The following is a 57,671-nucleotide window of genomic DNA, read 5'->3' on the forward strand; positions in this document are numbered from 1 at the left end:
CTATGCAATCATTTGAGGTTTTGGCAATTCTGAATTTCTTTGAAATGAAATCTGCTTGAATATCTGCGGAATGTGGGATTTATTGCAAAGTCCGGGCCCCTACACCGTGTTAGCACCAACTGACGACGCCTTTGCCAAAATTCCTAGGAACACTATTGCCTCTTGGCTGGAAGACATACCAAAGCTCAAGAAAATTCTCACCTATCACATTTTGTTTGGCGAGGTACTAACTGAGAACTTGCTTGAGTTAAGTTCTGCTGAAACAGTGGAAGGTTCTGTGGTGGGAATTGAGACTTCTGAGGGCATTAAAGTTAATGATGCTAAAGTTCTCACTCCCGATATTCTTGCCGACAATGGCGTCATCCATATCATTGATGCGGTGCTCGTACCCGCAATGGTTGCAGCATAACTAAACTTGTGTTATCACGTATAAATATAGGGTCTTCAATGCGCACCTGACGGTTGTAAATATCGGGTGCGCACCTTACCTCAAGTTTAAACTAATTATCCGAACCTAAAATCAATCCCGATCGCGCCGGCAGCATCAATTCTAAATGCCGAGTTTCCCCTTCACCTTTCCAAGCAAACTCGCCTTTCCCAAACAGCAATTTCTCGTGAGGAGATTTCAAATTAGCTGCCTCAAAGCTAATATTAGCTTCTTCTGTCGCGACATTGACAGCAACAACTATTTCCTCATCCCCCAAAATTCGGGCAAAAACGTAAACCGTTCCCTCAGCAAACAGAATTTGGTACGATCCTGTACGGAGGGCAGCGTATTTGTGACGCAAAGCTATCAACTGCTTGTGATAATCTAAAACATCAAGTTCCCAGTGACCTTGTAAGGGGAAACCGCGGCGAGAATCGGGATCTAGAGCACCGGGCAAACCAACTTCATCGCCGTAGTAAATGCTGGGAGCTCCAGGAAAAGTTAACAGCAGCAAAGTAGCTAGTTCGACGCTAGCTTTATCGCCCCCAGCAATTGACAGCAACCTAGCTGTATCGTGACTGGCCAACAAGTTAAGTTGAGTTAGCTGTATCTGCCACGGGTACAGTTCCAAAACCTGTTGAATTTTTTCGCCGTACTGTTTAGCAAAAAGCGCCGGATAGGGATGGTAAGAACGGCCTTCAATTTGAGCTAAATCTACTCTGTCGCCCGCTGCAAAAGCAATAGTCGGCGCAGCAAAAAGATAATTCATTACTCCGTCAAATTGAGTACCGTCGAGCCATTCTCTCGCATCTTCCCAGACTTCGCCGACAATGTAAGCTTCGGGATTAATTGCTTTAACTCGATCGCGAAATTCCTGCCAAAATCCCGGGCTTTTAATTTCAAAAGGAACGTCCAGCCGCCAGCCGTCGATGCCGAATTTAATCCAATATTCGGCGATTTCCATGATGTATTCTCGCACTTCTGGATTGTCGTGATTGAATTCAGGAAGTGCTCGATTCCCGTCCCAACCGGCATAGTTAGCAGGAAAATTGCCGTCGTAGGCTGATAGCGGCCAGCCTTCAATTTTAAACCAATCCAGCCAAGGAGAATGGGGGCCGTTTTCGAGGATGTCGTGAAAGAAGAAAAATCCCCGGCTGGCGTGGTTGAATACGCCGTCGAGGACAATTTTGATGTTGCGATCGTGGGCGGCGTCTAAAAGATCTTTAAAAGCTGGATTGCCGCCCAACATCGGATCGACTTGATAGTAGTCGTGGGTATGGTAGCGGTGATTGCTGGCCGACTGAAATATGGGCGTGAAGTAAATTGCGTTAATGCCTAAGTCTTGCAAGTAGTCTAGCTGTTCCATCACGCCCCACAAGTCCCCGCCTTTGTAGCCTTGGAGGGTGGGACTCTCGTGCCATTCTTCCCACATGAAGTTTTGCAGCAGGCGTTTGCGGGGCTGTTTGCTTTTGGCGAAGCGATCGGGGAATATTTGGTAGAATACCGCGTGTTTAACCCAGTCCGGCGTTTGAATTTGCATACACTTTTTTTAGCTTTTAGGGCTTAGGCTACAGCAGCAGAGGTTTCTAGGGGATCTAGCTTTTGGTAGAGAATAGACATTTTATCCAATTTTGTCGATCGACAAATTGTAAAATCTTACACAAATTTGCAGTCAATCTCAGATTGGAAACTGACTCAACCTAGAAAATCATCGTCCCGACGGGCGGCGCTTCCTGACGGCTGTAGAGTTGGACAAATTCACAGCAGTCAGGAACGCTAGTAAAAAGAACGAGCTCGAACCCAAGCAGAACAAGGACGCCAGCGGGCCCAAACAGAGCATCAGCGGGCGCGGTGCGATCGACCCGCCTTGAAAAAGAACAACAGCGCGATGAGCCTGGGTGGAGAAATTGCCAGAAGGGGGAATTAACCCAAGAAACTTGTAATTAAAAGCCCAAACCCCGAACCTTATTCTTTTGTTAAACTGCCGTTATTTATTGAAGGGTATTTTAACTCACAACTCAAAACTTTTTTAAATATCCATTATCGATTGATGGGTATTTTAACTCACAGATCGAAACTCCTAACTCCAGTCCCCCACGCACTCTCACTCTCATAAACCGGGTTTTTTAACTCTTATTGAGGGTTTGAAGAAGTATTTGGATTAAACAATCCGCTTTCTGTGTAAGCGACTCAACTCAAAACTCAAAACTCAAAACTTCCTTGCTCCCCCCCCTTGTCAAGAAGCCCTCACCATCCGACACTGTACTTGGAGAGTTAATCGACCCTAGGGAGAAAGTTCCTTGAAAAAAGTTTTAGCCATCATCCTCGGTGGCGGTGTAGGCACCCGCCTTTACCCCCTAACCAAACTGCGAGCCAAACCCGCAGTTCCCCTCGCAGGCAAATATCGCCTCATCGATATTCCTGTCAGCAACTGCATCAACTCGGAAATAGTCAAAATCTACGTCCTCACTCAATTCAACTCCGCATCCCTCAACCGTCACATCGCTCGAACCTACAACTTTTCCGGCTTCACCGACGGATTTGCCGAGGTACTCGCCGCCCAGCAAACTCAGGAAAACCCCAACTGGTTTCAAGGGACAGCCGACGCAGTTCGCCAATATCTGTGGCTGCTAGAAGAGTGGGACGTTGACGAATACTTGATTCTTTCGGGCGACCACCTCTACCGCATGGACTACCAGAAGTTTGTGCAGAGACACCGCGAAACCAACGCCGATATCACCCTCTCAGTTTTGCCAATGGACGAGAAGCGGGCCTCGGATTTTGGTTTGATGAAAATCGACGACAGCGGCCGCATTGTTTCTTTCAGCGAAAAGCCCAAAGGCGATGCGCTCAAACAAATGCAGGTGGATACTACTAAACTGGGATTGACAGCGCAGCAGGCTAAGGACAGTCCTTACATTGCTTCGATGGGCATTTACGTCTTCAAAAAAGAAGTTCTGATTAAACTGCTGAAAGAATCTCCAACCCAAACTGATTTTGGTAAAGAGATTATTCCGAATTCTGCAAAAGACCACAACGTTCAAGCTTATTTGTTTGACGATTACTGGGAAGATATCGGAACTATTGAGGCTTTTTACGATGCTAACTTGGCGCTGACAAAACAGCCTCAGCCTCCTTTCAGTTTCTACGATGAAAAGGCTCCGATTTACACTCGCCCGCGTTTCTTGCCCCCGACTAAGCTTTTAGATACTCACGTGACGGAATCGATTATTGCTGAAGGCTGCATTCTCAAAAAGTGTCGGATCGACCATTCTGTGTTGGGAGTTCGATCGCGCATTGAAGCTGGATGTACGATTCAAGATACCCTAGTCATGGGTGCTGACTTTTACGAACCCGACGCCGAACGGCATTCGAGTTTGGACAACGGCGGCGTCGCCCTCGGTATCGGTGCAAATACTACAATTCGCCGCGCGATTGTGGATAAAAATGCCCGCATCGGCCACAACGTTCAAATAATTAATAAAGACCGAGTGGAAGAAGCCAACCGCGAAAGCCAAGGTTTTTATATCCGCAGCGGCATTGTCGTAGTCCTGAAAAACGCCACGATTCCTGATGGAACTATCATTTAGTTATTAGTCATTAGTCATTAGTCGTCAGTCATTAGTTTTTTAAGTTAAAATCTGTTACCTTTAAGCAAGTGACTGATGATAAATAAGTAAATTAGTGACAGATTACCAATGACCGATGACTGATGACTGATGACGAAATTATTTTTTTTTTTGATTGTTAATTCCAACCGCTGATGCGAGGTTGTCCAAATACTTGCCTTGATTCAAAGCGTCGCGCATTATTAATAAGGGACAGTCTCTGTTAGTGTCTGCCGCGATACAGATAGGTGCGATCGCCGGTGTCGGGCGAATAGCTTCTGATTCTTGTATTTGCGCTGGTAGCACGACTGACAAATGCGCTGCCCGTTTCTGAGTACAACAGAACTCTCGGAACTATCTTTCCACTCGTCGCAGCAGCCGCAAGGCCAACTTAGCAAATAATTCATAATGTTAGCACCCTCGTGGCGTTAAAACCTGATCGCTTTTTACTATCCTATCTCATATTTTTAGATAAGTGTGTGATGTAGTTAACAGACAGCGGAAAGATTATGTTATATTACTTTGACTTAAATCTATTCAGAAGTGGTAAAAATAAGACTGTATAGGCTCAGTCTGGGGTGAGGAAAAAAGATATCGAAAAGTTGGCAAATGACTGCGGACTTTAGGGTATAATACTGTCACAATTAAGGCACCAGATTCGACCGGACTTGCTGATGAGAACGTGCTAATATTGGCATCGGGTGAAAAGCTCCTATCGAGAAATTCGATCGCACATTCAGAAAAAAAAGCTCGATCGTCCGCACCAGTCAACCAGACGGGTATTCGCGCCAGCAACCGCAGCAGCTTTCCCCTCCTCGCTTCAACACGGCTGCCGCCCAAAGCTCTCGCCGCCTCCGGAAAGCCCGAAGGCGCACAACTCCTCAAAACATATCGCGGCTGTGAGTTTCACCGTCTAAAAGCTCAAAGGTAGAGCAACCGCCTACAGGCTTAGGACGTTCTTAATCGATCGAACCATTGTTTTTCTGGTTGAATGCCTTTTGCTGCGGCTGCTGCGCCTGCCTTCAGGATCGGAGAGCTTTCGGCATAAGTGCCCAATGCTATAAAATCTCAAACAACAGCAGCGGGGTGAGGAAATTGCGATCGTCGCGCAAGCAACAACCGAACTCGATCGAGTCCAAACCTTTGATAACCTATAATTTGAATGAGATGCCGCAGGCACTTTTACCCCTGGCTTCAAACTAATTCGCCATCGGGCTGCTAATTTGGGATTAATTCTTTCTAACAACTAACAACTAACAACTAACAACTAATAAAGAGGGGATTGCTTAATGGCTGCAACAGATTTTAAAGACTATTACGCTATTTTGGGACTCAACAAAACTGCCAGTTCTGACGAAATTAAAAAGACTTTTCGCAAACTAGCCCGGAAATATCACCCCGACATGAACCCCGGGAACAAAGAAGCCGAAGCTCGTTTTAAAGAAGTAAACGAAGCTTACGAAGTGCTATCAGACCCAGAAAAACGCAAGAAATACGACCAATACGGTCAATACTGGAAGCAAGCGGCTGCAACTCCCGGCGGATGGCCGGGCGGGGGCGGTACTGCGGTAGATTTTGGCGGGGTTGACTTCAGCCAGTACAGCAGTTTTGACGAATTTATCAATGCCTTGCTCGGCCGCGCAGGTAGCCCTGGTGCTAGTGTTGGCCGCAACGGCAAGTGGAATTACAGCAACTACCGCGCCGGCGGGCCCACCGGTTTTGGCGGATTTGAAGATTTCGTCGGGTACGACAACCGCACCGCAGGAAGCTCTCTCGACACCGAGGTGGTGATTTCCCTGACTTTGGGGGAAGCATTTCGCGGCACTTCCAAGCGAGTCGCTACGGGCGAAGTTTCGATTCCTGCGGGAGTGAAAACCGGCAGTAAAATTCGGGTAAAAGGCAAAGGTCAAGTTGACCCTTACACCAAGCAGCAGGGAGATTTGTACCTAAAACTAGAAGTTTTGCCTCACGCTTTCTTCCAATTTGAGGGAGAGAATTTGGTCTGCGAAGTGCCTATAACTCCAGACGAAGCGGTGTTGGGAGCTTCAATTGAAGTGCCGGCACCAGAAGGTATGATAACTGTAAAATTTCCAGCCGGGATGCGATCGGGTCAATCTTTGCGGTTGCGGGGCAAAGGATGGCCGAAACCGAAGAAAGACGAGCGGACTGATTTGTTAGTAAAAATTGCGATCGTGCCACCGAAAGAAATTAGCACTGTAGAACGCGAATGCTACGAGAAAATTAAAGCAAATCGCACTTTTAATCCCCGGAGCAATTTAAACCAAGCGCTAATTTAAACAAACTTGCAGTACCCGTACCAAACAAAATCACCAAGGAAAGTGAATCATCCCTCGGGTTGAGGCGGGTTTACAAATATCTTAGAGCTGAAGTCATCGATATTGGTGAACCCGCGCCCGAGCGGATTTAGCTCGATCGACCTATTCATAATTGAGCGTTCCACTTTCTCAAGACTCTTCGCTAGCTTTTAGCTGACTGGGTTGGCGACCTTGTTTGATGTTGATGCTAATGTTTTTAGCTCCTTTCTTTTCCAAGTCTGTGATGTAGCCGCTCGTGTTATTAGAAGCTTCATCCTTGCTGTCGTAGGGGCCAAAGTAATAGGTGTGCTTGGGCGAATCTGTGTCAACTTCCACCCACCACTCGCGACCTCTACCGCTGGCCATCGGTTGAGTCAGTATCGAAACCGCCGCCAGGAACATACCTAACATATAAAGTTCAAACATAATTCACCTCTGCAACAAGTTAAGTAGTGTTTACTCTTCTCAACTTATCCGGGCAAATAACTCGATCGGCTCGTCCTCAGTGCTGATTTGACGCAGTAATTTTTGAGATTTGCTGCTGGCTGCCATCAGCATTTCGGTGGAGAAGAGTTTTAGGCTGGGCGGCTCTAAGTCCCTGTTACACATACAAAGTCCGCAAGGCAAGGACTAGGAGAAGAGCAAAACCTAAGTGCCAAATAGTTTGCTAAACTTATCCACAGTTAACTACCGAGAGAGAGTTTATGTGGAAAGTAGCAGAGTTTGCGAAATTAGTGGGAGTCTCAGGTTCTACCCTACGTCGCTGGGAAAGCGAGAACAAACTAATCCCTGATAGGACACTAGGCAACCAGCGCATTTATTCAGAGAGTCACTTCAATATTGCCCGCAACTTAAAAACCGGGAAAAAGGCAGCCAATCGGGTCGTCATATACTGTCGAGTCTCATCCGCTGGACAAAAACAAGACTTACTTCGCCAAGTGCAGGCTATGGAACAGTTTTGCTTGGCGCAAGGTGTTGCGATTACAGATTCCATTCAGGAAATTGGGGGCGGACTTAACTTCAAGCGTCCCAAGTTCCTGCAAATCGTACAGTGGGCGATGCTTGGCGAAGTTAAATTGCTGTATGTTGCCCACAAAGATCGGCTGTGCCGATTCGGTTTTGAATTGGTCGAGCAAATCTTGCAGTGGAATGGCGGGACGGTGATCGTCGCCAACGCGGAAAGCCTGTCACCGTATGAAGAATTGACTCAAGACTTGCTTTGGATAATTCACTGTTTTTCTTCTCGACTTTACGGACTGCGGAAATACAAAGCAAAACTTAAGAATATTGTAGAGGGTGTCGATCCTTGCACAGATTCCGCTATACTTAATCAAACAAAGGACTCCAAGTAAGTTTAACTATGTTTGCTGTAAAGCGAGCGCTCAAACTAAATAATATTGAAGCGACCTTGATGGCAAAGCACGCAGGATTCCGACGTGTAGTATTTAACTTTGGGTTAAGTTTGCGGACTCAAATGTATGGGGAAGGGCTGTTTACAGACTCAAAGGTGATTAACGAAATTAAAAAAGTTCTCACTAATTACGTCAAAAAGCAGCCTGAATTCGCTTGGATGAACCAATTGTCTAGCCGAGTTTACCAAAACGCTTTGATTGACTTGAAGGATGCGTTTAGCCGATATCGTTCTGGTTCTTCAGGTCATCCAAAATTCGCCAGTCGTCGAGACGGTCAATCTTTTACGGTTGATTCATCTAACGGCAAAGTTCTGTTAAACGCTGGCAACACTGTTAAGATTCCTACTCTGGGAACTTTTCGGCTTTACGAAGCCCTAGATTGTAGTTTTATTTCTCAAACTTTCACGATTTCAAAAGAAGGGAATCGCTGGTTTGTTTCTTTCTGCGTTGATGCAGAACGCCTCCCGGTTCAGCAGTCTGAAAGTTCTGTGGGAATCGATGTCGGCATCAAGTCATTTGCTACTCTGTCAACCCAGCAATATTTTGATGCAGCGAAGCCGTTAAAGCAAGCGAAAACCAAGCTTGCTACTTTACAGCGCCAAGCATCAAAGCAGGTAAAAGGCTCTCGAAATCAGCGTAAAACTTACAATAAAATTAGCCGAGTCCATGTAAAAATAGCTCGTATTCGCCTAGACTTCCTTCACAAATTGACAACTTATTTAGCTCAAACTTTTAAGTTAATTAAGATTGAAAATTTGAAGGTCAAAGGAATGATGGCAAATCACAAGTTAGCTGGAGCAATATCTGACCTTGGGTTTTATGAATTCAAACGTCAACTCGACTATAAATGTCAAATGTATGGAGCTAACTTGGTATTGGTAGACCAGTGGTTTCCTAGTACCAAAACTTGCTCAAACTGTGGCACTAAAAAAGATATGCCACTAAGCATACGGACTTTTGACTGTCCTGTTTGTGGCATATCTTTGGATCGCGATTGGAACGCCAGCATTAACATTTTAAAGTGGGAACCCTTGGCTTGAGGGGGATAGCCTACTTATCTTGGGATAGCCGACTACCCAACAGCGTAGGAAGTAAACTCGTAATTGTATCTAAAGGTGGCTTTAGATAGGTTTAGGTAAGTTTTACAAAGCAGCGTGTTTATATTTTTGTTGAGGTTTGAGTTAACTCAAAACTCAAAGTCATTAAATCGTCAAACTTTCTGAGACTTCATCTTCACAAATTGTGAGATCCGAAGGCTGACACCGTTTGATGCGGATGCTAATCCTTTTGGCTCCCTCGCTTTCCAAGTCTTCGATGTAGCCTGGAGTATTGCTGGATGCTTCTTTGTCGGTGTCGAAGGGGCCAAAATAGTAGGTACAGTGGGGCAAATCGGTGACAATTTCTACCCACCATTTCTCAGACCGGCGGTGGCCCGGCCCCGCAAACACGGACAAGACTGCGACGTAGATACAAAATAAATAAAATCCGAGCATCTTTATTCTTGAGGGTGATTTAATTTATTATTTAAATGTATCAAAATAATTTGTCTGAGCGAATCAACCTCAGTGCTGATTTTGCGTCGATCGACTTTAGATGTGAGATTTGAGATCTTAGATTTTTCCTCCTATCTAATATCTAGTCCGATCGATTGACCGTAATATCCCGGCCGGGCGGGTTTTTGAGATTTGAGATTGTTGGCAGATATTTTTGGTGAACCCGCCCCTACCTGATTTCGGGCGAAGCGAAGCGGAGGGAATCGACCGGACTAGATATAACATCTAAAGCAAAACCCGCCGGTGCGGGTTGTTTGCTAACTGAAAAATTCTGTTTTTCCGAACTAGAGGGCTGGGCCAACCTCAGCAGGCTGAGGTTTAGCGCTTACCTTTGGGGAACTGTTCGATACCAGCCCAACCGTAGAAAACCAGCTCGTCGTTCTGAACTCGGCAGCGGTCTACTCGCAGTTGAGTGCCATCTAAGGCAAATTTGTCTAAGTCTAGCAAGTTATTTACGTGGCCAATGATAGCTTGACCCAAGTCTACTGCTTGCCCGTCACCGCCGTAAGTAACGCTGACAAATTGGATTTTGCGTCGGTCTTCTACTTGCAACTGAGCTGTAATATCTATGTTGACGGGTTCGCTGGCATCGCCTACGGTAATTTCGGACTGAAGCCGAATTGATTTGTCGGCTCCGAAGCTGACTTCTGTGTTTTGAAAGTGCAGAGATTGCTCTTGGTACTTCAGTTTCTGGAGTTTTTCAACTACAAAAGGTGTATTGAATGAGGTGGTTAAATCCGATCGACTTAAAACTACTCGCATATTTGCCTGGGTAGGCTGCCGCAATTTGACTTGACCTGCAAAAATCGCCCCAAAATCAATTGAGACTGCTTGCAGGTATAGTTCCATCACTTCTATGCGCAGGCCGTTGTACATCAACATACCTTTGCCAACGAAGTCGAAACCGTCGATGCTTCCCTGCAAGAGTTTGGCTACTGGTTCGACTCGAATGTTGGCTTCGGCCTTTTCAGAACGCTTGAATAATGCCGCGATCGCAGCTCCTGCTACTTTGCTGACAAGGCGATCGCCACTTTGACCTTGAAAGGATGTACCGCTAAACAAAGCTGCTACCATTTATTCGTTTGCTCATCTACAGTCGCCATTATAACCTCCTATTAAGAAATGTTAAAATAGCTTGTGCTTATTCACATCATAAGCACGGATTGTTTTCGGCGTGTGCATGGAAAACAACATTTTTGATTTTTTATTTGCTCAGGGGAGTGCCTTGGAGACAAGCGCGATCGAGCAACGCTCCATCCCAAACGGTGTGTTCGATCGAGGCGCAAAGCAAATTAGCCCCCGTCAGGTTAGCGCCGCGCAGTACGGCTCCATTCAGGATCGCTTCTTCCAAGTCAGCTCCCGACAAATCAGCGCCGGACAAATTGACATTGCTCAAATCGGCAGAGTGCAAAATTGCCCGAGCCAAAGCAGCGCCGCGCAAATCGGCACCCCGAAAATCGACACCGCTCAAATCCAAATTGCCAATGGAGGTCCCTGTCAAGAAAGCACCCCCAAAACTTGCCTGGCGGACTAAAGCGTTAGCGAAGGAAGCTCCCCGCAAATCGGCATTGCGAAAATCAGCGCCGCTCAAGTCAGCGCCGCTCAAGTCAGCGCCGCGGAGGTTGGCTCGCAATACGGCCCGCTGCAAGTTAGCGCCGGCGAGATTAGCTCCACTCAAGTTGGCTTGAGACAAGTCAGCATCGGCGAGATCGGCTCCCGCTAAGTCTGTACCCGCTAAATCGGTGCCGGCCAACATCAAAATTTTGCCTTTGCGTATGGCTTCGAGGTCATTAGTCATGAGTTTTTAGTCATCAGTCATGAGTTTTTAGTCATTAGTAGAGCGGTAGGGTGCGCACCGCGCACAGAGAGGCTGCGACTTCCACCAAGAGCGGTAGGGTGCGCACCGCGCACAGAGAGCTGATTTTTCTAGTGTTGGAAAGGATTTGTGCCCGAGTCCTAAATGCCCGATACTTCGGCTACCCTCTGTACAAGTTCCCAATTACCAATTACCGATCGCCCATTACCCATCCAGTTATTTTATAATGCCGGAGCGGCTGCGGTCGTGCGATCGCCCAAATCCTCCAACCATACATTCGGCAGTTGGCTCGGGCGGTTCGGTAACTCCATCAAACCCATTTCTGCCAGCCTGACGACGTTGCTGAGAGTTTCCACCAAAGCCGGATCGAAGCGAATGCCGCACTGTTGCCGGCACTCTTCCAAAGCTTCGCTCAAACTCAAAGCCGGACGATCGCCGCGCGGTTGAGTCAATTCTTGAAAATAAGCGACCAGCCCCAAAATCCGCGAAGCAACGGGTATCGATTCGCCTCGCAAACCCTCTGGCCTGCCGCTGCCGTCCCAATATTCGAGTTTGTGCTTGACAATTTCCGCAACTGGTGCTAACTCTGGCATTGCTTGCAGCAGTTGGGAACCGATGAAACTGCGATCGCGCCAAAATGATAGCGTTGCTTGGTCGAAAGCATCGGGAGTGCGATCGAACACCTCATTCGGGGCCGAAACTAAGCCGACTCGAAACAGCAATCCGGCCAGCCGCAGCCTGCGCAACTGCAAAGCTGGCAAATCCAGCAGTTGACCCAAAGTTTCCGACAAAGCCGCCACCTGCAAAGACGCTGTAGGATTTGAGGTATCCCGTTCGTCCACGCGCTGGGCCATCCGCAGAAAAGCTTGAAGTTTGTTAGCGTTCAAATTGCGGCTGATACGCAAAGCTTGACCTTCCAATTCCCACAATTCGCGGGTTTGGCGGTTAATTGCCACCATTTGCTGCTGAGAACTTTGCAGGTAAGTGACTATCCGCGATACCACGCCGCTAATGTCTGCCAAGGGCGGGCCAATGGTAGCCTGAATTTCGCGGTACATTTCCAGCAAATTGTCGGCCAGGGGAGAGTTGTAATGTCGCGTCTGTTCTATAAAAATTTCTGCTGCCGCCGACACTAAAGACTGGTCAAACGACCACAAACCGTAAAACTTTCGTTCTGTATCTACTTCTGGCTTGCCCTGAGGCAAGTATTCCTGGTCTGAAAGTTCGCGACAAAGCACCATTGCTTTGTATGTCGGGGCGAGGATGATTAAATTCCATTCTTGGATTAAAGGGTCGTTTTCATCGAGATTTATTAAAGATACGTTTTCTAATTGCCCGGTTTTGTGGGTAGCGAAACCGCTGTCGGCGACTGCACCTATGACAACGCACCGAGAGGCATTAGCAATATCTAGGTAGCGATCTGCTTCCTGTAAATACCATTTTCCCTGCTGAAACGTCACCAAAACTAGGGGTTTGAGTTCGATATCGTCCCCGCCGCTAGTTTGCAAAATGTGGTCTTCTAGGGCGTGACACAGGGCTACTAGGGTGTTTTTGAAGTATACCCCGTAGCTAGAAGGCAGTTTTCCGTCGGGAAGTGTAGCTTGTAGTCTAGCGAGAGTTGATTCTGAATTCATTGCAAAAAGCGGTGCCGGCTCTTACTTATTGTAGCGGGCGATCGAACTTCTCGAAAAGACTTTGGGCAAAAATCCGAGTTTTTGAGTTTTCACCGCTTCGCAACCGACTCAACTTAGGGTGCGCACCTTACTAATTTTAGCCATTTTCTGGAAACCCTCTGTCTTTGGCTGAGTTTTTTTAAGACGAGAAACCTGCCGACAGGAAGACGCTAACTTTATTAAGTATTAACTACTATTTCTTAAACAATATTATTAGGAATTCTGAGCGTGCTTCAACAAAATAGAAGTTTAGGGGAACAGGCGATCGACAAAGTGGCCGAGATTGCTATTGCTAGAAAATTAGACAAATCGGAAACTTTGTCTGTGACAGTTAACACCGATCCTGGCCAGCTAGCCCGGGGAGAAGTAGAGGCCGTTGCCGTTGAGGGCAAAGGATTGGTAATGCAGCAAGACTTGCGGGTGGAAGAATTGCAAATTCACGTCAGCGATATTGCTGTCAATCCCCTGACCGCTATGTTTGGCAAAATTGAACTGAACGGGCCTGCCTTCGGTGGGGCGCGCGCAGTTTTAACAGAAAGCGATGTCAACCGCGCTTTTAATTCCGAATACATCAGCAGGAAACTGAAAAACTTAAAAGTTACTGTTGACGGACAACTGCGGACAATAGATGTTAAAACTATTGAGTGCCAATTGCTAACCGGAAAAATCGCTTTAAATGCTGAGGTATTGGTGCGGGAAACTGCCTCCACGGAAAAGATTTATTTTACAGCAAAACCTCTGATCGCAGCGGGCGGTTGGGCAATTTCTCTTCAGGATGTCGAGTATCCCGAAAACAAGGAATTTTCGCCTGAGTTAACTGAAGCTTTGGCAGACAAAGCTGGTGAAGTTTTAAACTTGCGAAATTTTGAAATTGAGGGAATGTCCCTGCGAATTCAGCAGCTAAATGTGGAAGCTGGTTTGCTGACTTTGCAAGCTGAAGCGAAAGTCGAAGAATTCCCAAATTAGCAGTAGCGTTCTCAGCTTAGTAGCTGGTAGGGTAGGTCAATTGATTTGAGATTTGAGATTTGAGATTTGAGATTTACTCTCCAGATGAATCTGGAATCTTGAACCTGAGTCTAAAATTTTTATATTTCCACGGCAGGAGTCGTTCGCAAGTATCCGTTTTTGGCCGCAGTCAAAAACAGAAAAGCTTTTGTCATCAAGCAATTATTGGAACGCACCCGAAGACTGCGCTTTGAAACTACCTCCGCCCTTTTCTTCTGCGTCGGGTACGCGAGTTTCTCAACCGAACTTTATCTAGAAACCCGGTTTTTCTCCCGGGTTTCTAGATACCGGCGTGTTAGTCCTACCAAAAATAATCTCTCGAAGGCGATCGCACTTTTTAAATCCATCTAAAGTTATAAAAAAATAGATAGCCATATCCGGCAAAGTATCACCGCCGTTAGAGGCAGCTATGGGGAGTTTATTTTTACTCTTGACAAGTAGTAGAAAAACTTTGGAAAAATTTTGTGAACACTGTAACTGCTTTTTTTAAAAGACTGCGTATCGGTCAATTTTTGACTGTATTTATGGCAGGTGTGCTGCTGTTTACCAGCACCGCTTGCAATTCGGGCGATGTTCGAGGTGCTCGGCCTGAGAATCCTCCCGTTCAAGCTGGAGGAATGAATAACCCCCACAAGGCTGGCGGTGATGGATACACGAATTATCAAATGTCTACCGATCCTAAAGTCAATCAATCGCCTGCTAAAGCCGAAAAGAATCGGGCTGATTTGTCGATCGCAGGCGATCGTCTCCTGGCCTGAACTAACGCTCAATCTAATTGCTCAAAGCTGCTCGATCCGGGCTCTGCACCGATGGAAACTGAAAAGTTTGACCCCGCACTCGGGGGAGATAGAGCTCTCTTAGAAGCGCCAGACGGACGGCCGACTCAGGCTCAACCCTTATTCGATCGCAGCGAGCCCGATGCCAATATTTTAGAGAGAGGAGGCGCCGCCTTTAAGGATGCTTCTGCTTTCCTGAAAGATAGCGCTGAAGATGCCAAGGAAAGCTCGGTTACGCCACTCAATCCGCTGCAAAAATAAGCAAGCACAACTGGCGCGGAATAGCCAATTTGTAGGGGCTTTTTCTGAATAGTTCCTACACAATATTCACAAGACTTACCCAGAACTTCTATATCAGTCTTAGACCCAGCATCTGTAGGTGCACTGGGCGCACCTGACGCTATATGTACCGTCTCAAACTACTTTTTAGCCTTATTCTTGTATAGCAATCCTCGCATCATTTGCATAATTATTGTAGGGGCAATCCCACGCCCGGTTGCCCGATAGATAGGCGGTAGGCACTCTTAGCACTACCCCAACAAATTTATCTGAATCATTTAGGATTGCTATCTATGTGGGGTGCTTAGGGGCGCACTTGATTGTAGATTTTAGATTGGGATTTGAAATTTCTAGGACTTGTGCAAAAAATGGAAAAGCGAACCATTGAAATTGCCGCTCCGGCTGGCAATGACAAACTCGCAATGACCGAGTTTTCTCATTAATGCACAAGTCCTGCTTTTTTTCCTCTAAAGAAACTTTGTTTTATTTACGTTTCGAGTCAGAAACATCAGCAATCAAATCGTCTTTATCAACTTTCGGAACAAAATCAGGGCGTTCTTTGGATTCCCAACCGGGGGGGCGCTTGGAGTTGTACCAGGCGATCGAGCCGATCGTAACTGCGGCAACAAAGCCAACACCAAGAACTGCTATTGGAGCGGTCAAGCTGACACTTGATTCCGGCACTGGCTGCTGCATCAGCAGATCGATCGTTACTCGCTTGATGGGTGCAACAAGAACTGCCATGGGAGCGGTCAAGCTGATATCTATCATTAGGCTAAATCCTTATCTACTCTACTTTTACATTATCTTAAGTGCTAATGCCGTTTTGTTGATATATCTGAAGACAGAAAAAGTGACAGAATTGCCGTCATAATGGTTAGAGGTTGAGAATAGGAGAGCTGATTTTATGCCGTTGGGAACAATAGCATTGCTGTTGGCTGCTAGTTTCAGCCTGGGTGCTTTACCGCTAACGGGATGGGCGGTGCGAGTGTTTACCCGCCGAGATTTGAGGGCGCTGGGCACGGGGAATGTGGGCGTGTCGGCAGCTTTCGTTCACGGGGGGAAATTAGCGGGAATTGCTGCGGTGTTGGCGGAAATTGCCAGGGGTATTGTGCCGGTGTTGGCGGGGCGATTTTACTTCCCGGATGCACCGGAGATCGCGATCGCCCTGTTAATTCCGCTAGTTGCGGGCCGATATGCGATCGCCCGAGGTGGAGGGGTGACAAACGCTGTTTGGGGTCTTTTGGTATTTTCGCCGCCGGTGGCTGTTTCATCGGGCATTTGGGGGCTGCTGGTGTGGGGTTTGGCACAGCGGTGGTGGGGTGAGGGCGATCGGGCGAGACTCTTTGCTTCCCGTTGCGGGTGTCTGTGCACGCCAATTTGGGTTTGGGTGTGGCGACAATCAATACCCGAATTTTTAGCAGCAGCAGGATTAGCTGTTTTGTTAGCAGCAATTAATTTCAGTCAGGGTGATGATATGGCTTTATCTAAATCAGAGCAATTGTTGTCTCTTGATGACTCGTTAGATGCTGCAATCTGCGGCGATAAAGCGGCTAAATTGTCTCAACTGAAACGCGCCGGGTTTAATGTACCTGCGGGTTTTATATTGCCATCGAAGGAAGAAGGAAGTTCGGCAACGGATTATGTAACGGATGTAACGGATGGAAGCAAGAAGGAAGAAGTCCGACGGAAGAAGAAAGAAGGAAGAGGGGAAAAGAAAAATGCCGAGCATTTGTCAAGTATTGATGTTTTAATCCAAAATCTAAAATCCAAAATCCAAAATCGAATGATTGTGCGTTCTTCTGCTGCGGGAGAAGATGGCGATACGAGTTCCGCCGCCGGACAATATCAAACTATAGGCCCTGTTTTCACAGAAGCAGAATTGCTCGATGCAATTAATCGCTGTCGCCAGTCTTATTGGACTGCCGAAGCTGTGGCTTACCGCCGACAGCGACAATTGCCCGACACCCAAATGGCTGTATTAATTCAGCCTTATATTGATAGCCAGTTTGCGGGAGTCATGTTCAGTCGCAATCCTTTAGATGGCGGTCCCCAGGTAATTATAGAAGCTTTACCCGGAGGAGCCGAAGCTGTTGTCGGCGGACAATGTACTCCGGTTCATTTAGAAATTGATTTTAGTAAACCTGAATTATTAGACAACAAATTAAATGAACTTCAAAGTGATTCAATTATTTCTCAATCTATTATAGTAGAGTTGACGAAACAAGCGCAAGCAATTGAAGCATTTTTTCACGGAATCCCGCAGGATATTGAGTGGAGTTGGGACGGTGAAACACTTTGGATTTTGCAAAGTCGCCCAATTACTAATTTGCAGCCGTTTTGGACGCGCACTATTGCAGCAGAAGTGATTCCCGGTGCAATCCGCCCCCTAACTTGGTCGATTAATCGGCCGCTGACTTGCGGGGTTTGGGGAGAGATTTTTCAGGTGGTTTTGGGCGATCGCGCCAGTGGCTTAAACTTTAATGAAACGGCAACTTTGCTCGGTTCTCACGCCTATTTTAATGCGACTTTGTTGGGCGAAATTTTTCGGATGATGGGATTGCCAGAGCAGGGTTTGGAATTTTTGCTGAGAGGGCAAAAAATGGGCAAGCCGCCTTTGGGGAAGATTTTGCCTTCTTTGCCCGGTTTGTGGCGTTTGGTGCAGCGGGAGAGGGCGCTGAATGCAGAATTTAAGGGCGATCGTACTTCTATTTTCCTCCCGGCACTGCAAAGTTTGGAGAAGCAAGGCACGACACGGATTTTGACACGGATACACGGATTAATTATTGAGGATGAGTCAAAAGGAATATTAATGCCCAGTGCCCAATGCCCAATTCCCAATTCCCAATCCCTAATTCCCAATGCCCAATGCCCAATGCCCGATTATCAATATTTAACGGAATTGTTGGAGAGAGCGGAGCAAATTCAGGAGTGGCTGAAACCGATTACTTACTACAATATATTAGGGCCGATCGGGCTGGCTATTCGCAAAGCAATTTTTCGCGTTGATGATGACTGGCTGGCAAATGACAGCGCTCCTGAAATTGCTTCGGTGCGAGCTTTACAGCAGTTGGCTCAGAAATTGCGCCAAGCTGCTGTTTCGCAGCCTGACGAAACTGTTTCATTCGCACATTTAGCACAGATATTTGCCGAAAGTCCGGCTTTACAAGCAGAATTTAAAAAGTGGCTTGATATTTACGGATATTTGAGCGAGGTGGGAACGGATATCGCTGTTCCTACTTGGCGAGAACAGCCGGAAATTTATCAAAAGCTGCTAATAACTATGGCTCAAAAAGCCGAAACTAATTTAGTCGAAAAGCGGAAATTAGGCTTGACTTTTGGGCAGAAGTGGCGGTTAGATAAATGTCAGGAAAGAGCGATCGTCAAAAACGAAATTAGCGAAATTTACGCGCGGTTGTTGGCTCACCTGCGCTGGACTTTTTTGGAGATTGAAGCTTGCGGATTGGCAATGCAGGTGTTTCAGGAAAGCGGGGATATTTTTTATCTGGAATTTGGGGAAATTCAGCAGTGGATTCGCAGCGGCGCGAGTGTTTCTTTTCAGGATACAATTAGCCAAAGGCGCGATCGCCTGGTAGCCGATCGCGATCGTCCGATTCCCCCTGTAGTCTACGGCAATTTGCTGCCCAATTCTCAGAAAAGGGCGATCGAACTTGCAACATCGGAAACTAATATCATCCAGGGAATTCCGGCAAGTATTGGCCGTGTCGAAGGCTTTGTGAAGATTTGCCGCACCGCGAGTACAGATTTAGGAGAAAATGCGATCGCAGTAGTCCCCTACACCGATGCAGGCTGGGCACCGCTGCTATTAGGAGCAACAGCAATTATCGCCGAAGTTGGGGGCCAACTATCTCACGGAGCAATTATCGCTCGCGAGTACAAAATTCCCGCAGTTATGAATATTTCTGAAGCTACAACTCGCTTGCGAGACGGTCAAAAAGTCCGAGTAGACGGGTATCTCGGCACTGTAGAATTGCTCGAATAAACGGGAAGAAGAGTGTAAAAACTTGTTTGTAGTAACGTGAGTTTGACCGTCAGGCGATCGCCCTGGTACACTTAGAGTGCGATCGGCATTTCTCACTCATATTATGTCCGGTCGATTACCCCTAATACGGTAGGGGATCCCCTCACGAAAAATATCTGCCAATAATTGACAATCTCAAAAACCCGCCCTTTTAATCGCGGTCACTCGACCGGACATGATATCAACTGTAACTAGACTGTAAATAGTTGCATAAAAATAATGTACATCTTCAAAACCCCTGTTTCTTGGAGAAACCGGGGTTCAATAAATTTCCCAATAGTTGTTAATTATGTCTAATTAACTTCCAAGGTAATTCCTTCAGGTTTTGCTGTTCCAGTCAGAATTGCCAAAATTTGGTCAGGAGTTAACTTTGGATTCGCCTGAAGCATTAGAGCAACTACACCTGCAACATAGGGAGCAGCCATAGACGTTCCCTGCTGGAAGCCATAACCTACGTTTCCCGGCTTAATCGGAATTGTAGATAAGACTTCATGACCCGGAGCAACCACAAAATTTATTGGTATCGAACCAGCAGGATTGGAAAAAACAGTTACCTGTTTGCCTGGAAAACTTGTTACTGCTCCGACAGCTATTCCCAAATTATCCAAAGCATAAAATGCTGGAAAACCTGGTTCGCTAGGGTTGAGTTTATCCCTCTCATTTCCCGCTGACATTACCACAACAACTCCGCGTTGTCTGGCATATTCTAGGGCTTTTCGCTCTTCCGGAGTGGCAACCAGTCCGCCCAAACTCATGTTAATAACATCTGCGCCATTATTAACCGCATAGCGAATGCCATCAGCAATATTTTTATCTGTCCCACCTTTCACGCCCAACACCCTAATTGGCATAATCTGAGCATCATAAGCAACCCCATTCATTTCGTAGCTGTTATTGGGATAATTGATGTCAATTCCATTTCTTTTCGCCCCAATGATTCCTGCTACATGAGTTCCGTGAAACCCACGCTGATCGTTTGAATCTGGGGAGACAGTAGCATCGCCATCTACAAAATCCCACCCATTTACATCATCACGAACTCCGTTGAGATCGTCATCAATACCATTCCCCGGAATTTCTTTAGGATTCCGCCAGATATTGCTCTTTAAATCGGGATGACCCAAGTCAAAGCCAGTATCCAGTACCGCAACCACAACACCTTTACCCGTGTATCCTGCTTTCCAGGCTGGGGCAACATTGAGGAGGTTTAAGTCTCCTATGTTATTCAATTTAGCAGCACTGGTGAGCGGGTTAGCAGCATCCAACTGCTGTTTACCAGTGGCAGCCGCAACGGCCCCTGCTGCATCCACCAGTCCATAGCCAAACAAGCTGTTGAACTTATCTGTTGCCGGTGCAGCTAAGATGCTGAGATTGTAGGGTGTGCTGCCTACAAAAGGGTTGACTCCGAGATAATAAGTACCTGCTGATAAACCCATAAAGAAAATTTCCTCTGGATTGTTGCCTTGCTGTTGAGGAACGCCAAGAATTTCACCAAAATCAACCTTGTTGTTATTGTTGACATCCTGAAACAGCACTAAATCCGCATCTGTACCTGGATACATTCCCCGCAAGTTGACTTGAAGGTTACTGGGCTGTGGGAGATCGAATTTGTAGAGTTGTGCAGGTTGGTTTTCATTAACCAAGCCGTCTAACGAACCCTTGACTCCGCTACTGAATGGGGCAAAAGAAGTCGCTTGGTTAAGCAAGAACTGAATTGGCTTGACATTTACATTCAGGTTGTAGTTGGTGTTAGCTCCCGGTATACCCTGTTCAACGTAGATAAAGTATCTGCTCGGTACAAAAAAGCGACTTTCAATTACTTCTGGCAGACTTCCCAAATTTTGGGAGGCAGAGACTTCCTCTCGACTCAGGCTACCATCGCCATTAGCATCCCTCGCAAAGAATAAATCAGCGTCCCCGCTTAAACCGTTGAGTTCCAATGTGATACTACTGGGTGTCTCAATGGTGAAAGTGTAAATATCTTCGGTGTCGTTTTCACCTACGAAGCCATTCCGGCTAATTGGATTTTTCAGGGTACCGAGGTCTGTTGATCCTACTGCTGCTGCTTTTCGTTCGGTTTGGGGTACAAAAGATTCATTGTCGCTACCACCAATTAGCGTGTCTCCACCCAAATTGCTAACCGAACTGTCTTGGCCATCAGAACCTGTAAGTATGTCGCTGCCTTGACTACCGTGCAGCGAGTCTGTTCCTTGACCTCCAACGAGGGTATTGTTCCCAAAGTTGCTAGAGATGAAGTCATCAAAGTTCCCGCCCAATAGGGCATCGTTACCGCTACCTCCTAACAGGAAATTCTGACCGCCACCACCATCGATCAATTCTGGATAGACAGAACCAATCATAGTATCATTACCTTCTAAAGCCCGCAGTCCTATGGTGAAGGGATTTAAAAGTCCTGGGGTTAGCCTGAAGTAATCAGAATTGGGAGTTAGATCTAAAAAATTACCGTCACTGCTGGAACTACTCATAATCAGATGCTCCTGGTCAGCTCAATAGGTATATCTTACTATGGAAAAAGTTTCAACCCTGAAATCGCAAAGTTTTTTAATAATACTCAAAGAAAATTCTTATGACTCAGGCAACAATCCTATGGATAGGTTGAACCCCACATTCCGCACGTTTTAACACTAATTGGGGATTTTTTGGTAAGAAATGGCTGTAATTATTTGTCTACAATTATTGCGCTGATATGTAGAAATATGATTTTTTATTAAGGAGTGTTTATTTGTTCTCAATAGCCATTAATTAGCGAGAATATGTTGGCAATTAAATTCCTAGGATGACGTTTTCTCGTCAACATATTTTTGACTATGTTAAGAAGTGCGGAATGTGGGGTATAAGCAATTAGACGAGACTGTTGGCGCATCAATAAAGGGCTTCACCCCTCACCCCCTACAAATAGTGGTTCTAGACTAAATGTCTAATTGACCATATAGCCCTTAACTACCAATAGTGAACGGAAATACTGCCTCCCAGAGATGAGGGGTAACACCCCCTGCGAATTCGCCAACAGTCTCTTAGACTTGCTACTAAATTCACCATAAAATTAGCAACGTTGCGAGGGTAGTAAGGAGTTGATTTCTGAGAAACTAAAAACCAGAGTGAGGACTTCAGTCCTCACTACAAAACTATCTGGGACTCCTACTTTCCTACACTAAGAAATTCTGGACAACATAGTTCCCCACATTTCTACCCGCACTCAAGCCATTTACGTTAGCACTCATGAAATGAATGCCTCCGTAAAGGCGACTCATGCCCGATTCGTCGGCCGCTTCGCTGAAGTTTTCAAAGGTTCGCAAAGTGTTGACAGTCCTGTCTCCCCTATCTGCAAAGCCAAAATCCGAACCCAATACAGAGGTCATAACTGCATCTGCTGCACCGCTAAAGGTACTGTGGCCCGACGTGTACTCAGGGAACGGCGGAGTAGTTATCAGCGGAGTCCATAGGGGGTCGGCTGTCGTGTTCGGGTTGTTGTCCGTGTCTGCTTGGCGGATAGCTGTCACCGGCCGCCATAAATTGTATTGGTACTTAGCATCCCAGCAGCTAATAGCTGCATCGGCGAGGGCAAAATTTAGCAGGGCGAACAAGCGGGCGGTATCTTCTAAGGATTGACCGGTGAGAGTCGCTGTTTCTTCGGCGATTTGGTTCCAGTGACCCGGAGGCGTAAACGTCCCAGCGCCGTTGGCCCAGAATTTGGCGATTGCTGTTTGGTCTGGGGTGCGCGTGAGGCTGTCACTTTTGCCGATTTCTTTGACGTAGTTAACTTCCTCTGCGTACTTGGCGCTGTCAAGGGCGGGCGGGCCGGCCGGGCGGAACTGAGAACCGCTAGTCATGGCAAAGGGAGTAACTTCTGCCCACTGTGGCGCCAGCGCGGCGGCAAGGGCGGGGGGAGTCGGCACCCAGCTACCGGGGTCGGTTTTGGGGGTGTACTGCACTACTTTCGTGATGCCGTCTGTACTCCGCGAACTGATAATTTGGTCGGCAACTTGCTGTCCGAGGGCAATCCCGTCTTGTTTGGCTTTGCCGTCGGTAATTTTAGCTAAAGACGATGCGTATGCTTCGTTGAATGTGGCTGCTTGCGCTGGGTAGACGGTGACTAAGACGCGGTGGGCGGCTGCGGCGGTGGCAGCTTCTGCTGATGTGCCTGCTGGTGCATCTATGTTGACCCGGTAAGGGCTGTATTTTTTGCTTATGGAGTTAACAGCATCGTGAATGGCTGCATGAACCATTGCCATGTTGCGGGAAGCGAGGGGAGGCGCACTGTTGCCTGTCCGCACTGCATTCAGCATGACTCCGTTCCACTCGATGACAGGGTTTGCCGATAGCTGATTTGTGAATTGGTCGCGGCTGATTGTACTGCTGTTGACTCCCGGCAAGACTGCTAAATACTCGCCCGTGAGTTTGTCTTGAATTACGGTACTGTTGCTGTTGGCGCCGATGCCTGGTTGGATGTTTAAATCTTCAAAGGTGAGACCGTCTAGCAATCGAATTTTGTCATTGCCGTTGCCGAAGTCGGCGATGTAGTCGGCAGCAGCTAGAGTTGGGCCGCCGCTGCCTTTAGCAATGCCAAATATATCATCGCCCGTGCCGCCGCTTATGGTATCGCTACCTATGCCCGCGTAGATGATGTCGTTGCCGGAATCGCCACTAATTAGGTCGCTGCCTTTGCCTCCCCAGAGGATGTCATTATCTGCACCGCCGGTGATAGTATCGTTGCCTCGATCGCCGCAGATTTTGTCTTTGCCTGCATCGCCTTCGAGAAAGTCGTCTCCGCTGTTGGCGTAAATTATGTCGTTGCCATCCAATCCGTTAAATCTGTCTGGTTGGGTGGTTCCTTCAAGATAGTCAAATTTAGGACTAGAGATGAGGGATGCCATGTTTATTTATTGGATATTTTGATTAAAGCGCAAAGGTTCGTACCGTCTGTAGATGCTTAGGTGTGTTTACCCGTTATTTAATAATATTAAACTTTCTGGTTGAGACGTAAACGCCACAACCAAGCTTTATTTAATATTTAACGGGCTTTTGATGAAGTTTTGCGCTTTGAATCTGCGTAAAAATACAGACATTAAAACTGCCTCAGATACTGCAAGGTTGTTAATTTTTCACAAAAAAACACTGTTTTTTTATATTTAGAGCAAGATACTTTTTACCAGCATAAAAGGCGCGGATTGTGTAACGGAGTACGTATATATTTATTAAGCACTCCTCAAAGCTGCGATCGGGTCGAGTTTGGCGGCTTGGCGGGCGGGGACGACGCCGAAAAAGAGGCCGACTGCACCGGATACACTGACAGCAAGGGCGATCGCCACGGGCGAAATACCAGCTTGCAAGGGCGTGAAATTACTTACAAGCAAGATACCGCCGATACCTACGCAAGTACCGACTATCCCTCCGGCGGCTGATAAAATTACAGCTTCGACAATAAATTGAAATAAGATATCTTGTTGAGATGCGCCGATCGCCTTTCTGAGCCCAATTTCCTGAGTGCGTTCGCTGACGGAAACCAGCATAATGTTCATAATCCCAATTCCGCCTACTAATAAGGAAATGCTGGCAACAGCAGTTAACATAAGTGTCAGAGCCCCGGAAATCGCACCCATTGTTGCCATTAAATCTTTCTGATTTCTGACTGTAAAGTCATCTTCGGTGGTAACTTTGTGCCGCAGTCTCAGCAAGTTTTCTACCTGAAATTGAGCAGCGTCCATTTGCAACTCATCTTTAATCGAAATAAATACCGACGTGACAGCCAAACCGTAGGGAGATTTGCGCCCGACAATGCGGTTGGCCATTGTGGCGATCGGCACTGCGGCCGAGTTATCGTAATTCGTACCAAAAGATGTGCCTTTGGATGCCAATACTCCAATTACTTTGAGGCTGACATTTTGGATACGTATCTGTTCGCCCAAGGGATTGGTATTGCCAAAAAGTTTTTCCGCTAATTCTGAACCGAGAACTACAACTTGATTACTTTGCTTAACATCTAGTTCGGTCAAAAACTGCCCTTTTGCCATTTCAAAGCTTCTGACTTCTAGAAATTCTGGAATCGTGCCAAAAATTAGAGCAGAAACATTTTTGTTGCTGTAGCGAACTATTTCGGAACTGTTAAGTTCTGCTGACACGCCTTGGACGGAGGGAACTTGAGTTGCGATCGCCTTAGCATCTTCTACTATCAGTGTTTGAGGCGCACTTGCGATCGAACTTCGCCTAGCGTTGGGAACTCCGGGTCTAACTATCAATACATTTGTACCGAGGGATTGAACTTGTCCTGCTACAAATTTTTGAGCTCCTTCTCCAATTCCAATCATGGCAATTACTGAGGCGTTGCCGACAATCATGCCGATCATTGTTAAACTGCTGCGAGTTTTGTTTGCTAGCAGCGTTTGACCGGCCATTTTTACACTTTCAATAAAATTCATACTTGGGAAATTGGGAATTGAGCATGGGGAATTGGGAATTGGTAATTGAAACCAACAAATAACTAATGACTAAGGACTTCTTAAGCACTTCTCAATGCCACAATCGGGTCTAATTTAGCAGCTTGTTTTGCAGGTACGATGCCGAAAAATAAGCCGATGCTGCCGGAAACACCGACTGCAAGTGCGATCGCCACTGGGGAAACGCTAGCTTGCAGGGGAGTAAAAGCAGCTACTAAAAGCACGCCGCCGATACCGAATCCAGTACCGATCGCCCCGCCTGCCGCTGACAAAATCACAGACTCAATCATAAACTGAATTAGGATATCTTGCTGAGAAGCTCCGATCGCCTTTCTCAATCCAATTTCTTTGGTACGTTCGGTAACAGAAACCAGCATGATATTCATAATCCCGATGCCGCCGACAAACAGCGAGATTGCCGCCACGAAAGCTAACATCATTGTCAAAGCACCAGTAATACTGCCCAAAGTATTCATTAAATCTTTCTGGTTGCGAACAGTAAAATCATCCTCCTTAGTAATTTTATGCCGCAATCTCAGCAAATTTTCTATTTGAAATTGGGCCGCTTGCATCATAGTTTCATCCTTGATGGCAACCGAAATAAACGTTACTTTTGTACCGTAGGGAGACGAGCGACCAACGATGCGATTGGCCATTGTTGTCAGCGGCAAATAAACGTTCATATCTTGATTGTCGCCAAAACTTGAGCCTTTCGCCTGCATGACACCAATCACTTGAAAACTCGAGTTTTTGATGCGAATGTATTGACCAACTGGCTGTGTATTACCAAACAATTGTTCTGCTGCTTCTGAACCTAAAGCTACTACATTTTCTTGTCTTTCTAAATCTAATTTGCTTAAAAAACGACCTTGACCAACATCAAAGCTTCTGACTGTCAGAAATTCTGGGGTAGTTCCCACAATGGAAGACGAAACGTTTTTGTTGCGGTAGGTAACGAGTTGACTGTCATTGAGAGTTGGTGCGACTTCTTGGACAGAAGCAACTTGAGATGCGATCGCCTCTGCATCTTCCACTACTAAAGTCTGGGGCGGAATCACCGGGCGGGTTTGCGCTTCAGGACTTCCAGGAATAATAAATAGCAAGTTTGATCCCAGAGAGTTAACTTGTCCCTCGATAAATGTTTGAGCTCCTTCGCCGATACCGATCATCGAAATTACCGAAGCATTGCCGATGATAATTCCTAACATCGTCAAGGTGCTGCGAAGCTTGTTTGCCATCAAAGTTGTGACAGCCATTTTGACGCTTTCAACAATATCCATAATTCGATTTTAGATTTGGGATTTTAGATTTTAGATTAGGGAATTGGGATTATTGATGTCAACTTAATATTTAAACCCATAATAAATCTCGCTTGTAGTCGAGTCTCTATCCCCCTAAATTCCCCTTAATAAGGGGGACTTTGAATACTCTTGTCCCCCCCTTATTAAGGGGTTTTAGGGGGGATATCGGGGTTGGAAAACACCCTAGAGCGATCGAGATAAATAATCCCCCATGCCCTATGCCCTATGCCCTATTTCTGATTCTTGATAATATCCTCAAGTTTTTTACCTTGAGGAAGTTCGGTAAAAACGCGATCGCCAGCTTTTGCACCCTCTAAAATCTGAATCTTGTTGCCAATAGTCGATCCAACGGTAACAGCTTTAAACTTCGGCTGTTGTTTCTCATCGGGAACTAGCACACCCGTTTGACCTTTATTAGTGACAATTGCCACCGTAGGTACAACTAAAGCATTGCTCAACTTTTGACCGACAAATCTCAAATCTACATTCATCCCCGATTGCAGCGAATCTTTGCCCGTATCAATGGCAACTCGCACTTGAAATAGCGTCACATCCCGTTCCTTAACAGCTTCCGGCGCAATTAATTTAACGCGACCTTTAAACACTTTATCTGGATAAGCATCGGCGACTATTTCAACTTCTTGACCCGGTTTAATTTGACTGATATCAGCCTCCGGGACTTTAGCCAAAACTTCCACATCTCTAGCTAAAGCCACAATCGATGTCGAAGTTGCCGAAGTAGCTTCCGATGCCGAAGTTGCGGGAGTTACAAAAGCTCCTTGAATGGCGTATCTTTGGGTAATAATTCCCGCAAAAGGAGCGCGAACTTTCGTATCTTCTAACTGCACTTCTTGAAAGCGGACTTGAGCTTGAGCTTCCTCTAATTCAGCTTGAGCTTGAGCTATTTCTTCCGGGCGAGAACCGTTTTCTTGTGCGGCCAATTGGCTTTTTGCTTCAGCAACTGCTGCTTCGGCTTTGGCGATTTCTTCTGGACGGTTGCCGTTTTCTAGCTGCGCTAATTTGCTTTTAGCTTCGGCAACTTCTGCTTCAGCTTTGGCAATTTCTTCCGATCGCGTGCCGTTTTGCAATTGGTTCAATGCTTGCTGCTCCACTTGCACAGCAGCTTGGAGTTGCTGAATTTGCGACTCCCGACTTTCTTGCAGTTGTTGCAGGCGTCTTTGAGATTCGATTAATTTAGCTTGGGCAGTGCGATTTTCTTTAATTAATTCATCCAGTTTATCTTTAGCCAGAGCACCTTCTTCCACTAGCGGTCGATTGCGTTCTACCCGTTGAGCTGTTAGTTCGGCTTGGGCTTTACTCGAGTCAATTTGCGTTTGTGCTTGGGCAATTTCTTGTTTGACACTGCCAGTTTGAGCGTCGGCTAAACGAGCTTGAGCTTGGGCTAAACGAGCTCGCGCTTGGCTGACTTCTTCCACGCGGCTGCCGGCTCGCAGTCGCTGCAAGCCTGCTTGAGTTTGCTGCAAGCGAGCTCTGGCTCCTGCAACTTCTTCCACGCGGCTGCCGGCTTGGGCTTGCGCGAGACTGGCCTCGGCTTGCTCTAAGCGCGCTCGGGCGCTGGCGATGTCTTCCGATCGATTCCCGGCTTCGATTTGGGCGAGTTTTGCTCGCACGCTGGCTTCGCGGGCTTTAGCTTGAGCTAGTTGAGCTTCTACATCGCGGCTTTCCATGCGGGCGACAATCTGTCCTGCTTCGACTTTATCGCCCTGTTCTACAAACAATTCTGCGATCCTGCCGGAACCTTTGGGGCTGAGATTCACGCGCTGTACGGGCTGCACCGTGCCGCTAGACGTGATCCGCACCGTGAGGTTTTGCGCTTCCACCGGCACTGTCATAGTGGCGATCGCATCTACTTTCGGTTGTGATCGACTTTTTGCTATATAAATAGTGGTCGGTACAGCTAGCAACCCGGCTGCAACCAACCCAATCGCCCACCGCTGCGGTTTGCGCGCCGGTTTCTTCGGAGACTGCTTTTGGGCGGTTTTGTTATCTGCAATTTTGGTCTCTGCGGCCTTGGTGTCTACAGTCTGAGTATCTTCCACCTTGACCTGAGCAGTTTCCTTTTTAGGGCTAACGATCATACCGACTCACCTAATTTAATCTCAGGATTACCTTTAAAGGTAAAATTTTTGCTGATGCTTGGCATCGTCTTTCAGACTCATCCGATCGGGTGATTTATAAAAAGTTCCCCAACCAGCACCTGTAAACAATTATAGCTAATCTTTGCAATTTATTAAAAAATGTTAAGTTTTTTCAGCCAAAAGAGGTGGATCTAAACAAAATCGCTCCTGGCTGCTGGCAAATTAAAATATATTTTAGCAGATAATATTATTTTGGGGAGCTAGGTGCCGGCTTCTCACCAGCAACAAAGGCGGATCTGGCTGCGGGCGATCGACTATAGTAGGTCATTGCCGACTCGTGATAGCGATCGCAGCGGGATCGGCCAGTGCTAAGCTCGTAACGGCACAGTATGGACACACTTATTCTCATAAACCCGGTTTCACGGGTAGCGGTGCGTAAGTCCTGAATACATATCCGCCCGGTGTCCACAACAGGTTAAAATATTTTTCAAATTCGTTAAAAATGGAAAATCAAAATAATGAATCGTCCTCAAAGCGTTACAGTTCTGGCCATCTTGCAGCTAATTAGCGGCGTATTCAGCCTCCTTGACGGCTTGTTCATCTTACTTTTTGCAGGCATTTTTGGCGGTATCGGTGCGGCTGTCGGCGGGGCGAAAGTTGGTACTGTAATCGGCAGCTTCATTGCAATTTTTGCTGCGATCAGTTTTATTTTAGGCCTCCTCTCCTTACTCTTAGCTTGGGGTTTGTTTCAACTAAAAAAATGGGCTTGGACGGGAACGTTAATTGTCCACATCATCGCCACCCTCGCGCAAATTGCCAAAATGTTGGGCAGCGGCGGTACAGCAGTCAATTTTTTAACTCTGGGTTTTGCAGTGGCTAGCATTTACTACCTGCTGCGGCCGGATGTTAAACAAGCATTTCTTGTCTGATTTCCTTATAATTAACGGTACTGAATTCTCGGATCTAAAAAAGCATAGGAAATATCAACCGCCAGATTAATCAGTACAAAAGTCACAGACACAAAAATTACTCCTCCTTGGACAATTGGGTAATCCCGCGTCAGAATACCGCTATAAATCCAAGAACCAATTCCCGGCCACGAAAAAATTGTTTCAGTCAGAATAGCGCCGCCTAAAAGAGTGCCGAACTGCAAACCGATAGTTGTGACGATCGGCAAAAACGCATTTTTCAAAGCGTGTTTCAAAATCACCCAATATTCCGGCAATCCTTTTGCCCTCGCAGTGCGAATGTAATCTTGAGAAAGCACTTCCAGCATCGCAGAACGAGTGATGCGAGCTATAATAGCTAGGGGAATAGTTCCTAAAGTCAAAGCTGGCAGGATTAAATGGGCGATCGCATCCCGCAAAGCCGCCAAATCCCACCTCAGCAAAGAATCCAAAACATAAAAACCTGTAATCGACTTAAAAACAAACCCCAAATCTACACTAATCCGCCCGCTAGGAGGCAGCCATTTCAGATAAACTGCAAACAAATAAATCAATATCAATCCCAACCAATACACTGGCAAAGATACGCCAATTAACGAACCGCTCATCGCGAGATTGTCCAGCCAGCTATTTTTCCGAACAGCCGCCAAAATCCCCGCCGGAATTCCGATAATAAGTGCCACCAACATCGCCACCACAGATAGTTCAAAAGTAGCAGGCCAGCGACTTGTAATTTCATCAATTATCGGAATTCCGCTAATAATGCTATTTCCCAAGTCAAAGCGAAGTAAACTCCATAAAAAAGCCAAATATTGCAAAGGCAAAGGCTGATTTAAACCTAATCTCGCTCTCAACATTTCCACCTGTTCGGGAGTTCCCCGTTCTCCCAAAAGCACTGTAGCTGGGTCTCCTGGTATCAAATGCAAAAAAGTAAATACTAGCAGAGTGATTCCGAAAAGGACTGGCAATAGTCCCAGCAAACGTTTGGCAATATATTGAAACATCAGTTGATCTCATTCACCTTGCAATTTTGCCAAAACCCGATCGACCGTTTCTTCTACCGTTAAATTGGTTGAATCCAGCCAGTAGCCAAGGCGAGGAGTTTCGGTACGGAGAATGCGATCGAAGGCATAAACCATTGTTTCGTTGGCATAACCGGTTTTCGTTCTTGCTGCATCGCGTGCAGCTACAACCTCTGCCTTCGGACACAGAACGATCGCGGACAACGGCACATCGTGGAAAGTGGCAAGTACCTCAGCCAGTGCCGGACCAATGATGATGTCTTGATAAACCACCGTAAAACCAGCCTGGAGATAGTGTCGCGCTGCCATTGCTGCTAGGTGATACCGCAATTGAAGCTGCTGATATGCCTCTGCTGACAAATTTAACGCCATTTCCGCCTGTCCGTTCACAATCATGCGACGAAAGATATCGCCGCGAAGGTGGACACTTTTGGGCAACCGTTCGGCAAGTGATTGGGCCACACTTGATTTTCCGGCAGCCATGTTCCCGGTAATCAAAATAATTTGTGGCTGATGATTTGCAGGTTGCTGATTGCTCTCCATACTGTTTGTTAAGGTAAATTCATGTAGAGTATGATAACCCTGGAGAGGTGTCTCGATCTAAACTCTCAATTTTTGCTTATTTCCTCAAAAGACTCCGACCCCAAAGGACTCGGAATCCAACCTTGAATATTCTTGCGTTTCCCTAAAAGCGGCTGCGAATGTACGATCGGCAAACGCACAGCTTCCATGCAAAATCTCGCTAACTTCCTCATTAGATTTGAGATTGGAGATTTGAGAACAAGAATATGAATATAAAAGTAAATTTATATAAAGTATGAGGAACTAAAGAGAAGATGTTTCGATCCACAGTGACATACTTACGCACATACTTACGCAGACATAGGCTGTTGTAAAATTGATTTTATTTGGGCTGAATCTTGCAGGCGATCGCACTAGCATTAGATAAAAACGAGCGATCGCACCTTTAACTGCAATCTACGCATTTTGTGACAGAAATTAATTTGTGAGGTGTATTATGCCTTCCTCAACAATATCAGCACGCGCGATCGCAGATGCCGTTGCAGGTACAATCCCTGAAACCACACTGACTATTGGAAAACTAGCGCCTAACTTTGAATGGCTCAAACAATTCGGCACACCCAACTACGATACATTCAGGAGCACAGCACTTGACAGTGCAGGCAATCTCTATCTGACAGGAGACACCTATCTCCCTTTGAGCGGCACCAATCCAAGTACAAATGCCTGGGTAACCAAATATGACAGCAGTGGCAGTCAGTCGTGGCTCAAGCAGTTAGGGGATAACTTGGCGACGGAAGTGACTGTGGATAGTGCTGGCAATGTTTACCTGACAGGAACCACTCCTGCCGCTTCACCGCAGCGGATTTTTAATGATTCCGACGCTTGGGTAGCTAAGTATGACAGCACCGGCAGCCAGTTGTGGCTCAAGCAGTTCGTCTTCGGAAACTCTAATGACTATCCCTCAGGCATAGCAGTGGATAGTGCTGGCAATGTCTACTTGACAGGAACAAGTGGCTATACAACTTCAGGTGGAGGTGGAGGCCCCAAAAATGCCTGGGTAGTCAAGTATGACAACAGTGGCAACCAGTTGTGGTTGAAGGGTGTCAGTGCTGGCGGCGCCACCAGCAACTCCTATGGCATAAAGGTAGACAGCAGTGGCAATGTCTATCTGACGGGCACATACTCTAGCTTTATAGGGACTTATCCACCGATTGGTGGCACCTGGGCCGCCAAGTATGACAGCAATGGCAACCAATTGTGGTTGAAGCAAGTCGGGACTGCTACATCTGCCCACCCCTCAGACTTAGCACTCGATAGTGCTGGCAATCTCTACCTGACGGGAACAACCAACGGCTCTTTGGGAGGCCCCAATGCAGACATTGGAGATATTTGGGCAAGTAAGTACGACAGCAATGGCAATCAGTTGTGGTTCAAGCAATTCGGGAGTCCTGAATATGATTTCCGCCCAAACTTAGCACTTGATAGCGCTGGCAATCTCTACCTGACGGGAGAAACCAACGGCTCTTTGGGAGGCCCCAATGCAGGCGGTCAAGATATTTGGGCAACTAAGTACGACAGCAATGGCAACCAGTTGTGGCTGAAGCAATTAGGGACTGCTGAATCTGACTCCTCCTCAGAATTAGCACTCGATAGCGCTGGTAATGTCTACCTGACAGGAGAAACCAAAGGCGCTTTGGGAGGCACCAATGCAGGCGGTCAAGATATTTGGGCAACTAAGTACGACAGCAATGGCAACCAGTTGTGGCTGAAGCAATTAGGGACTGCTGAATCTGACTCCTCCTCAGAATTAGCACTCGATAGCGCTGGCCATCTCTATCTCACGGGACAAACTAACGGCGCTTTGGGAGGTCCCAATGCAGGCGGTCAAGATATTTGGATTGCTAAACTCGGCACAATCACAGAGGTAGTCACACCAACGCTGACACCAACACCAGTACCAACACCAATACTAATATCGACGCCTACTCCCACAACAACGCCGACGCCTACTTTCACACCAACTCCTACGGCCACACCAACGCCCTCGATCGCGCCAACGCCCACTCCTGCGGCCACACCCACGCCCTCTCCGACATCAACTCCGACGCCATCTCTCACACCGACACCAACACCGTCCAACTCTTCTCCAATTATCGGTACTGATGGCGACGATATCCTTGCAGGCGATCGCAGCAACGATACCCTCAGCGGCAAACAGGGAAATGATACTCTCAGCGGTCTTGATGGCAATGATGGGATGTACGGTCATCAAGGTAATGATTTTCTCGAAGGTGGTAATGGGGATGATAGCCTTTACGGTGGCAAGGGCAATGATACTTTGCTTGGGGGTAACGGTGAGGATGTTTTATTTGGCGATCGCGCTTCTGACAGTCTCATTGGGGGTGAAGGCAATGATACTTTGTATGGCGGCAAGGGAAATGATACCCTATTTGGCAGCTTGGGAAATGATTGTTTAATTGGGGGTTTGGGGAGCGATCGATTCCTCTTAGGACTTGATGCTGGAACGGATAATATTTTAGACTTTGAAGACGACAAAGATTTGCTGATACTTGCTAGCGGTATCACCTTCTCCCAATTGGCAATTACTCAAAGTAACAGTGCAACTTTAATCCGGTTTGTCCCTACCGGGGCAATCTTGGCATCTCTAAGCGCGATATCAGCGAGTCAAATTAATGCTGCCGACTTCACTTTCATCTAAAACATGACTTACGCATAAACTCTATCTGTAGGGTACATCTCGCTCTAACTTCTCAATTTTTGCTCACTTCCTCAAAAGACTCCGACCCCAAAGGACTTGGAATCCAACCTTGAATATTCTTGCGTTTCCCTAAAAGCGGCTGCGAATGTACGATCGGCAAACGCACAGCTTCCTCGTGCAAAATCTCGCTAACTTCCGCATAAATTTTCGCCCTAGCTGCTTTATCCCCACTCGCCCTCCCCCGATCCAAAAGTTGCAGAACTTTCGGATTTTTCCAATTTCCCAAATCCGCCGTCGAACCCGGCCCGAAGTGAGGATAATAAAAATTGTCTGGATCGCCGTAATCTCCAGTCCAACCCATCATAAAAGCTTGAAATCCGGGAGGTTTTAGCCGATCGGCTAAATAAGCAGACCAATCCTTTGTCAGCAATTTTACCCGAATCCCGATCGCGCTCAAGTCCGCCGCAAAAGCCTCAGCAATCGGCTTCGGCGTGGGAAAATAGGGACGGCCCACGGGCATATACCACAAATCCAAATCAAAACCGTTCGGATAACCGGCTTTCGCGAGCATTGCTTTAGCTTGCTGCGGGTTAAATTCATAATCTTTAACTCGATCGGACTTCGCCAAATTCAGCGAAGGCGGGATAAATTCCGAGTCGTGTTTTCCGAGTTCTCCCCAGAAAGCTTTGACTATTGCTGGCTTGTTAATTGTTTGAGCGATCGCCCGCCTCACTTCCGGTTTTGACAAAGGTTCGTAACTCGGATTTAACCCTAAATAACCGACATTAAAAGAAGGTCGCACAACAGCTTCTAAATTAGTATCTGCTTGAACCTCTTTCAATTGATCCGGCGTTAAATCCACAGTAAAATCAAGTTGACCTGCTCGCAACTGAGCCAATCTCGCCGCCGGATCGTCAACAAAACGAATTACCAATTGATTGACTTTTGGCGTGCCAGTTTTCCAATAATTTGGATTTTTTGCTAAGATAATGCGATCGCCCGATCGCCATTCCTGAAACATAAAAGGCCCCGTACCCACCGCCAGCGACCCCGGAGTGCCGTATTTAGCACCCGCTTTTTTCACCGCCGCCGGACTCGCCATCCCGAAATAACCAGACCCAATTGCCGAGGGAAAAGCAGCAAAAGGTTGATTTAAAACAAACTTAATCGTAGACTTATCAACAACTGCCACATCTTTTACCAGGGAATTTTTATCTTCCTTAAAGCCACCAAAAAAATCCTTCCAAATTTGATAAGTTTTGCCAGATTCTCGATAACCGTTAGGATTTTTCGCATCCCACCAGCGGTCTACATTAAACTTAACAGCTTCAGCATCAAAATCCGTGCCGTCGTGAAACTTTACCCCGGAACGCAACTTAAAAGTCCAAGTTTTGCCATCTGTAGAACTTGACCATTCAGTAGCGAGACTCGGCTCAAGTTCCACAGTTCCCGGTTTGAAATCAGTCAAGCGATTGTAAATTTGGTCGATAACAATCACTGAATTGCCATCCGTAATATTTCCCGGTTCCAGATTGACCGGCTGCCCACCCGCACCGTAGACTAAAGCTCCCGGTGGAACCGCAGCAGGAGTTGTCGGAGTTGGAGAGTTATTGCTAACCGTGTTTGAGGTGGTGCCGCAATTTGATAGAATTACAGCCATCCCAAAAACTAAACCTAATAAAACTACACGCCAGGATTTTAACAATCTCATTTCCATAGCTCCGGTTTAATAGAAAATTGTACTCAGATAAATTTTTAACTAATTTGCTATTCCTCTCCCCTCTGCGAACTCTGCGCTCTCTGCGGTTCATTGAGTAAATTATATATTAAATTTAAATTTAATTAACAAACAAAATAGAGCAAGCTGATGATATCACCTTCGAGGGCAAAATCTCAACTCACACCTTTACTTTAGGCGACGCAACCAGCATGGCAGCCAACCTTTGCTGCCATGCTAGAGGCTATCTCAAAACCGATGCAAGGCTTCACAAAAAAGGCATTCACGGTTTATTCACTGCCGAAATCAGACCCCAATTTGTCCGGTAACAGCTAAAATCAAGTCCGCGTCAATAAACACAAATCCTGTACGGCGAGCTCGGATATTTGTCAACCCGCCGCGACTCAATAGGCAACAGTCATGCGCCTGCGAATAAACTGAGGCTGCTCAACTTCATCCAGCAGGGCGATCGCAAAATCCTCAGCCGAAATCCGGCTTTTACCCTGTTTGTCAACAACTAACATATCGCTTCCTAACCGAAATTTACCAGTCCGATCGCCCGCTTCAAATTCCGCCGCCGGACTGATAAAAGTCCAATCCAAATCAGCAGCTTTATAAACAGCAAGTGCCTCCCGATGAGCGAGGGAGGCCGCACGATACTGTTCTGGAAAATCAGGAGTATCGACAAGTTGAACCCCCGGACTTACTTCGAGACTACCTGCACCCCCAACCACAACCAAGCGATTAACGTCGGCACGAGATAAGCCGTCAATCAGCGAATAAGCTGCTGTTACAATGTCTTTAGCTAAAGTCGGGTTATTAGCAGTAGCAGCACCGGGCCCGGCGGCGCTGATAACGGCATCGTGTCCTCTGACAATTTCAGCCACAGTATCAGCATCGAGAACGTTACCCACAACCACGGTTAGGCGATCGCCCGAAATCGAAAAACGCGACGCATCCCGGACGATAGCTGTTACATCGTGTCCCCGCATCAACGCTTCAGAAACAATGCGACTGCCAGCCATGCCATTTGCACCAAATAAGGCCAACTTCATTAAAAATCTCCTATTTTTTTGCTTAAATTACTCACTAATTGGTATCAGCAATCAGCAGTTATATCTAGTCAGGTAAATTGACCGTAATTCCTGTAATGCCAGGCTTGTAGGGCTGGTTCACCAGTATCTATGATTCACATTCAGAGTATCGGTAAACCCGCTCTTACTTAAACATGGCGATTAAACCATTCAGCAACATTACCAACTGCCAAATCGATCGTTTCAGGCTCTTCATAAAATTGAAATTGCACCCGATCGCCCAACCAAACGAGATGCTTATCTGTAGCTGCAATCAGCTCAAATAACTTTTTAGGCAAAACAGAACCGCTCGCGGCTCTGTCAGCGTGTACCATTAACAGCGGCAAATTCAATTTTTTGACAGTTTCATCAACCCGATAAGTCCATAATTCCGCTTCGCTCATCGCAGCCACTCGGTTTTCCCATTTGCCCAAAAAATCCCAAGCAGGGCCGCGCTCAGCCCAGCGGATGTACCACTGATAAATTGGTTTTGGCAGCAGCAAAGCGTTAGGATCGTTCAAGCTGACAATTGGAATATAATCAACTTCACCGGTTTTTTCATATTTAGTTCGTGCTTGACGACCCCGTTCAATACGATCCCGAGTTTTCTCCTCGCCGCCGCTGTATTCTTCAATCGTTTCTTTGGTGAGATAATGACCTGCAACGAGCGCTAATGCCTTAATTCTAGTGTCCTCTACTGCTGCCTGAATAGTCCAATTTACACCTTGGCATACACCCAGCAAATACACTCTATTTTTATCCACTTCTGGGCGGCTGAGCAAATAATTAACTGCGGATTTCAAATCAGAAACTTTGGCTTGCGGACTTTCATAGTGGCGGGGTTCGCCGCCGCTTTCGCCGTGAAAAGAAGGGTCAAAAGCCAAAGTTACAAAACCCGATGAAGCCATGCGGGTAGCATATTGGATAGGCGATTGTTCTTTAACAAACGCTACCGGGCCTAGAATCGGCACAGCAGGCGCTGGTTTGGCAAGATTGGTGGGAATATATAGATTTCCCACCAATTCAACACCGTTGCTGTTAAAGGTAACGCGCTCCATTTTGTAGGAACCGCGAGCCGATTGTATGTCTGTATTTTGCATATTTTCCTGTTGGGCGCTGCTCGCTCTAGGTATCAGGCTCAGCAAGAAGCCGCTGACTCCGGCTGCACCCGCTTTTATTAACTTTCTGCGTGAAGCATTCGATCGGTTTACTTGGACTGCAAACATCGCTTTAACCTGTAGGTTTCTGCATAAAAAGCAGCATAAGTCAATTGCACCAGCCAAATCTTGTAAATTCTCCCGATAAATTGCAAAATCTGGCGATACTGGCTTCGCCTCACAACCGAGCGCGATACTGTCGCGGAGTCAGACTGGTATAGCGGCGAAAAACATTAGTAAAGTGGCTTTGATCGCAGAAACCGACAGATTGACTAATATCAGCCAGGGTGAATTTTGGATTAGAGAGCAATTTTTTTGCTCGCTCAATGCGGCACTGCAATACATATTGATGGGGAGAAAGTCCCGTACTTTGTTTAAAGAGTTTTCCAAAGTGATGAGAACTCATCTGCACAACAAGTGCCAGTTCTGCCAAACCCATATCGCGATCGAGATTATCTTGAATGTAATCCAGAATCTGCTGCAATTTGGATGGAGATAGTTTTCCTAATTTAGGAGAATTGGCAATTTTTACTGTACAGTGATGTCGCAGCAGATGCACTGCTAGCAAAGTTTGCACAGATTCCACATAAAGGCGATCGCAATAATCCCTGCTGCGCTCCACTTCCGCGCTGAGGGTAAGAGCAAGTTGTTCGAGAAGCGGGTCGCGAATGGCGAAGCGATCGATTAATTCGATTGTTTGAGGGGCCCGATTTCTTCCGCAAGATCCGCTAACGCAACTTTCAATCGCAATCCGTTCTAACACCGCAGCCGGCAAATAGATATCTAATATTTCAACAGCACAATCCCAAAACCACTCAGGTTCTCGAAAAGCAGGTACAAAAGTGAATAAACCAGGCAATGTTAGCCGCTCAATCAACTTCCCACCATCTAACCGCCGTTCTAAACGCCGTTCTAAATTACCTGGATTCGCAATGTGGAGGCTGAGGCAGTGGTCTGCTATTCCAGGGTCGGCAATTCGCTCTCCCGGTGGAGTATAAACTGTGCGTTCGACACGCAAACAATCTTTAAATATCGGCATACAACAACCCGATTCGGGATTGGCAAACATCCATCTTTCTCTCTTTTCTCTTTCTCTGCGCCCTCTGCGCCCTCTGCGGTTCGTTGAAAAAATCTACTTTACATCAAGCAATAGGATGGCTATAGGCGATCGCACCCAACCCTATAAATCAAAACTCTCTTCACCAATACTTCCGAGTTCCCCACTACTGAGAAACTCTTCCTCCTCTACTTCTTCAATCCTAGAGTAGAAATTTTCCACCACAAACGGCAAACCAGCCGCCATCAAACCCCGTTGAATCAGTTCCGGCGTTTCATCAAACAAAACAAATAGCGGATGAACAGCCTCAGCTTCATCGCTGTAAATATGTCTGTAGCGGTACGGCATCACCCATTCGTAACCTTTATCCAGCCAAACCTGAGACTGCCGCCAGCGGCCGAGTAACTCAGAAAACTCTTCGCCCGGACGATGAATGAAAATCAAAATTTCCACTCCAATTTTAACTTTCCACTCGGGATCGCACATCAAAATCGCCAAATCGCAGGGCAAACAAACTGCCTGTCCGGGCGATATGCTAGTGCCGCGGCTTCCCGCATAAGAAACTCCGTCCCGCAAGCGCGCAATTGGCAAAGGAATGGTAATTAAACTATCATGGGCGCGGCGAATACTCGGAATCATTTCCATGTAAACCCGATATTTTTTCAGCAGGGCGATCGCGGCCGAAGATTCGCTGTACTCTGCTAGTAAGGCCTCGTAATGTGATTGTTTAACAGACATTTTAAATTAAGTAATAGGTAATTAGTCAACAGTCAACAGTTAACAGTTAACAGTCAACTGACAACCGCCAACTGCCAACTGACTGCTGACTATTTTTTACAGTTTCTGGAACACTGCGAACATCGGCAGATACATCGACAGCAAAATCGAACCTACGATACCACCGACGACCACAATCATCAGAGGTTCTAGCATACTGGTAAGTCCTTTTACTGCTTCTTCAACTTCCGTTTCGTAGAAAGCGCCAACTTTCATCAGCATCTTGTCAAGTTCCCCTGTCTCCTCGCCAATTGCCATCATTTGAATGGCCAAAGACGGAAAAACAGCTTGTTCTTGCAAAGCAATACTGATCATGCCGCCGCTTTGAATTTCCTGTCTCGCATATTCGATCGCATTAGATATCGCCTGATTCCCCGCCACATCTCGCACAATTTCCAAAGAATTGAGAATCGGCACGCCCGATCGCGTCAGCGACCCAAATATCACGCAAAACCGAGCCACAGCCGATTTTTCGATCAAATCTCCAAAAATCGGCAACTTCATGGCAATCCTATCAATTTGCAGGCGACCTACGGGAGTTTTGTAGTACATATCGAAGGCAATTTTAAGGGCTATAATCACCCCAATAACTGTCACCTGTTGGATGGGAGGCCAAGCCGTACAAAATGCACTAATTGCCAACATAAACACCGTAAAAGCCGGCAAATCTGCACCAATATCCTTAAAAATCTTAGCGAAAGTTGGCAGCAAGAATATGGTCATGGCGAAAAAAATCACGATCGCGATAAAGAACACAGTCTTCGGATAAGACATCGCCGAATTAATTTCCGCCTCCGTCTTGTGATTTTTTTCCATCATCACCGCCAGACGGTCTAGGGTTTCATCTAGCACCCCGCCGACTTCTCCCGCCGCCACCATACTGATAAACAGTTGGTCAAAAACATCAGGAAACTTAGCCATCGCCTCTGCCAAGTTTATCCCCTCCTGCACGTCAGCATTCATGCTTCTGAGGGCTCGCTTCAACTTAGCATTAGAACACTGCTCGTGCAGCACGGAAAGGCATCTAACGATCGCCACCCCTGCATTAAACATAGCCGCAAACTGACGAGCAAAAATAGCCATATCCTTAACAGTAAGACTGGTAAGGTTATACTCGATTTGCTCCTGAATCTTACTGAAATCAAAGCCACCTTTCGGTTTTTCGCGGATAACGTTGGTAGCCACAGCTCACCTCTGAAAATTTATTAAAAGTTATGACTCATCAGTCATCAGTCATCAGTTCTTTCTACGGAGTCCAGACTAATGACTGCTGACTGAATTAATGAGCTCCTACCTTGGCGCCAACAGGTGCCGGGCCGATCAAGCGTTCGAGTTCGTCAGCCTTAGAAGCCTTGCCCATTGCCGCTTCCCAAGTGACTTTACCGCTCTTGTAAAGTTCAGCGAGAGCCATTTCCATGGTCCTCATGCCCAATTTCGCCCCCATTTGGATTTGGGAGTAAATCATTGGAGTTTTGCCCTCCCGGATCAAGTTAGCCATAGCTGGAGTATTGACCATGATTTCCATAGCGCAGCAGCGGCCGCCCCCAACTTTTACGACCAAATTTTGGCTGCAAATTCCCACCAAAGAGTTAGACACCTGGGCGCGAACCTGGGGTTGTTGAATTGGCGGGAACACGTCCAAAATCCGATCGATCGTTGCACCCGCAGAATTAGTGTGCAAAGTTCCCATCACCATGTGACCCGTTTCCGCAGCCGAAATTGCCAGACCGATCGTTTCCAAGTCGCGCATTTCCCCCACCAGAATCACATCAGGGTCTTCGCGCAAAGCCGCTCTGAGCGCATTAGCAAAGCTCTTAGTATCTTCGCCCTTTTGGCGCTGGTGAAACAAACTCTTGATATTAGGAAATACATATTCGATCGGATCTTCAACTGTTAGAATGTGTTCCGCCCGCGTCCGGTTGATCAGATCCAACAAAGCCGCCATCGTAGTAGTTTTCCCGGAACCCGTTTGTCCTGTCACCAACAGCATACCCCTGGGTCTTTCCGTCAGATCCCGCAAAACCTGCGGCACGCCTAAAGCATCTGCATTAGGAATCTTAGAAGCCAGAGCCCGCATACAAGCAGCCCAAGCACCCCGCTCCCGGTAGACATTGACGCGGAACCGAGCCAATCCCCGAACGCCGTAAGCGCAGTCGAGTTCCCACTCCATTTCCAACTGCTTGCGCTGCATATTGTTGAGCATTTGGAAAATCAGGATCTGCACTTCCTCAGCAGACAGAATGTCGCCGTATTGTGACTGAGGAGTTAGTTTACCGCTGACGCGGAAGAAGATAGGTGCGCCTGCTTGGATGTGTATATCCGAACCCCCTTGTTCTACCAGGGACTCCAGTACGTCTTCAATCATCAGACCCATAGATATCTCTCCTCGATCGAGTTGATAGTTATTGACCAATCTAGCTCAGTTAACAGTCAACAGTTAATACTCAACATTTAACAGTCAACAGTTAACTGCAGCATCAATCCAAAAAGCGCGGCGTCAAGCAGTACGGACAATCCAGCATCTCCGGCTTCAATTCTGCCCGACAAGTTTTGCAGGTAAGTCCCTGCTTGCGTTTGGCCTTCAGTTCAGCCTCCAGGCCCGAGTCTGTAAATGTCACTCGCTCGACTTCTTCAAAAGTAGTCGCGCCTTCCCGCACCAACTGCAAGCTGTAAGCCAACAAGGTTTTCATCCCTTCTTCTACTGCTGCTTCCTTAATTTGCTCTGTGGGAGCTCCTTGAGTGATCAAAGTTTGAAGCCGCTCAGTATTTTTCAGGAACTCGTAAACCCCTACCCGTCCTTTGTAGCCTAGGCCGCCGCACTTGGTACAAAGTTGCTCGCGTTCTGCTAGTTGCTTCCTTTCCTCCACCGGGACAACGTTAGCCCTGTTTACAGTCAGATCGATTTCTTGAGAAGCCGACAGACCGTACCGGCCGAGTTCTTCAGCGGTAGGCTGGTAAGGAATGCAGCATTTGTCACAAACGCGCCGCATCAGACGCTGAGCCAACACCCCTAACAGAGCCGCCGAAACCATGAAGGGTTCTACGCCCATTTCGTCTAAACGGGCGATCGCCCCGGCCGCATCGTTCGTGTGCAGCGTCGTCAGCACCAAGTGTCCCGTCAAAGCAGCTTCCAGAGCAGTTTTTGCCGTTTCTTTGTCCCGCGTTTCCCCGACCAGCAGCACGTCAGGGTCTTGCCGCAAAAACGCCCGCAGAATGTTGGAAAAAGTCAAGTCTTTTTCCCGAATTACTTGACATTGGGTAATCCCCGGCAAAGCATATTCGATCGGGTCTTCCGCCGTACTGATATTAATCCCCGGATCGTTGCGTTCCGCCAGAATCGAGTACAGAGAAGTTGACTTGCCCGAACCAGTCGGCCCCGTCACCAAAATCAGTCCGAACGGCCGACTAGCAGTCTCTCGCACTAAAGCCAGAGTTTCCTGGTCGGAGATTAACAAACCCAAACCCAACTGAGTGCTGGAACTGTCCAAAATCCGCAGCACGATTTTTTCGCCGTACCGCGAAGGCAAGCTGTTCACCCGGAAATCCACCGTGCGTCCCTCAAATACCCGGCGGATGCGACCGTCTTGAGCTTGTCGGCGTTCGGCAATATCCAGGTTGGCAATAATCTTGAAACGAGCCGTAATTGATGCGACTACCTGCTTGGGAAACCGGAAATACTCTTGCAGCACCCCGTCTTTCCGCATCCGAATCCGCATGAACTCTTCTTGAGGTTCTACGTGGATGTCAGAGACCTTTTCTGACAAAGCTTTAGCCAAAATGATATTGACCGCCTTAATTACCGGAGCGGCCTCAGCATCATCCAAGGTATTAGCTAGGTCTTCTTGGTCGGCACTCTCCTCTTCTAGCGAGAGTTCGCCAAAGTCTCCCTCCCCTAAATCCATCTTTCTCTGCTTTTCGGCTGCTGCCATTTTGGCTGCTACCTTAACTTGGTCTTCTTGATAGGCCGAAGTTATGTCCTGATAGTCGTCTGGCGTAATCACCCGTCGCTGCAAAGCTAAACCGTGAGGCTGTAAAATCCGCCGCAAATCTTCTATGGCGTTGAGGTTGTCGGGATCTACCATTGCCACCATAATCGCCGGAGGCTCAGTTTCAGTCCTCGCTACAGGTAAAAACCGACCTTGGTGACAAATGTCGATCGAAATCTTCAACCCGTCTAGCATCACTCCGAGTTGCTCGTTAGACATTTCGCTAATCTCCGGGTCAAATGCTTCAACGCCGTAGACTATCTTCCGTTCAAACATCTGCTGCTTCTTGTAAAGTCGCAGCAATTCTGGAGGCAACGGCTGCCCGGTAAGTGCTTCTAATACCTCCGTCAAACGCTTGCCCGACTTCTGGCTTTCAATTTGAGCTTGCTTCACTTGCTCGCTGTTGACGTAACCCGACTGAATCATCTTGGTGATAGCCGGAGTAAATTGGCTCAGAGCAACTATGGATGTGGAGCGAGGCGGGGATGTGCTAGTCATAAAAAACACTCAATAGGTGGGAAACTCAGTCACAAAGAGTGCTGAGAGGAAAACCAACGCGGGGTTTTAACCCCGGTATTTTTTGCTTGTGGATCGGCTATCATTTTCTTGCTCAATCCCTATCTGTCAAGTGTAAGCTCGCAGTCCCCTCTAAGCTTCGTCCACAAATTGACGAGACGTTGGAGAGATTTGCCGATGCTTGCAATCACATTTTGTTCGTTGAGTGCTAAGTTGCTTGCTTACCTGATTAACTTGCGGGATACTATCGTTATAGCCTCAGGGCAAATCACTTGGGGATTGCCCGTACCGGGAGAGAAAAGCGGGGCGGGGTGTGTCGCCTTCCCACTCTCATTTTATATTCCCAAATTGTTCGGTCAAATTACAGCGCCTGTAGTGGCGCGCTTAGCTGTACTAAATTAAAGATTAGCTATGTTCTGTGATGATAGCTTTTACGAAAGCCTCGATCGCCCTTTTGAAATATATTTTGATTAATTATCTGCGATCGGTCAGTGCTGGATCGTCGGCTGCATGAGTCCCCAGCCCAAATTTTGAGCAGATCTACTTTTTGGTCAGCAAATATTACTTAGATTGTACCTTGGTGTGCGAACCTTAGTCACGTAAGCTGGACGGTTCAAAAATCTTGGAAACAGGCAAATTAGATCGGGAGCATCTCATATTTGTAACAACACTTCTCCTGGCTCCTTCCTTCTTCCTCTTTCCTCCTGCCTCGCAGCCTCGGGCCGTTCTGCCTCAAAACTGAGAGTTCTAGCTTGGCTGCTTTCATTGAGATGCTCCCAATTATATCTCAATCGTATCTACAGAGCAGCACCTCCCCGAAACCAGGTAATTTCTGTCATTTGACTGGCATAAATTCGAGCTTTCAAGCGACTTCGGTACCTAATTATAAAAACTTCCGCCCCAATTTCCCTCAAAATTCACAGCGTCGTATGTGAGTGAGAAAAGCGCAGATAGCTCACCACTCAGTCACTAAATACAAATTCATATTTCTGGCAAATTTGCCAATGCAACCAATGGTAAAATACAAGCAGATTTTGGCGATTAAAACAGCCGGGAATACGGAAAATTTTAACTAACTATTGTTAGCAGTCAACTTTGAAGCATCAAGCCTTATACTCGGTAATTGTTCTAGCAAACGTAACAGTAAAATACAATTTTTAAACTCGATCTAAATGCGATGGTTTTAATTCCTAAGTAGAAAGCAACAAACGTTCTGTCAGCCAAAACAGCGGTCATACTATCGAAAGAAAAAGAAACAACCATTTCAATAAAATATTGGAAGCTTTGAGAGATGCCTCCATATTGGGCGAGATTTTTTATGAATTAGATGATGCCATACACAATAAATTATAGTTGTCTAGATTTACCGGGTTAAAGGTATCTGCTAGAATTGATAGGGTTCTGTCGCGCAGCTTTTATGATTGACGAGGAAAAACAGCAAGATCGAGATCCTAACTCGACAGGGGAAACCCCAGAGGGTTCGCCAATGGCAAGCGAAAATCCGCCGGCACCAGCAAACGAAGCAGCCGATTGGGAGCTCGAACTTGCTCGAGCTTATCAAAGTGCTCAGGCCGATCGCCCGCCAGCAAACGCATCAGGGGATACTATCACCGGCAGTTCCACCAACAGCCCGACTGCAGACGCGGCGGAGCCTTGGAAGAATGAACTGGCGCAGGTAACCGAGGAAAAAGAGGCTTTAAAAACTCAGTTGCAAGCCGCATCCGCTCAACTAGAAGAACTGAAAAATCAAAATCTCCGCCTAGCAGCAGATTTTGAAAACTTCCGCAGGCGTACCCAAAAGGAAAAAGAAGAGCTAGATTTACAGGCAAGGTGTCTCACGATCAAACCCCTGTTGCCGGTAATTGACAATTTCGAGCGCGCTCGATCGCACATCAAGCCGCAAACCGACGGCGAAATGAACATTCACAAAAGCTACCAAAGCGTTTACAAGCAAATGGTAGATAGCCTCAAGCAAATCGGGGTTTCTCCGATGCGCCCCGAAGGCGAACAGTTTGACCCCAACCTCCACGAAGCTCTGCTGAGCGAGCCAACTGACGAACACGAGGAAGGAACAATTATCCAAGAACTAGAACGCGGCTACATTCTGGGCGATCGCGTCTTGCGGCACGCCAAAGTGAAAGTTGCAGCGGCTGGGCTATCTGTGGTAGCCTCAGATGAAAATCCCGATAGTTCGGAAAGTTAATCGGGATACAAGCTACTGCATTCCTCAAAGTCACTGACCCCCGAATATAATTCGGGGGCCCCAAGGCGGCAGATTAACCAAATTCTTAATTCATGACTAAAAGCAGGTCGGCGCTTGCTCAAAAAATTCTGAAAAATGTTTTTACCCGTCTTTGATATTGCCTTAGGGCATCAAGTTTATTTCCTAAAAATCCGGTCTGGTGATGCTTGTTTTGACAAGCTGAGTCGTTTTTCATCCCCCAACTTGTAGTTGGAGATTTCCAAACATCCCACAAAGTTTTATGAGGCGCTATGGGAAAAATTATTGGAATTGACTTAGGCACGACTAACAGTTGCGTAGCTGTGTTAGAGGGCGGTAAACCCGTCGTGATCGCCAATTCCGAAGGCGGGCGCACAACTCCGAGCATAGTAGGATTTGGCAAGGCGGGCGATCGCTTAGTAGGTCAATTGGCCAAGCGGCAAGCTGTAACTAATGCTGTAAATACTGTCTACAGTATCAAACGATTTATCGGACGGCGGTGGGACGACACGGAAGAAGAACGAGCGCGGACTCCCTATACCTGCATAAAAGGCAAAGACGATACCGTTAACGTCCAAATTCGGAACAAGGTTCACACTCCCCAAGAAATCTCGGCAATGGTACTCCAAAAGCTCAAGCAAGATGCTGAAGCTTATTTGGGACAAACTGTTACCCAAGCCGTGATTACAGTGCCCGCCTACTTCACAGACGCCCAGCGGCAAGCTACCAAAGACGCCGGTACGATCGCGGGGCTCGAAGTCCTGCGGATCGTCAACGAACCGACGGCAGCAGCACTTTCCTACGGGCTCGACAAGCAAAATATAGAACAGAAAATCTTGGTCTTTGACCTGGGCGGCGGTACTTTCGACGTTTCGATCCTGCAACTGGGAGACGGAATTTTTGAAGTCAACGCTACCTCCGGCAACAACCATCTCGGAGGAGATGACTTTGACGACTGCATAGTCCAGTGGCTGGTAGAAGCTTTCCGGACTCAAGAAGGCAGTGACCTCTCACAAGACAAAATGGCCTTGCAGCGCCTCCGAGAAGCTGCCGAAAAAGCGAAAATTGAACTCTCCAACCGGGAATCCACATCAATCAATCTGCCCTTCATCTCCTCTGACGACAAAGGGCCGAAACATTTGGAAATGGAGCTCTCCAAAGCTCAGTTTGAAAAACTGGTGGCTCATTTGGTGCAAGCGACGATCGATCCGGTGACTCAAGCCCTCAAAGACGCAAGTTTGACCCCCAAAGACATAGACAGGATTATTTTAGTGGGAGGCTCAACCCGGATTCCGGCAGTTCAAAAGGCAATTAGCAAGTATTTTGGGGGCGTTTCTCCCGATAAATCAGTCAATCCCGACGAAGCTGTAGCCGTAGGCGCGGCAATTCAAGCCGGAGTGTTGGGCGGTGAAGTCAAAGACTTGCTGCTGCTCGATGTGACGCCGCTCTCCCTGGGACTCGAAACCTTGGGCGGGGTGTTCACCAAAGTAATCGAGCGCAATACAACTATTCCCACCAGTCGATCGCAAATGTACAGCACGGCGGCCGACGGGCAAACCTCGGTAGAAATTCACGTCCTCCAAGGCGAGCGGGCATTGGTTAAAGACAATAAAAGTCTCGGCAAATTCCTGCTCAAAGGCATTCCCCCAGCCCCCCGCGGCGTACCTCAAATCGAAGTTACCTTTGAAATCGATGCCAACGGGATTCTCAAAGTGGCTGCTGAAGACAAAGGCACCGGAAAAGAACAAAGCATCCAAATTTCCAATACAGGGGGATTGAGCGAAACCGAAGTTGAGCGGATGCGACAAGAAGCCGAACTTTACGCCGACGAGGACATCAAGCGCGCTCTACTCGTCGAACTCAAAAATCAAGCTGACTCCCTCGTCTATAATTGTGGTGTAACTTTAAAAACCAACGCGCAACTGCTGAGCGACGACCTTAAGGCCGAAGCGGAAAAAGCCGCAGCAGCCTTGCGGGCAGCGATGACTAACCCCGAGATCACAGTCGAGGAACTCACGCCCGCAATCGAATCTTTCAAGCAACTGCTATACTCGCTGGGGACAGCAGTCTACGACCAAGCCCGCAGCGGGATAGCCCCGTCAGGATCTGTTGTTGAAAGCGAGATGAGGTCAGAAGTAGAATCAGAACCAGAAGAGGTTAAAGCCGACGACGACAGCATTTTGCTGACAGAAGAGCTGCTGGTGGCGCACCAAGCTCCGCCGGAACCAAAGCCGGAACCAAAGCCGGAACCAAAGCCGGAATCAAAGCCGGAATCAAAGTCGGAATCAAAGTCGGAACCAAAGCCGGAACGACAGTCAAAACGACAGCCAAATCCACAGTCAAATCCACAGTCAAAACAAAAACAGAAGGTTCCCGAACCAGAAGTTGATGATATGAATCCTTTCCTTTAAAACTGAAAAGCTAAAAATTAAAAGTTAAAAATTAACAATGAGAATTTTTGATTTTTAATCTGTAATTTCAGGAAAGGTCGCCCGTTTCTTTTTCGTACACTTTTTGTTATTTACCTCCAGGCAAGCAGCTCTATGGCCGGTGATTACTATGAAATATTAGGCGTTTCTCGCAGCGCAGACAAAGAAGAAATTAAGCGTGCTTACCGCCGCCTAGCTCGCAAGTACCATCCAGATGTCAACAAAGAATCCGGTGCCGAGGAGCGGTTTAAAGAAATTAACCGCGCCTACGAGGTACTCTCAGAACCCGAAACTCGCGCCCGTTTCGACCGTTTCGGCGAAGCAGGCGTCAGCGGTGCAGGCGCACCTGGGTTCCAAGACTTTGGTGACAGCTTTGCCGATATTTTTGAAAGCTTCTTTCAGGGCTTTCAGGGAGGTGTCGGCCAACAACAGCAAGGTCGCAGGCGCAGCGGCCCGGTGCGCGGAGACGATTTGCGCCTCGATTTGCGCCTGGACTTTCGGGAAGCCGTGTTTGGTGGGGAAAAAGAACTCCGCATCAAGCATCTAGAAACCTGCGAAACTTGCACCGGGACTGGTGCAAAACCGGGAACCCGACCCCAAACCTGCTCGACTTGTACCGGTAGCGGTCAAGTCCGACGCGCTACCCGCACTCCTTTCGGCAGCTTTACTCAAGTTTCAGTTTGCCCCACTTGCAACGGCACCGGGCAAGTGATTGAGGACAAGTGCGAAACTTGTGGCGGCCGAGGCCAGAAAGAAGTGATGAAAAAGCTGAAAATCACAATTCCGGCTGGGGTTGACAACGGTACTCGCTTGCGCGTTTCCAATGAAGGGGATGCCGGCAAACTGGGCGGGCCGCCCGGGGATCTTTACGTGTTCTTGGCGGTGAATGAAGACCCGCTATTTAAGCGCGACGGCACTAACGTTAGCTCGGAAGTTAAGATTAGTTATTTGCAAGCAATTTTAGGGTGCCGGTTGGAAGTGGAAACCGTAGACGGGCCGACGGAATTGTTGATTCCTAGCGGAACTCAGGCAAATACTGTTCTGACTCTGGAGAAAAAAGGGGTGCCTCGGTTGGGAAATCCAGTCAGTCGCGGCGATCATTTGATTACGGTGTCTATTGACATTCCGACTAAGGTGACGGCTGAGGAACGGGAATTGCTGATGCAGCTTGCTAAGCTGAAGGGCGATCGTACCGGTAAAGGCGGCTTGGAAGGATTTCTGGGTAATTTGTTTCAGAAATAAGCAATTTTTGACACCAATTGGTGTCAAATTTTCCTGTTTGAAGATTCCCCAGCCATTTGTTTTAGTATCTGTCAAAAAATTGTGTGCAATTGCTCACAAAAATCTCAGGTGGGACGCTTCCTGGGCATTGCGTTTTAGCAGCGCTCAAAAAAGTGAGCGCTATTGCGCTCACTTTTTTCAGAAAGAATAATAGTCTGTGTCCAATTGGAAAGAAAATTTTAGATTCTCCAGTTTCCAGGCAACTTGTTTAAAAAAGTAAGGCTTTCAGGATTTGAGATTGCAAAAATTATTATGAATTCAACATCGAAAATTGAAAATCCCAAATCCCCAGATGCCAAAATCGATCTGCGGGGTACTCCGTGTCCTCTGAATTTTGTCCGCACTAAACTGCGTTTGGAGCAAATGGCACCGGGTGCTGTTTTGGAGGTGTGGCTGGACGCTGGGGAGCCGATCGAACAAGTGCCCGACAGTCTCAAAATGGAAGGCTACCAGATTCTCGAAACGCAATTTGTCGCAGATGAGCCGGAGTCGGGCTTTTTTGCTATGAAAGTCCAGCGCCCAGAAGACAAGGAAGCAGGATGAGCCTGAATTCATCCTCGATCGTCGGTACTGTAATTGCTGTTCAGGCTAACTTCTACCAAGTGAGGTTAGATCCGGCTGTTTCCCTTGACGGGAAAAATACCCCCCTGGCTGATTCTCCGACTCTCCTTTGTACTCGCCGCACTCGACTGAAAAAAATTGGCCAACAGGTGATGGTGGGCGATCGCGTGGTGGTAGACGAACCGGACTGGACTGACCGCCGGGGTGCAATTTCTGAAGTCTTTCCGCGCCAAACAGAACTCAACCGCCCGCCTGTAGCTAATGCCGATCGCATTCTCCTCGTTTTTGCCCTCGCCGAACCAGACTTAGACCCCGCATCATTAACTCGGTTTTTAGTCAAGGCCGAATCTACAGGTTTAGAGGTGAGTTTGTGCCTGAACAAATGCGATTTGGTCACTTCCTGGGAGTTGGAACAGTGGCGCGATCGGCTGTCAGGCTGGGGCTACGAACCAATGTTTATTAGCGTCCGCAACGGCGCAGGAGTTCAGGAAACCACCGAAGAAAGTAAAAATGAAGTTTCTGCCCAAGAACCAGCTTACCATGACTTAAAGGAGAAAAGAGAGGGATCGAGCGTGACTTTTGAGAATAATCCCCTAGTTGCAAATTCGGTCGATCGGTTAGCTCCGTTAAATCCCGTACATAGCCCGTTGCCGAACTTCCTTCTGCAGCACTTGCAAGGAAAAATAACGGTAATTTGTGGCCCTTCTGGGGTTGGCAAGTCCAGCTTGATCAACCAACTGATCCCGGCGCTGAACCTACGAGTGAACGCTGTTTCCGGCAAACTCGGCCGCGGACGGCACACGACTCGCCACGTCGAACTATTTGAACTCCCCGGCGGCGGACTCTTGGCTGATACTCCGGGCTTTAATCAGCCGGCTCTCGAATGCGATCCCTCAGAGTTAGCTGAATATTTCCCAGAAGCTCGCCAGAGGCTGGCTTCGGGTAGCTGCCAGTTTAGCGACTGTTCGCACCGAGACGAGCCTAACTGTGTCGTGCGGGGCGGTTGGGAGCGCTATGAATATTACTTGCAGTTTCTCGAAGAGGCGATCGTCCGCCAGCAACAAGAGCAAAACTCTAGTAGCGCCGAATCGAGTTTGAAGCAGCAAACCAAGTCGGATGGTACGCAGCATTACGAACCGAAGCTGCAAACTAAAAAATATCGCCGCTCTTCCCGCCGCCTTCAACACCAGTCACTCCAAGATATGTGTCAAGACTTAGAGGAATTGTGAGGAAGTCGCCACCCATCGCCCGCAGGCACTAGAAAACAGTACCAAGACTTACCCAGAAACCGGGTTTCCTCGACGAAAATACTTGGTTGCACCCCGAGGGCCCCTTCGCAAAATCGGCTTTCTTTACTCGCGGGTGCGTAAGTCCTGAGTACATTAATAGCTAAAATTAAATGGCCTTAGATTTGTTAAAAAAAGTAGAACAGAAGCAAAAGTTAGCGGGTACTGCAGGAGCAAAAATATTGTGAATATTCAAGAACTGTTTCAAAAAGGCGGCCCCGCCATGTGGCCCCTGTTGGTGTTATCGATTCTATCTTTGAGCACAATTATCGAGCGCTTGTGGTTTTGGGCGAGTCTCCTGAGCAAAGAAAAGCAGATAGTTAACCGGATTCTTGATGCGGCTCGCAGCGATTGGGGGGCGGCTAACGAGATTGCCAGACAAGCAAACCGACAGCCGATCGGGCGATTTCTTTATGCACCCCTGCGGCTCTACAATCCCGAACCAGATTTGTTTCGACTCGCACTTGAAGCAGCAGCCGATGAAGAGTTGGCTTCGATGCGGCGCGGTGACAAAATCTTAGAAGCGACGATCGCTCTAGCCCCTTTGCTGGGCTTGCTGGGAACAGTTTTGGGCTTGATTAACTCGCTCAGTTCTATCCGTCTGGGCGACATTGGCACGGCGGCAACAACTGGCGTAACTTTGGGGATTAGCGAAGCCCTGATTACTACTGCTTCAGGGATGGTAGTAGCAATTTTTACATTGGTGTTTTATCGGATATTTCAAGCTTTTTTGTTCAACCAGGCAAAAATATTTCGCAAAGCTGGAAATGAACTGGAATTGCTGTACAGGCAATACTGGCCGGCAGCTAATGCTAAAGGTCGAGCACCCGGTGCAGAATACAGCAATTCTTCTTTTGGTGCAGATGGTTTGAACAGGCGTTCTCTCAATTCTCAAGAATCGGGAGAACGGAATCGGGAGCCGAAATTGAAAGGTTCCGATCCGGCTGAAGATTCACCTTCTAATAATTAGAACCAAGGAGAACTGATGAAGATTCACTTAGATACTCCTGCTGAAGAGGCTCGGATTGAACTGGTGCCTTTAATTGACGTGATATTTTGCATTCTGACGTTTTTTCTGCTGGCAGCTTTGCAACTGACTCGCCAGCAAGCCATTAATGTCGATTTGCCTAAAGCGAAGACTGGACAAACGCAGATGCGAGAGATGCTGATTGTCAGCATTGACGATTTCGGGCAAACTTATATCGACCAATTGCCTGTTAATTACCAACAACTCGATCGAGTTTTAAAGAGTTTCCAAAGCAGAAATCCTGCGGGGTTGATGGTGCTGTACGCTCCTCAAAATGCTAGATATGCCAAAGTTGTCGAGGTTTTAGATAAATTGAGAGAGGTAGGCGGCGATAGAGTTGCCCTGGCAACTCTTCCTAGTTCGGCTCCTTCTCCATTGCCCAATACCTCGCTTCCCAATTCTGGCATTCCTGCGGCACCTGCGATCGGCAATTCCGGTCAACCCCTGCCGTCTCCTGTGCCTCCGGGGCAGCAACAGTTCAACCCCAATCAGTTTCAATCCCCTCTCCCCGCTCCCGGGCAGCAGCAGTTCAATCCCAATCAGTTTCAATCTCCTCTCCCGGCTCCCGGCCAGCCTAGCAACTCTGGGCAAAATCAGGGCATTCCTCCTGTTTCGCCTGCACCCGCTGCTCCCAATTTAAGACCCGGAGCGGTTACTCCACCGCAAAATGTCGGGCCCTCGAATTAGTTAGAAGGAAGAAGGTTCGGCAACGGATTGTGTAACGGATGTAACGGATGTAACGGATGTCAGTCCGATGTCCGTCGGAAGAAGGGAGAAGGAAGAAGGGAGAACAGAGAAATAGAAATTTTCCCCCTCTCCCCCTCTCCCCCTCTCCCCCTCGCCGAGATTCTCACCGCCGGATTTGGTATAAAGCGCTTCAATTCTTTTGGTTCGTACTGAGCCTTTTTTCTCTTCACAACTAGATACAGTTGTATATGCCTGCGGAAGGAACTTTTGCAGGCATTTCGCCATCTCTATAACTAAGTTATTTCCTGGGACAGATGGTAATTTTGTCAAATGATTGTTACCTTTTGTAATATAGACTAAAGCCAGATGGGCCATCGGGCATCCCGAAACCAAGGGTCGATCGCTGAAACAATTTACAAATCTGGTTAATCCAGGTGTTCACTTTTAAGTCACCTTTACTTACAGAGGAGTCAAAGTCATGAGCCAACCAGCAGAATTGTCTTTGGAACAGCAATTTAGCCTGTGTTCCTTTAAAACACAGGTAAGTGACATGAGCCGCGAACAAGCTCAGGAGTTTTTGGTCAAGCTTTACGAGCAAATGATGCTGCGGGAAACCATGTACCGCCATTTTCTGAAACACCACTGGGGTTTAGAACCTAACCCAGGTGTTGAGTAGCAAAGAGTCGCAGTCGGCGACCTCCGTCTCTTACTCTGTTCCCTCAGGCGGAAAGGAGTTGGGGGTGATGGGGCGTCACTCGAAGGCAGAAGGTAGAAGGCCTCTGTACAGACGTGAGGAAAATTTGACAGTTTCTTTGTGGATTTCACTCTATGTGGGAGTCAAGCTAAGCAGTTTCTTTATTGACATCACCGGAGAGTGCAAAGATAATTTATCGCGCCTCGACTCAAAAATGGGATAACTATTAATTAATAATAATTGTTAATTTTTTAACCAATTAAATTTTTAACAAATTCAATATATTTGTGTTTATTTGCAGCGGATGAGGTTTGACAACAATGGCGCTAGTCGGACATCTGAGCGCGACCTCCGACTAGCAAAACCTTCAATTTTCACATCAAACCATAGAACTCGCAAATGTAGACTCTAGAAAGAGTTATTCTGGCTGACGTTCCAGAGTCGCCTCCATTGTACTCGTCAAGTAATGACCAGACATGATGCCGCTCGATTGGTAGTAGCGGTTGTCATCAACGCGGTGAAGGGTATCAAAACCCGTCCGTCGCTGGCGTTCGTCTCCCAATACCCAATAACGCTGGACGATCGACTGGGGAGCAATCCAACCTTCGCCCTCGACGCGGCCGAGTTCGCTGTGTTGGAGTACAAAAGTATACTGCCGTTCATCGCTGTTGAGGTGTCCTCGGTACTGCAAAATAATCTCTTCGCGATCGCCTCCAGGAAACACCAGTTTCGTCACCATACTGAACCAATCTGTTCGGTTCCAGCTCACTAAAGTTTTGCCTTTAACCGTAATTGGCACGCCATTGCGCTCAATCCAGCTTCCTTCGAGCGTCCATTGGCCAGATTCCATTAAAAACGTGTGAGCCACAGTGCTGTTCCTATGCTTTTGCTGCTGGCTACAATGCTGGTGCAACAACGCACAGCCGTTGTCCCTCAGACTCTATGCTATCACGCCCAACTGTGCCAACAAGAGTTAATTTCCCCTAAAAGTACCGGTGCTCGGGCACCAGTAACTTGAGGCAGATTGCCGGGAATGCCCCGAACCCGCCATGCGGCTAAAACCGCGAAAGCGATCGCCTCTTTAAAATCTACATTCAAGCCTGCCTCAGAAGTAGTCAACACTTGCACTGGGTGCAATTGAGATTGCAATCGGCGTTTTAAGTAGAGATTGTGGCTGCCGCCCCCGCATAGTAAAACTCGATCGGGCATAGCCGGTAAAAAAGTTTGGTAACTGTGAACGATCGAGGCCGCAGTCAGTTCTGTCAGAGTAGCCAGCACGTCAGCAGGACTGAGGTTGTAACCTTGGGCCTCGACCAAACACCTGTCAAAATAGTCTACACCAAATAACTCTCGTCCCGTAGATTTCGGCGGTGCTTGGCGGAAGAATTCTGATGCGAGCCAATCATCGACTAAAGCTTGACAGGGAGTTCCCGATGCCGCCCAAGCTCCACCTTCGTCGATCGTCTTAGTGCCCCCTGAGAAGTGCTGTACTGCCAAATCCAAGAGGGAATTCCCCGGGCCTGTATCCCAGCCCCATATGCCATCCCCAAGACTCAAAATTTCTGACTCGTCCTGGTTTTCCCCTTTTCCCGTGGCCGGAAGATAGGTAACATTGCCAATTCCGCCGAGATTTTGGATGCAGAGGCTGCGGTTGGGTTCTGCCAGCAGGCAAGCATCAACTATTGACACTAAGGGTGCTCCTTGACCGCCTGCTGCAATGTCTGCCGATCGAAAGTTACTTACAGTAGTAATGCCTGTCAATTTCGCAATTAGCGAGCCCCGCCCGAGTTGCAAGCTGTAGCCCATCAACGCACCAGCGCTCTCTTTTTGGTCTTTCCCGGCAGGTCGGTGGTAGACGGTTTGACCGTGAGAGCCGATTAATTCGGCTTTATCATATTCTGCTTGAATTGTCAAGGCAGCAGTGGCAAATTCTTGGGCGATGGCATCATCTAATTCGGCTAGTTCAGCCATTGACAAAGCTGAGCCGCTGCAAACCGAGAGAATTTGAGCTCGCAAGTTAGCAGGATAAGGGAAAGTGTTGCCGGCCACCAATTGCACTTTCAAGTCTGTGTGGGAACCGACGACATCCACCAAAGCAGCATCAATGCCATCCACCGACGTGCCGCTGATCAAACCGATAACGCGGGTCATTCAATTTTAGATTTTAGATTTTAGATTTTAGATTGTTCAATTTTTCGATTTTCGAGGGTCGGGTGCGATCGGGCGATCGGATATTATTTGAGGTCGATCGTCACGATCACCACAGTAATATTATCGCGTCCACCTTTATCCTTAGCTGCTTGAATTAAAGCATTTGCAGCGCCCTCGCAGGCGCGAATCGACTTCAGAGGCGAAGCAATCAAAGGATCCGACAGTTCCTCAGTCAAGCCGTCGCTGCACAGCAGCAATCGATCCCCAGGTTGCACGTCCACCGGCAAAATATCTATCTCCCGCAAATCATCGCGGCCCAAACACTGGGACAAAACGTGACGCCAAGGATGACTGCGAGCTTGGTCAGGAGTTAGGGCCTTTCTTTTGACAGCCTGAGCCACCCAAGTCTGGTCTTCAGTAATCTGCTCCAAGCGAGAGCCGTGCAGTCGGTACAAGCGAGAGTCCCCTATATTAGCGCACCAGGGTCGGCCCTCATCCCTAAACATTAGAACCACAGCCGTAGTACCCATATCAGCACGCTCGGGGTGGTCGAGCTGATCCGTCAAAATTGCTTGATTGGCAATTAAAAAAGCCTTTTCCAACAACAGCGGAGAATCCTCAGGCCCTTCCCAATGTTCGAGCAAATAAGATTGAATCGCCTGAGTCGCAATCCTGCTGGCTTCTTGACCTCCGGCGTGTCCTCCCATTCCATCGGCCACTATGAAAAATCGCCCGTCAGAGTCTATGTAGTACGAATCCTGATTTACGGAACGAACTAGCCCTGTGTCTGTCTTACCTGCGAAAGAGCGTTTCATAGATTGGGTGATTGGACTCATCGAACTTGAAAGCTTGATTTAATTGGGTGCGATGTTTTCTACCAAAACTTAAATCCCGAACGGGAGTTGAAATTTTTGCACCCCGCGATCGCGAGTTTTGGAAAAATTGCACTACCTTGACCTCATATTGTAGATCGATATGATGGTAATCCCGTCTTAAAATTTCGGTAAATCCAGTAAATTAAGCAGCACCTGCAAAAAAAAACAGGATTTATACACAAAATCAGAGGTTTAGCTGGCG

At 47.4% G+C, this 57,671-nt stretch carries 49 protein-coding genes and 1 pseudogene; 23 read left to right on the forward strand and 27 right to left on the reverse strand.

All coding sequences use genetic code 11. The features are described from left to right. Nucleotides 1-70: 70 nt before the first annotated feature. On the forward strand, nucleotides 71-409 hold the full coding sequence (locus QUA99_RS14970; RefSeq protein WP_333238083.1) for a fasciclin domain-containing protein: 339 nt from the start codon (nucleotides 71-73) through the stop codon (nucleotides 407-409). Between the two features lie 91 nt (nucleotides 410-500). On the opposite strand, the gene QUA99_RS14975 is transcribed toward QUA99_RS14970, so the two are convergent. Next, nucleotides 501-1,967: a glycoside hydrolase family 13 protein gene (locus tag QUA99_RS14975; protein WP_333238081.1), complete on the reverse strand. Its 1,467-nt coding sequence runs from the start codon at nucleotides 1,965-1,967 to the stop codon at nucleotides 501-503. Between the two features lie 760 nt (nucleotides 1,968-2,727). Between QUA99_RS14975 and QUA99_RS14980 the strand changes: the two genes are divergently transcribed. Further along, the gene (locus QUA99_RS14980; RefSeq protein ID WP_333238079.1) at nucleotides 2,728-4,017 is read left to right on the forward strand and encodes a glucose-1-phosphate adenylyltransferase; all 1,290 of its coding nucleotides are present in this window, start codon (nucleotides 2,728-2,730) and stop codon (nucleotides 4,015-4,017) included. A gap of 221 nt (nucleotides 4,018-4,238) precedes the next feature. Here QUA99_RS14980 and QUA99_RS14985 read toward each other — a convergent pair whose 3' ends face one another. After that, nucleotides 4,239-4,442 (reverse strand): hypothetical protein, encoded by a 204-nt coding sequence (locus QUA99_RS14985; protein WP_333238076.1) that lies wholly within the window; start codon nucleotides 4,440-4,442, stop codon nucleotides 4,239-4,241. A gap of 275 nt (nucleotides 4,443-4,717) precedes the next feature. Between QUA99_RS14985 and QUA99_RS14990 the strand changes: the two genes are divergently transcribed. After that, on the forward strand, nucleotides 4,718-4,966 hold the full coding sequence (locus tag QUA99_RS14990) for a hypothetical protein (RefSeq protein WP_333238074.1): 249 nt from the start codon (nucleotides 4,718-4,720) through the stop codon (nucleotides 4,964-4,966). Between the two features lie 358 nt (nucleotides 4,967-5,324). Continuing rightward, a complete protein-coding gene (locus QUA99_RS14995; RefSeq protein WP_333238072.1) occupies nucleotides 5,325-6,332 on the forward strand; it encodes a J domain-containing protein in 1,008 nt (335 codons plus the stop codon). Between the two features lie 168 nt (nucleotides 6,333-6,500). On the opposite strand, the gene QUA99_RS15000 is transcribed toward QUA99_RS14995, so the two are convergent. Together QUA99_RS15000 and QUA99_RS15005 are read right to left on the reverse strand one after the other, a co-directional pair. Further along, nucleotides 6,501-6,776, reverse strand: coding sequence for a DUF1816 domain-containing protein (locus tag QUA99_RS15000; RefSeq protein ID WP_333238069.1), 276 nt, complete (start codon nucleotides 6,774-6,776; stop codon nucleotides 6,501-6,503). Nucleotides 6,777-6,815: 39 nt separating this feature from the next. Beyond that, nucleotides 6,816-6,959 carry a hypothetical protein gene (locus QUA99_RS15005; protein WP_333238067.1) on the reverse strand — a complete coding sequence of 48 codons (144 nt, stop codon included), beginning with the start codon at nucleotides 6,957-6,959 and terminating at the stop codon, nucleotides 6,816-6,818. Nucleotides 6,960-7,054: 95 nt separating this feature from the next. Here QUA99_RS15005 and QUA99_RS15010 point away from each other — a divergent pair, with 95 nt between their 5' ends. Both QUA99_RS15010 and QUA99_RS15015 read left to right on the forward strand, forming a co-directional pair. Then, the gene (locus tag QUA99_RS15010; protein WP_333238064.1) at nucleotides 7,055-7,702 is read left to right on the forward strand and encodes an IS607 family transposase; all 648 of its coding nucleotides are present in this window, start codon (nucleotides 7,055-7,057) and stop codon (nucleotides 7,700-7,702) included. An 8-nt stretch (nucleotides 7,703-7,710) separates the two neighbouring features. Further along, entirely contained in the window at nucleotides 7,711-8,802 is a 1,092-nt protein-coding gene (locus QUA99_RS15015) for an RNA-guided endonuclease TnpB family protein (RefSeq protein WP_333238061.1), read from the forward strand. Nucleotides 8,803-8,964: 162 nt separating this feature from the next. Here the strand turns inward: QUA99_RS15015 and QUA99_RS15020 are convergent, their stop codons facing one another. The 4 genes from QUA99_RS15020 to QUA99_RS15035 form a co-directional block, all read right to left on the reverse strand. Then, complete coding sequence (locus QUA99_RS15020) at nucleotides 8,965-9,255, reverse strand: DUF1816 domain-containing protein (protein WP_333238057.1); 291 nt, start codon at nucleotides 9,253-9,255, stop codon at nucleotides 8,965-8,967. A gap of 378 nt (nucleotides 9,256-9,633) precedes the next feature. Next, complete coding sequence (locus QUA99_RS15025; RefSeq protein ID WP_333238055.1) at nucleotides 9,634-10,389, reverse strand: DUF2993 domain-containing protein; 756 nt, start codon at nucleotides 10,387-10,389, stop codon at nucleotides 9,634-9,636. Between the two features lie 130 nt (nucleotides 10,390-10,519). Further along, on the reverse strand, nucleotides 10,520-11,113 hold the full coding sequence (locus QUA99_RS15030; RefSeq protein ID WP_333238053.1) for a pentapeptide repeat-containing protein: 594 nt from the start codon (nucleotides 11,111-11,113) through the stop codon (nucleotides 10,520-10,522). Nucleotides 11,114-11,352: 239 nt separating this feature from the next. Continuing rightward, nucleotides 11,353-12,765: an HD domain-containing phosphohydrolase gene (locus QUA99_RS15035; protein ID WP_333238050.1), complete on the reverse strand. Its 1,413-nt coding sequence runs from the start codon at nucleotides 12,763-12,765 to the stop codon at nucleotides 11,353-11,355. Between the two features lie 267 nt (nucleotides 12,766-13,032). Between QUA99_RS15035 and QUA99_RS15040 the strand changes: the two genes are divergently transcribed. From QUA99_RS15040 to QUA99_RS15050, 3 genes are all read left to right on the forward strand, one after another. After that, on the forward strand, nucleotides 13,033-13,770 hold the full coding sequence (locus QUA99_RS15040) for a DUF2993 domain-containing protein (RefSeq protein WP_333238048.1): 738 nt from the start codon (nucleotides 13,033-13,035) through the stop codon (nucleotides 13,768-13,770). A 503-nt stretch (nucleotides 13,771-14,273) separates the two neighbouring features. Then, nucleotides 14,274-14,567 carry a DUF6658 family protein gene (locus tag QUA99_RS15045; protein ID WP_333238047.1) on the forward strand — a complete coding sequence of 98 codons (294 nt, stop codon included), beginning with the start codon at nucleotides 14,274-14,276 and terminating at the stop codon, nucleotides 14,565-14,567. Nucleotides 14,568-14,618: 51 nt separating this feature from the next. After that, the gene (locus QUA99_RS15050) at nucleotides 14,619-14,846 is read left to right on the forward strand and encodes a hypothetical protein (protein ID WP_333238044.1); all 228 of its coding nucleotides are present in this window, start codon (nucleotides 14,619-14,621) and stop codon (nucleotides 14,844-14,846) included. Nucleotides 14,847-15,347: 501 nt separating this feature from the next. Here QUA99_RS15050 and psb35 read toward each other — a convergent pair. Further along, nucleotides 15,348-15,560 (reverse strand): photosystem II assembly protein Psb35, encoded by a 213-nt coding sequence (gene psb35, locus QUA99_RS15055; RefSeq protein WP_333238084.1) that lies wholly within the window; start codon nucleotides 15,558-15,560, stop codon nucleotides 15,348-15,350. Between the two features lie 211 nt (nucleotides 15,561-15,771). Between psb35 and QUA99_RS15060 the strand changes: the two genes are divergently transcribed. Next, nucleotides 15,772-18,867: a glycerol-3-phosphate acyltransferase gene (locus tag QUA99_RS15060; protein WP_333238042.1), complete on the forward strand. Its 3,096-nt coding sequence runs from the start codon at nucleotides 15,772-15,774 to the stop codon at nucleotides 18,865-18,867. Nucleotides 18,868-19,199: 332 nt separating this feature from the next. On the opposite strand, the gene QUA99_RS15065 is transcribed toward QUA99_RS15060, so the two are convergent. The 5 genes from QUA99_RS15065 to QUA99_RS15085 all read right to left on the reverse strand — a co-directional run bounded on the left by QUA99_RS15065 (nucleotide 19,200) and on the right by QUA99_RS15085 (nucleotide 28,761). Next, nucleotides 19,200-21,392: a S8 family serine peptidase gene (locus QUA99_RS15065; RefSeq protein ID WP_333238040.1), complete on the reverse strand. Its 2,193-nt coding sequence runs from the start codon at nucleotides 21,390-21,392 to the stop codon at nucleotides 19,200-19,202. 681 nt (nucleotides 21,393-22,073) lie between these two features. After that, on the reverse strand, nucleotides 22,074-23,801 hold the full coding sequence (locus QUA99_RS15070) for a phosphatase PAP2 family protein (RefSeq protein WP_333238038.1): 1,728 nt from the start codon (nucleotides 23,799-23,801) through the stop codon (nucleotides 22,074-22,076). 321 nt (nucleotides 23,802-24,122) lie between these two features. Continuing rightward, on the reverse strand, nucleotides 24,123-25,343 hold the full coding sequence (locus QUA99_RS15075) for an ABC transporter permease (protein WP_333238036.1): 1,221 nt from the start codon (nucleotides 25,341-25,343) through the stop codon (nucleotides 24,123-24,125). An 80-nt stretch (nucleotides 25,344-25,423) separates the two neighbouring features. After that, nucleotides 25,424-26,641, reverse strand: coding sequence for an ABC transporter permease (locus tag QUA99_RS15080; protein WP_333238032.1), 1,218 nt, complete (start codon nucleotides 26,639-26,641; stop codon nucleotides 25,424-25,426). A gap of 251 nt (nucleotides 26,642-26,892) precedes the next feature. Continuing rightward, complete coding sequence (locus QUA99_RS15085; protein WP_333238029.1) at nucleotides 26,893-28,761, reverse strand: efflux RND transporter periplasmic adaptor subunit; 1,869 nt, start codon at nucleotides 28,759-28,761, stop codon at nucleotides 26,893-26,895. A gap of 518 nt (nucleotides 28,762-29,279) precedes the next feature. Between QUA99_RS15085 and QUA99_RS15090 the strand changes: the two genes are divergently transcribed. Beyond that, nucleotides 29,280-29,690, forward strand: a complete 411-nt coding sequence (locus QUA99_RS15090; RefSeq protein ID WP_333238027.1) for a hypothetical protein — start codon at nucleotides 29,280-29,282, stop codon at nucleotides 29,688-29,690. A gap of 11 nt (nucleotides 29,691-29,701) precedes the next feature. Here QUA99_RS15090 and QUA99_RS15095 read toward each other — a convergent pair whose 3' ends face one another. Together QUA99_RS15095 and QUA99_RS15100 are read right to left on the reverse strand one after the other, a co-directional pair. Then, nucleotides 29,702-30,712, reverse strand: a complete 1,011-nt coding sequence (locus QUA99_RS15095) for an ABC transporter permease (RefSeq protein ID WP_333238024.1) — start codon at nucleotides 30,710-30,712, stop codon at nucleotides 29,702-29,704. 9 nt (nucleotides 30,713-30,721) lie between these two features. Beyond that, nucleotides 30,722-31,273, reverse strand: a complete 552-nt coding sequence (locus QUA99_RS15100; RefSeq protein ID WP_333238022.1) for an AAA family ATPase — start codon at nucleotides 31,271-31,273, stop codon at nucleotides 30,722-30,724. Nucleotides 31,274-31,748: 475 nt separating this feature from the next. On the opposite strand from QUA99_RS15100, the gene QUA99_RS15105 reads away from it, so the two are divergent. Then, nucleotides 31,749-33,974 (forward strand): SBBP repeat-containing protein, encoded by a 2,226-nt coding sequence (locus tag QUA99_RS15105; protein ID WP_333343367.1) that lies wholly within the window; start codon nucleotides 31,749-31,751, stop codon nucleotides 33,972-33,974. Nucleotides 33,975-34,026: 52 nt separating this feature from the next. On the opposite strand, the gene QUA99_RS15110 is transcribed toward QUA99_RS15105, so the two are convergent. Further along, a complete protein-coding gene (locus QUA99_RS15110; RefSeq protein WP_333238018.1) occupies nucleotides 34,027-35,685 on the reverse strand; it encodes an ABC transporter substrate-binding protein in 1,659 nt (552 codons plus the stop codon). A 164-nt stretch (nucleotides 35,686-35,849) separates the two neighbouring features. Here QUA99_RS15110 and QUA99_RS15115 point away from each other — a divergent pair. Beyond that, nucleotides 35,850-36,020 (forward strand): annotated as a pseudogene (locus tag QUA99_RS15115) (saccharopine dehydrogenase-like oxidoreductase); the annotation flags it as partial. A gap of 75 nt (nucleotides 36,021-36,095) precedes the next feature. Here the strand turns inward: QUA99_RS15115 and QUA99_RS15120 are convergent. The 7 genes from QUA99_RS15120 to QUA99_RS15150 form a co-directional block, all read right to left on the reverse strand. Then, the gene (locus QUA99_RS15120; RefSeq protein ID WP_333238016.1) at nucleotides 36,096-36,746 is read right to left on the reverse strand and encodes an NAD(P)-dependent oxidoreductase; all 651 of its coding nucleotides are present in this window, start codon (nucleotides 36,744-36,746) and stop codon (nucleotides 36,096-36,098) included. A gap of 167 nt (nucleotides 36,747-36,913) precedes the next feature. Next, nucleotides 36,914-37,990, reverse strand: a complete 1,077-nt coding sequence (locus QUA99_RS15125; protein ID WP_333238014.1) for an alpha/beta hydrolase — start codon at nucleotides 37,988-37,990, stop codon at nucleotides 36,914-36,916. 109 nt (nucleotides 37,991-38,099) lie between these two features. After that, nucleotides 38,100-38,990, reverse strand: coding sequence for an AraC family transcriptional regulator (locus tag QUA99_RS15130; RefSeq protein WP_333343368.1), 891 nt, complete (start codon nucleotides 38,988-38,990; stop codon nucleotides 38,100-38,102). 111 nt (nucleotides 38,991-39,101) lie between these two features. Then, nucleotides 39,102-39,716, reverse strand: coding sequence for a hypothetical protein (locus QUA99_RS15135; RefSeq protein WP_333238010.1), 615 nt, complete (start codon nucleotides 39,714-39,716; stop codon nucleotides 39,102-39,104). A 96-nt stretch (nucleotides 39,717-39,812) separates the two neighbouring features. Continuing rightward, a complete protein-coding gene (locus QUA99_RS15140; protein WP_333238007.1) occupies nucleotides 39,813-40,940 on the reverse strand; it encodes a type II secretion system F family protein in 1,128 nt (375 codons plus the stop codon). Nucleotides 40,941-41,034: 94 nt separating this feature from the next. Next, nucleotides 41,035-42,129 carry a type IV pilus twitching motility protein PilT gene (locus tag QUA99_RS15145; RefSeq protein WP_333238005.1) on the reverse strand — a complete coding sequence of 365 codons (1,095 nt, stop codon included), beginning with the start codon at nucleotides 42,127-42,129 and terminating at the stop codon, nucleotides 41,035-41,037. A gap of 103 nt (nucleotides 42,130-42,232) precedes the next feature. After that, nucleotides 42,233-44,239, reverse strand: a complete 2,007-nt coding sequence (locus tag QUA99_RS15150; RefSeq protein ID WP_333238002.1) for a GspE/PulE family protein — start codon at nucleotides 44,237-44,239, stop codon at nucleotides 42,233-42,235. Nucleotides 44,240-44,434: 195 nt separating this feature from the next. Here QUA99_RS15150 and QUA99_RS15155 point away from each other — a divergent pair, with 195 nt between their 5' ends. From QUA99_RS15155 to QUA99_RS15200, 10 genes are all read left to right on the forward strand, one after another. Further along, entirely contained in the window at nucleotides 44,435-44,659 is a 225-nt protein-coding gene (locus QUA99_RS15155) for a hypothetical protein (protein WP_333238000.1), read from the forward strand. A 1,015-nt stretch (nucleotides 44,660-45,674) separates the two neighbouring features. Then, entirely contained in the window at nucleotides 45,675-46,460 is a 786-nt protein-coding gene (gene grpE / locus QUA99_RS15160) for a nucleotide exchange factor GrpE (RefSeq protein WP_333237997.1), read from the forward strand. Between the two features lie 290 nt (nucleotides 46,461-46,750). Beyond that, the gene (gene dnaK, locus QUA99_RS15165; protein ID WP_333237995.1) at nucleotides 46,751-48,889 is read left to right on the forward strand and encodes a molecular chaperone DnaK; all 2,139 of its coding nucleotides are present in this window, start codon (nucleotides 46,751-46,753) and stop codon (nucleotides 48,887-48,889) included. Between the two features lie 132 nt (nucleotides 48,890-49,021). Then, nucleotides 49,022-50,149, forward strand: a complete 1,128-nt coding sequence (gene dnaJ, locus QUA99_RS15170; protein WP_333042223.1) for a molecular chaperone DnaJ — start codon at nucleotides 49,022-49,024, stop codon at nucleotides 50,147-50,149. Nucleotides 50,150-50,440: 291 nt separating this feature from the next. Beyond that, nucleotides 50,441-50,731 carry a sulfurtransferase TusA family protein gene (locus tag QUA99_RS15175; protein ID WP_333237992.1) on the forward strand — a complete coding sequence of 97 codons (291 nt, stop codon included), beginning with the start codon at nucleotides 50,441-50,443 and terminating at the stop codon, nucleotides 50,729-50,731. Beyond that, nucleotides 50,728-51,978, forward strand: a complete 1,251-nt coding sequence (rsgA, locus tag QUA99_RS15180; protein WP_333237990.1) for a ribosome small subunit-dependent GTPase A — start codon at nucleotides 50,728-50,730, stop codon at nucleotides 51,976-51,978. The genes QUA99_RS15175 and rsgA overlap by 4 nt, the downstream gene beginning before the upstream one ends. 241 nt (nucleotides 51,979-52,219) lie before the next feature. Next, on the forward strand, nucleotides 52,220-53,005 hold the full coding sequence (locus QUA99_RS15185; protein ID WP_333237988.1) for a MotA/TolQ/ExbB proton channel family protein: 786 nt from the start codon (nucleotides 52,220-52,222) through the stop codon (nucleotides 53,003-53,005). A 15-nt stretch (nucleotides 53,006-53,020) separates the two neighbouring features. Continuing rightward, nucleotides 53,021-53,749 carry a biopolymer transporter ExbD gene (locus QUA99_RS15190; protein WP_333237986.1) on the forward strand — a complete coding sequence of 243 codons (729 nt, stop codon included), beginning with the start codon at nucleotides 53,021-53,023 and terminating at the stop codon, nucleotides 53,747-53,749. A 478-nt stretch (nucleotides 53,750-54,227) separates the two neighbouring features. Further along, entirely contained in the window at nucleotides 54,228-54,425 is a 198-nt protein-coding gene (locus tag QUA99_RS15195; RefSeq protein ID WP_006635253.1) for an NblA/ycf18 family protein, read from the forward strand. Then, a complete protein-coding gene (locus QUA99_RS15200; protein WP_333411433.1) occupies nucleotides 54,418-54,666 on the forward strand; it encodes a hypothetical protein in 249 nt (82 codons plus the stop codon). The genes QUA99_RS15195 and QUA99_RS15200 overlap by 8 nt, the downstream gene beginning before the upstream one ends. A gap of 195 nt (nucleotides 54,667-54,861) precedes the next feature. On the opposite strand, the gene QUA99_RS15205 is transcribed toward QUA99_RS15200, so the two are convergent. The 3 genes from QUA99_RS15205 to QUA99_RS15215 form a co-directional block, all read right to left on the reverse strand. Continuing rightward, nucleotides 54,862-55,293 (reverse strand): hypothetical protein, encoded by a 432-nt coding sequence (locus QUA99_RS15205; protein ID WP_041622499.1) that lies wholly within the window; start codon nucleotides 55,291-55,293, stop codon nucleotides 54,862-54,864. Nucleotides 55,294-55,391: 98 nt separating this feature from the next. Beyond that, on the reverse strand, nucleotides 55,392-56,594 hold the full coding sequence (locus QUA99_RS15210; RefSeq protein ID WP_333237982.1) for an anhydro-N-acetylmuramic acid kinase: 1,203 nt from the start codon (nucleotides 56,592-56,594) through the stop codon (nucleotides 55,392-55,394). Nucleotides 56,595-56,677: 83 nt separating this feature from the next. Further along, entirely contained in the window at nucleotides 56,678-57,409 is a 732-nt protein-coding gene (locus QUA99_RS15215; RefSeq protein WP_333056054.1) for a PP2C family serine/threonine-protein phosphatase, read from the reverse strand. Between the last annotated feature and the right edge of the window lie 262 nt (nucleotides 57,410-57,671).

The sequence above is a fragment of the Microcoleus sp. F10-B2 genome (assembly GCF_036704965.1).
Classification (GTDB): Bacteria; Cyanobacteriota; Cyanobacteriia; order Cyanobacteriales; family Microcoleaceae; genus Microcoleus.

Coding starts and splice junctions, on each gene's coding strand:
- QUA99_RS14970 (WP_333238083.1), top strand. CDS start 71: ATGTGGGATTTATTGCAAAGTCCGGGCCCCTACACCGTGTTAGCACCA.
- QUA99_RS14975 (WP_333238081.1), bottom strand. CDS start 1,967: ATGCAAATTCAAACGCCGGACTGGGTTAAACACGCGGTATTCTACCAA.
- QUA99_RS14985 (WP_333238076.1), bottom strand. CDS start 4,442: ATGAATTATTTGCTAAGTTGGCCTTGCGGCTGCTGCGACGAGTGGAAA.
- QUA99_RS14995 (WP_333238072.1), top strand. CDS start 5,325: ATGGCTGCAACAGATTTTAAAGACTATTACGCTATTTTGGGACTCAAC.
- QUA99_RS15000 (WP_333238069.1), bottom strand. CDS start 6,776: ATGTTTGAACTTTATATGTTAGGTATGTTCCTGGCGGCGGTTTCGATA.
- QUA99_RS15005 (WP_333238067.1), bottom strand. CDS start 6,959: ATGTGTAACAGGGACTTAGAGCCGCCCAGCCTAAAACTCTTCTCCACC.
- QUA99_RS15010 (WP_333238064.1), top strand. CDS start 7,055: ATGTGGAAAGTAGCAGAGTTTGCGAAATTAGTGGGAGTCTCAGGTTCT.
- QUA99_RS15015 (WP_333238061.1), top strand. CDS start 7,711: ATGTTTGCTGTAAAGCGAGCGCTCAAACTAAATAATATTGAAGCGACC.
- QUA99_RS15020 (WP_333238057.1), bottom strand. CDS start 9,255: ATGCTCGGATTTTATTTATTTTGTATCTACGTCGCAGTCTTGTCCGTG.
- QUA99_RS15025 (WP_333238055.1), bottom strand. CDS start 10,389: ATGGTAGCAGCTTTGTTTAGCGGTACATCCTTTCAAGGTCAAAGTGGC.
- QUA99_RS15030 (WP_333238053.1), bottom strand. CDS start 11,113: ATGACTAATGACCTCGAAGCCATACGCAAAGGCAAAATTTTGATGTTG.
- QUA99_RS15035 (WP_333238050.1), bottom strand. CDS start 12,765: ATGAATTCAGAATCAACTCTCGCTAGACTACAAGCTACACTTCCCGAC.
- QUA99_RS15050 (WP_333238044.1), top strand. CDS start 14,619: ATGGAAACTGAAAAGTTTGACCCCGCACTCGGGGGAGATAGAGCTCTC.
- psb35 (WP_333238084.1), bottom strand. CDS start 15,560: ATGCAGCAGCCAGTGCCGGAATCAAGTGTCAGCTTGACCGCTCCAATA.
- QUA99_RS15060 (WP_333238042.1), top strand. CDS start 15,772: ATGCCGTTGGGAACAATAGCATTGCTGTTGGCTGCTAGTTTCAGCCTG.
- QUA99_RS15065 (WP_333238040.1), bottom strand. CDS start 21,392: ATGAGTAGTTCCAGCAGTGACGGTAATTTTTTAGATCTAACTCCCAAT.
- QUA99_RS15070 (WP_333238038.1), bottom strand. CDS start 23,801: ATGGCATCCCTCATCTCTAGTCCTAAATTTGACTATCTTGAAGGAACC.
- QUA99_RS15075 (WP_333238036.1), bottom strand. CDS start 25,343: ATGAATTTTATTGAAAGTGTAAAAATGGCCGGTCAAACGCTGCTAGCA.
- QUA99_RS15080 (WP_333238032.1), bottom strand. CDS start 26,641: ATGGATATTGTTGAAAGCGTCAAAATGGCTGTCACAACTTTGATGGCA.
- QUA99_RS15085 (WP_333238029.1), bottom strand. CDS start 28,761: ATGATCGTTAGCCCTAAAAAGGAAACTGCTCAGGTCAAGGTGGAAGAT.
- QUA99_RS15090 (WP_333238027.1), top strand. CDS start 29,280: ATGAATCGTCCTCAAAGCGTTACAGTTCTGGCCATCTTGCAGCTAATT.
- QUA99_RS15095 (WP_333238024.1), bottom strand. CDS start 30,712: ATGTTTCAATATATTGCCAAACGTTTGCTGGGACTATTGCCAGTCCTT.
- QUA99_RS15100 (WP_333238022.1), bottom strand. CDS start 31,273: ATGGAGAGCAATCAGCAACCTGCAAATCATCAGCCACAAATTATTTTG.
- QUA99_RS15105 (WP_333343367.1), top strand. CDS start 31,749: ATGCCTTCCTCAACAATATCAGCACGCGCGATCGCAGATGCCGTTGCA.
- QUA99_RS15110 (WP_333238018.1), bottom strand. CDS start 35,685: ATGAGATTGTTAAAATCCTGGCGTGTAGTTTTATTAGGTTTAGTTTTT.
- QUA99_RS15120 (WP_333238016.1), bottom strand. CDS start 36,746: ATGAAGTTGGCCTTATTTGGTGCAAATGGCATGGCTGGCAGTCGCATT.
- QUA99_RS15125 (WP_333238014.1), bottom strand. CDS start 37,990: ATGTTTGCAGTCCAAGTAAACCGATCGAATGCTTCACGCAGAAAGTTA.
- QUA99_RS15130 (WP_333343368.1), bottom strand. CDS start 38,990: ATGTTTGCCAATCCCGAATCGGGTTGTTGTATGCCGATATTTAAAGAT.
- QUA99_RS15135 (WP_333238010.1), bottom strand. CDS start 39,716: ATGTCTGTTAAACAATCACATTACGAGGCCTTACTAGCAGAGTACAGC.
- QUA99_RS15145 (WP_333238005.1), bottom strand. CDS start 42,129: ATGGGTCTGATGATTGAAGACGTACTGGAGTCCCTGGTAGAACAAGGG.
- QUA99_RS15150 (WP_333238002.1), bottom strand. CDS start 44,239: ATGACTAGCACATCCCCGCCTCGCTCCACATCCATAGTTGCTCTGAGC.
- QUA99_RS15155 (WP_333238000.1), top strand. CDS start 44,435: ATGCTTGCAATCACATTTTGTTCGTTGAGTGCTAAGTTGCTTGCTTAC.
- grpE (WP_333237997.1), top strand. CDS start 45,675: ATGATTGACGAGGAAAAACAGCAAGATCGAGATCCTAACTCGACAGGG.
- dnaK (WP_333237995.1), top strand. CDS start 46,751: ATGGGAAAAATTATTGGAATTGACTTAGGCACGACTAACAGTTGCGTA.
- dnaJ (WP_333042223.1), top strand. CDS start 49,022: ATGGCCGGTGATTACTATGAAATATTAGGCGTTTCTCGCAGCGCAGAC.
- QUA99_RS15175 (WP_333237992.1), top strand. CDS start 50,441: ATGAATTCAACATCGAAAATTGAAAATCCCAAATCCCCAGATGCCAAA.
- rsgA (WP_333237990.1), top strand. CDS start 50,728: ATGAGCCTGAATTCATCCTCGATCGTCGGTACTGTAATTGCTGTTCAG.
- QUA99_RS15190 (WP_333237986.1), top strand. CDS start 53,021: ATGAAGATTCACTTAGATACTCCTGCTGAAGAGGCTCGGATTGAACTG.
- QUA99_RS15195 (WP_006635253.1), top strand. CDS start 54,228: ATGAGCCAACCAGCAGAATTGTCTTTGGAACAGCAATTTAGCCTGTGT.
- QUA99_RS15205 (WP_041622499.1), bottom strand. CDS start 55,293: ATGGAATCTGGCCAATGGACGCTCGAAGGAAGCTGGATTGAGCGCAAT.
- QUA99_RS15210 (WP_333237982.1), bottom strand. CDS start 56,594: ATGACCCGCGTTATCGGTTTGATCAGCGGCACGTCGGTGGATGGCATT.
- QUA99_RS15215 (WP_333056054.1), bottom strand. CDS start 57,409: ATGAAACGCTCTTTCGCAGGTAAGACAGACACAGGGCTAGTTCGTTCC.